The sequence below is a fragment of the Peribacillus asahii genome (genome assembly GCF_003570725.1).
In the GTDB taxonomy this organism is placed as follows: domain Bacteria; phylum Bacillota; class Bacilli; order Bacillales; family DSM-1321; genus Peribacillus; species Peribacillus asahii.
On sequence record NZ_QWVS01000007.1, the window covers coordinates 1 to 57671 of the forward strand.

Consider the following 57671-nt stretch of genomic DNA (forward strand, 5'->3'; position numbering starts at 1 on the left):
AAAAAGAATCCTGTCCAGTCTTACGTTACGAAGCATACGAAGGGAAATATCGCTGTTATAGATGACCATATCAAGTTGCCAAAGCTAGGTCTTGTTCGTTTTGCTAAAAGTCGTGAAGTACACGGTCGTATTTTGAGTGCGACGATTAGACGGAATCCATCGGGGAAATATTTTGTTTCTCTAACGACCGAAGTAAAAGGACCAGAATTACCAAAAACAAATTCGGCTGTTGGCATCGATGTCGGCCTAAAAGATTTTGCGATTCTGTCAGATGGAACCATCTATTCAAACCCAAAGTTTTTCCGTTCACTGGAGGAAAAATTGGTGAAAGCACAACGGATCTTATCGAGAAGACAAGAAAGAGCGCTTCAACAAAAGAAACCACTAAATGAAGCAAAAAATTATCAAAAACAACGAAAAAAAGTGGCGAGTATTCACGAAAAAATCGTGAACGCACGAACAGACTACCTTCAAAAAATGTCTACCGAAATCATCAAAAACCACGATGTGATCGGAATAGAAGATTTAAAGGTAGCGAATATGAGGAAGAATCACCATCTGGCGAAAGCAATCAGTGAAGCATCTTGGTCACAGTTCCGTACCATGCTGGAATATAAAGCGGAATGGTATGGGAAAACCGATCCTACCCGTACCTCACAGTGTTGTCATGCTTGCGGCCATACAGAAAAAGCCAATCGTCCATCGCAAGCTGAATTTGTGTGTCAAAAATGCGGTCACACAGACAACGCGGATGTGAACGCATCTAAAAATATAAAAGAATTAGCGTTAACTGTCTAACTAGATTCTTTTTTTGCAGGAGACTTGCTAGGTTAGTCGTTTGGACTGCTAACTGTCGGTGCGACAGGGATCGCCTACTCCATTAAGGTTCGATAGAATCTTGTACGTAGGAATCCCCCTCCTCAACGAAACGTAGTGGAGTAGGTGGGGGTAGTTCAAAGAGGGTTAATGGAGGAAAACAGAATGAATAACATTAGAAACCAAGTCGTGTTTTGGTCGTCTTTTGTATATGATAATTGGAAATTTTATTTAGCCGCAACATTTAATGGATTGTGTTATGTAGGTTCTCCTAATAAATCTTTTGAAGAGGTAAAAGAGTGGGCAAAGAGACGATTTTCTAACTTGGAATTGATAGAGGATGATGGAGCGCTACAACCATATATAGAAGAATTAGTAGAATATTTCGAAGGGAAGCGAGCATCATTTACGTTTCCAATGGATATTCAGGGAACATCTTTTCAACAAGAGATATGGAATGCTTTAAACGAGATACCATACGGAGAAACATTTACTTATTCACAAATAGCAGAAATGATTCGAAAGCCGTCTGCTGTACGTGCAGTTGGGACTGCTATTGGAGCTAATCCCATTCTTATCTCTGTTCCATGCCATCGAGTAATAGGCAAAAATGGAAAACTGACAGGTTATCGGGGTGGTTTGGAGATGAAGAAGTATTTATTAAATCTCGAGAAGGAAAGGGAAGGTATCACAAATATCTAGCTTAAATATTTGAGACTTTTTCAGTTGTTAATGATAGATAAAAGTACCTGAAAAAATTTGGGCCAAACATGGGGGGATTCCATGGAGTTTAAGACAGTGGATCATTGGGATGAAGAAATATGGAAGAAGTGGAGGAGCATCTATCATGAAGCTTTTGGTGAAAAAGGGGCAAAGTCTGAGAAGATTATCCGAAATATGTTTCGAAAACAAACATGCTTCTTCCATATAGTTCAAGATGAATCCGAGGTATATGCGATAGCGTTATCGGGAAAGTTGCGGGGAACCAAGATCCTTCTCATAGATTATCTCGCGGTTCGAGAGAAACATCGAAACCGAGGTGTAGGCAGGATGATAATTAATTATATAATGAGTTGGTCAATAAATCGTGAATTTGATAGTATTGTGATCGAAGTCGAAGCAGAACAGACGTCTGAAAATCTTGCACGTATCCGATTTTGGGAAAAGTGTAACTTTATGTTACTTCCGTATATTCATCACTATAGAGTAGTTCCGGAGCCATATCAAGCAATGGTTTTAAAACTAGTTCCTGAAGCGGAATTGCCCGAGAAAGGGGAAGAGGTTTTTCGCTTAATTGAACGATTTCATAAGAAGTCTTTTCAAGGAGCTTAAGTTTTTACATGATTTATAATCATTATTATGTTGTTCTTTTACCTTTCTTAACAGATTCATAACTCTGTAGTGTTATTTAAAAAGATTAATCATTTAAAACAAATTCCCGTAAAAAATACCGTATTAAGATTATAAGACATCTTAGAACAATTAAAGATGGAATTAGTTATAATTTTACATATATTGAATTTGCTGAAGGATACTATTTTCAAGCCTATGGTGCAGATTGTGTATACTTGTTTTTTTAATAAAGAATTAAGAAAAGCAGTAATTTGTTTTGAGTATACATGAGGTACAAGGAGCAGGAAATGGCTGTCGGTAAGTATTTGCTAGTTAAGTTTTGTATCAGATTATGAAAAATTCCCAAATGAATTCAGATAACTTAAACAAGGGCAAAAAATATCTTTTAATTTGGTTGAAAATGCAAATTTTAGTGACCTAAAGTAGGTCGCAGAAAATGTAATCATTGCTTCTGACTAAAAAACTTTTTTAATTAACCGAGGCTAGAGTTAAAGAAGGAAAAGGCTGCTACGGCAGCCTTTTCCTTCTTTAACAAACTGGAACAGATTAACATAATAAGAGTTATACTTTAAAGAAAACCTAACGATACTACTTAATTGTCTTTCAATTATCGGCATAAAGTAATTAAGAATAGTTCCTCCAAAACATACTGTTAGTACAGTCCCTACGCCAATTGGTCTATTAAAGATAGTGACCAATATAAGGAATAGAAGATAAATGAGTGTTCTTGAAAATAGGATGATTGTTTTAGTCGTTGTTCGTATGATTAACATTAACTGGTCCATAGGAATGGGGCGAAATTTATGTGTAAATAGATTGCAGTTCCGAAACCTATCAAGACTGATCCTCCCCCGAAACAAACCAATTTACTGAAGCATATCTCCAGAGTGATGAAAAGCCCTAAGAAAAATAACCATAAATCAATTCCTACACCCATTAAAACAGCTGGTACCAAACCAAGGCCTGATACGATATGAGAGATTACTAAATACAATACATAACTTATTTAAAGTAGCATCATAATTCATAAATGAAAAGGATATTGAGATTCCATGTTTCTAACAAGTCATATTTGCACTAGATTCATACATTAACGAAACTTTAACAATTTCTCAATTTTGTGTAAATTTTTAAATGATAATATGAAAGTGTTGTTTGTAATACTATATTTTCACATAACAATTAAGGGTTAAGCGAATGAAGAAAGGAGAAAAAGCAATTAAGCAGACCATACAAGACCAAATTCCACTAGCGGGAAATGAACTGTACTTTAACACAGCGGGTACGAGTCCTTTACTTAGATGTGTAGTTGAATCTATTTCTTCAGACATACAAAAAGAATTATTTACCGGACGAGCTAATAAAGGACAACGTTCATTATTTCAAAAAAATTTATCCATATTAAGAAGTAAAGTGGCTTCCATTATAGGGGCAAATACTAATGAAATTGGTGTTACTAGCAATACTACAGAAGCTATTAACACAATAGTATGGGGAATGAATTTAACAGAAGATGATGAAATCCTAACTACAAATGCTGAACACTTAGGGGCATTAGCAAGTCTATCTACAGTTCACAAGCTAAGAAATGTGAACATTAAATTTTACGAATATTCTAAGGAAACAAATATGATTTTTGATGTGAATTCTTTTTTCGAAAAGGTTACACAAAGAACAAAGTTGATTGTGTTATCCCATGTTTGTTGGGAATCAGGATATATTAATCCAGTTAAAGAGATTTGTAATTATGCCAAAAAATTAAGAATTCCTGTTTTGATTGATGGTGCGCAAGCATTAGGAACTATGTATATCAATATGAAGGAAATTAATGCGGATTTTTATGTATTTCCAGCACACAAATGGTTATTAGGACCCGAGGGAATAGGTTTTATGTACATATCTAGCCAATCTATTTCAAGATTAAATCAAATTTTTGCCGGAAATTCTTCCTTCCTATCTCATGATGGAAAAGTTGATTTTATACCAGAAGTTGGATCAAAAAGGTTTGAGATAGGAACTAGATTTCGCCCTATTATTAGTGGGATGAACACAGGTTTAGATTTTCTAATAAACGATATCGGCCTATCGAATATATGCGATATGATTAAAGGAAATATGGAGATATTCCAAAGCTATATTAATAAAAAAACAAGCTTAAGTGTAATTACAAACAACGTAAATAGTATAAGTAGTATACGATTACCTCAAGAGATAAATGCAAAAGCTTTTAGGAAAGAGTTAGAAAAATTAAATGTATATACCAAGGATATACAAAGGTTTAATAGTATACGTGTTTCCATAGGTTTTTTTAATGACGAAGAACAAATTAGTGAATTAATTAATAAGATAAATAGACTAATTAATTAGGAGGGTTTTTAAATGAACAAAAAGAAAGTAGCTGTATTATTTACGGGTGGACGCGATTCTTCGTTAGTAGCTAGTTTAGAAGCATTACAAGGAAATGAAGTACATTTGTTAACTTGTAATAGTGGTATAGGTATAGGCAGTGAATTATCACAAATTCGTGTTGATCAATTAAAGGCGCGTTTTCCAGAACAAATCGCATGCAGAGAGATTTTACCAACTTATGGGCTGTTTAGAAGTGTAGCTATTGAAAACTTAGAAGCTGATTTTAGACGTTGGGGAATTAATCTAGTTCTATTGGGGGATAAATTAGCTATACATGCAGCTGCTACAGTTTATTGTTTGCAAAATGGTATTTCGCGAATGGTAGATGGTTGTGTTGGATACCAGGAAGATTTAGCCGAACAAAAAGAAGTGGCTATTGAACTTTTAAAAGATTTTGAAAGACAATATGGAATTGAATATGAGTCTCCAATCTATAACTATGGTAGTAAAGATGATGTAAAGTATGCTTTATTAACTTTAGGATTATCTTCAAAGTCGCTAGAAGGGGTTTCAATTTTTGGTGATGCATTTAGTGAACCAAGCGAGCAACAAGTTCAAGAATACATAATAGATAAATTACCTATTTGTCATAGGCACGTAGATTTAATGACTAATACTGCAAAAATCATAGAAAAAACTCGTTATACAACTACAAGTCTCACTGTTTAAGGAGGAAATTTAATTTAATGATTAAAAAAATAGGGGCGGCTATTGTTAAAAATAATAGACTTTTAGTCGTTAGTAAAAAGAAATATCCCAATCAATTTATGTTACCTGGTGGGAAACCAGAAAAAGGTGAGTCAGAGCTAGAAACTTTATCACGAGAGTTACAAGAAGAATTAAAATTGAACATTGAATCAGCTGAGTTATTAGGAATACATGAAACAATTTCTATGTTTGAAACTGAACCTTTGATAATTACCGTTTATTTAACAAAGGTGTCAGGAGTACCTAATCCAGATTCAGAGATTTATTCTTATAAATGGATAGATATAGATTCTAAAGAGACTGAATTACTTGGTTCGGGTATTACAGAATTTACTTTACCTTTATTACGTATTACGCTTTGCAAATGAATAAAATTAATAACTTAGGAGCTACAGCAGCGTTATTATCAGGAATTATTTATGGGGTAAATTCTATTATTGTAAAAATAGCTCATAATGAAGGTGTTACTACCTTTGATTTATTACTTTATCAATTTTTCTTTGCTTTTTTATGGTTTGGCGGAAGATACTTAGTTATTCAGAAAAAACTTGATAATTCTCGTGTACATCGTAAGTTAATTATTAAAAATCCTTATAATTGGATAGCAGCAGTTACAACAGTATTAACTGGTCTACTTTATTATTCTTCAATTCAGTTAACAGATCCAAGTATAGCCTCATTGGGACTATTCCAGTATCCTTGGATGTTATTCTTAATGGGGATTATTATCAATAAGGAGACAATTATTTTTAAAAATGTCTTTTCAGTTATTTTAATTTGGACTGGAACTATATTGTTAATTGGTAGTACAATTCAAAGTATGACAATAGCAGGATTAATATATGGAGTAGCTGCAGGAGCATCTTTTGCTATGTATTTATTTAGCCTTCAAAAAATAACTGAGCATCCTGTAACTAAAGTTTTTATTATTACTTTAGCTGCAATATTAGTAGCTGTATTCGTTATGTTCAAAATGAATCAATTAACTATCTTTACTAAAGATGCTTTTAGTTATGGCTTGATAACTGCTATTCTCGGGCAAATATTAACGTTTGAATTAACAGCATATGCTGCAAAAAGAGTATCATCTGTTGTTATGGGAACACTAACTACTACAGAACTCCCAGTAGCTATGATTCTTACATGGGTTATTTGGGGACCCATTCCAACCATAATTAAAATAGTAGGATTGTTATTGATGTTGTTTTCTATACTATGGCTTCAATATGAACAATCTAAAGGAGAAGCAACAAGAAATTATCGAAACCAAGAGTCGTAAACTCTCTTTAGCCTTATGGAAGGGTGAATTTTTTGAGAAAGTTACTATTATTTGATCTTGATAACACGTTATTACCATTCAATTCGTATTGGGAAAAAGCTAACGTTGAAGCCTTTAATTCATCTACTTTAACAAAAAAATTAAACTATGAATCTTTTATAAATTTGTATCGAAAATATGATAAAGAATTATGGGAGCTTCATACTAAGCAACTAATCTCGCTAGATCAACTGCGTCAACAAAGGTTTATCAAAACTATGAACGATTTTGGAATTAAAGTTAGTGTAGATGCATCGCAAAGATATTTTGATGAATTTTTTAATGTGTTAATAAATAGCATTGTTCCTGATTCAAAAGTTAATAGTATGCTTCTTTTTTTAAAAGAACACTACGAGTTAGGTATATTGACTAACGGTAAGATTACCGAACAAAACCAAAAGATTAAAAAAATGGGGCTTAATGATGTTATAAGGTCTGAACATATTTTTATATCGGAGGAAATTGGATATGAAAAGCCGGATCCTCAGTCGTTTTATTATACTTTAAACAAATTAAACATAAGTAGCTCTGATTCGATATATGTGGGTGATTCATGGGTTAATGATATTATAGGTTCTACTAATGCTGGATTAAGTGCTGTTTGGGTAAACGAGGATCATGTATTTCCGGAAAATTTCTCTAATAGTTCAAAGGTAATTAAAGTAGCATCCATTTTAGATTTAAAAGAGTCTCTTAAGGTTATCGATAATGTATTAGATATTTAATTAAGTGATATTTGGAAATTTCATCTGAGAATGGAAAGACCCCAATCGTTGGATGTTTCTTAACGATTGGGGTCTTTTGGTTATAAGGGGGGCTAATTTTTTGAAGAAGATTTTTTATTCAATGCTAATACTAAAATCATTCCAATAATACAAGCTGTACCAATCCATTGGAAAAATCCAAAAGGTTCTTTTAACCAAATGACCGTTGTTACAACAGCGGCTAGTGGCTCTAAACTACCTAGAAGGCTTGTTTCTTTAGGTGAAAGACTTTGTAAACTTTCAATATAAAACCAAAAAGCAATCATTGTACCAAATAGGATAACAAATACTAAATATAAATAGCTTTCTAGTGTTAAGCCTGTACAGTCCATTTGCCAAGGCGGATGGATAAAGCTTAAGGCAAAACCACCGATAATCATCGCCCAGCCGACAACGACAAGGGAATCATATTGCGCAAGGAGAGGAATGGCATATAAAGTATAAAAGGCTAATGCTAGTCCGGATAAAACACCCCAAATGATTGCCAGTGTCGGCACAGACAGCCCGGAGATTGAGCCGTTTGTTAATAAGAAAAAGCAGCCAACTAAAGCAAGCGAAACTGTTAATAAGTCTTGTCGTGTTAGAACGGTTTGTTTACGTAAAATTAAATAAACAATAATCATAACAGGTGCTAAATATTGTAATAACGTTGCAACAGCCGCATTACCATAACTGATAGAGGCCATATACGTGTATTGAACCGCAAGCATGCCGAGTAACCCAAAGATAATCAGTTGAATAGCTGTCCTTCGATTTTTCCAGACCCCAAGTATTTGAGAACGTTCCTTTAGAAAAAATTGAACGGTTAACAGTAGAAAACCAGCTATAAGCAATCGTGTCGTTACGAGCCAATCTACATCGATGGCGTATTGTTGAAAGAGTTTTTGGGCCACTGTGCCGCCAACACCCCAAAGTATCGCTCCTGTTATAACGAAAAATAGTCCTGTTCTTCTATTAGTAGGTTTATTCATGATTGATTCTCCATGTTAAGTATAATAATAGTGTTATAATAAGTGGAAAATTGGTTTAATAATAGTTAAATCGAATAAAAAAATATAAATATATTGAGGTGATAAGTTTGCAAATGAAAAATTTTAAGGTTGATCAAAGCTTAAAAGAGCTAACCGAACATCGTACAGTCGCATTACCGATTGCATGCTACGAAACAACGATTGCCCAAAATATACACGGCTATATACCACTTCATTGGCATGAGGAAATTCAATTTGTTTTGATTGTAAAAGGGGAAGCAATCTTTCAAATAAATGAAGAAAAACTAGTCGTTCGAGAAGGCGACGGGATAGTTATAAATAGCGGCTTCTTACACATGGCGAAAGAAAAGAATCAATCAGGCTGTGTCTATATTTGTTTAAATGTTTCTCCTCATTTCGTTTTACCTCAAGAACTGTATACAACCTATGTATATCCTTATATTCAAGCGACTAATTTACCCTACTTATATGTAGATGCAAATGAGGAGTGGGGGAAAAATATTTTAGAGGCTATTGTAAAAATCAATCAATGGATTCGGCAAAAATCACCATACTATGAAATCGACATCACGATACAGCTAACGTTAATTTGGCAAAACTTAATTATTAATGGCTTTCAATTAGAATACAATCAGACGGAAATGTTAAAGAATAATCGAATGAAGCAAATGTTAAATTGGATCCATCTACATTATGCGGAAAAAATTAAGTTAGACGATATTGCGAGAGCTGGTCAATTGAGTCGCTCTGAATGCTGCCGATATTTCAAACGAGTTTTAAAGACAACACCATTAAATTACGTAATCGATTATAGAATTCAAAAAAGCTTAATTTTACTGCAACAAGCAGAATCCAATGTTACTGAAGTCGCCTATCAAGTAGGGTTTAATAGTACAAGTTATTTCATTGATAAATTCCGAAAGTCTATGAATATGACACCATTAGCCTATAAGAAAAGAAGAAAATAGATACGAGATGATGTGTTATCCAGAGTAGTATACGCCAAAGTATTCTTGATCTATTGGCGTTTTTTTTATGAAAAAACCTCTTAACGCTGTAAATCCGTATTTGTCTGGATTCACTTCATTAAATTATTTCAATCTTAACCATTTTGTTTTATATCCCGGAATAATGTTTTTGGGATATAAAATATTTTTTTGAAAATAAATCCAATAATTGAGGTTGACACATAGGTGAAAGAAAAGTATATTTTAAATCGTAAAGATTACGATTTATTGAAAGGGGATGAGGTTAATTCATCTGAATGGGTGCTTCTACATAAAAACAGGGGGTATTAAGGAACATGAAAGAGAAATATAAATTTTTACTTTCTTTAAAATTACTCGAATATGAAATAAAAGAATTAATGGTCTATTCAGAAGAGTGTCGCGTATGTTTTGAACTGCTAAAAAATAAATTAGACGATCTTTGTCAATTTGTAATTTGTGAAGAGAATTTGAATCAGTGGAAATTATGGGGGTGCCACAGTGAAGTAAAGAAACACTCTGAAAGGTTAAGAGAGGCTTCGGTAAAGGCACTGTGCGCTATGGAGAAATACCAATCTATTTGTACGTGTAACAATGAATTAAATTTAAGTGATTATATCAATGTGTTGTCAAAATCTGTTAAGCAAGAACTTGATCATTTTTGCATTGATGATACGTCTAAAGTACTTTTTATTGGATCAGGTGCATTTCCAACTTCAGCACTTACAATTGCTCAAGAAGCGGGAGCTAAAGTGGTAGGATTGGATATAGATAATGAAGCTGTAGAACTAGCAAAGAAAGTAACAAAATTTTCTGGTTTAGAATCAAAAGTTAAGTTTTCTAGTGAAAGTTTATATAAATTAGATTTTGTTAAAGAAGCTACACATATCATTATTGCTTCACTGGTAAGGAACAAGCTTGAAGTCCTAGATAGTTTAAGAACAAATATAAACATGAACGCTAAAATTATTTTAAGGTATGGGAATGGTTTAAAGTCTGCTTTTAATTATCCCTTAGAGAAAGACTTATCTCCGGATTGGATTGAAACCAAAATTAGTCAAAGTAAAAATATTTACGATACCATAATGTTAGAAAAATCCAGGCCGCTTGTTTAATTGATTTTAATTATATTTCTTGTAGATTCTGCCTTTAACTTAACAAAGGAATGTGATGATATATGAGTAGTCTTACTACATTTAACGTTGGTGAAACATTATCCCCGCCTTTCGGTAATACACTAATCATCGGTGCAGGACCGGCTGCCATACATATTGCTGTTAGTGTTTCTCGCGGGTGGAGTGACAATATAGGTTTATTGAACAGAAAAGGTGCCCATACAGTTAGGCTTGCAAAAGAGTTGACACAAAACCACTATGTTCTTCATTCAAATGTGCAAGGTGAAAAATATAACAACCTTTCGGGGACAGTTGCATTAGATTGCTTTTATGCAGGCTATGATGACATTGATGATATTTGGCAAACACTTATTATATGTACCCCAAGTGACAGTTACACGGATGTAATCAATGCTTTAAATATAGATTCATTGAAAAAGGTAAAGACCATTATTTTAATTTCACCAAGTATTGGTTCTAACCTTCTTGTTACTAGTCAGCTGAAGAATTCAAAAGGTAGAATTGATGTCATTAGTTTGTCTACCTATTTTGCTGCTACAAAATTTGATTCGACAAATGTAAGTATCCGAACGGCTTTTACAAAGGCTTTAAAGAAGCGCATCTATATTGCTGCTAGTCAAAATAACAGTACGGCTATTTTAAATGTTCAGCGTTTTATTGAAAACCTGGGCATACACTGTACAGTGGTTAATCATGCTATTGAAGCGGAAAGTAAGAACATTACAACTTATGTACATCCGCCTTTCTTCATCAATGAATTTTCATTAAGTGAAATATTCAGCTTGAAGGACTCAAAAAAGTGGATGTATAAAATTTATCCAGAAGGACCTATTACTCAACATTTGATAAAGGCAATGGTTTTACTCTGGAAGGAAGTTTCTATGCTTATTGAATGCCTTGGGGCCAAACCTATTAACTTATTAAAGTTTTTAAATGATGACAATTATCCTGTTCATGAACTCACTCTTTCTCGGGAAGATATTGAGAACTTTCCCCAACTAGAAGAATTGAAACAAGAGTATCTTCTATACATAAGATACGCATCTATTCTTATTGATCCTTTTTCAAAACCCGATGAGAATGGAAAGTACTTCGATTTTTCATCTGTTCCGTACAAAAAAGTTTATAAAGATTCATATGGAAAGTGGATTATCCCTAGGATTCCTTTTGAAGATTATAAAAAATTGAAACTTATTTATGGTTTAGCTGAAAAAGTGAATGTTACGATGCCGCAAACGTTGGAGTTAATCAAATACTTTGAAAAAAGATTACATGAATTCATACAAGAACATGGAGAAGACTCCTTTTATCCAGAAGTTTTCAAGGATACAACAGAGAATGACGTAGAGGCCATATATAGCGAATTGGAGAGAAAATAATGAAAAATGGGGTTATCCTTGCAATTTTATCTTCCCTTGTTTTTAGTATTATGAATGCCCTGGTAAAGGCAGTTAGCTTATCGATTCCTTCCACTGAGGTTGTGTTTTTTAGGAGTATTATTGGGACGATCATCATCTATTTTATGATGAGACATAGTAAAGTGGCATTTTCTAAAAAGGGAGTTCCCATGCTTGCCGTTCGCGGTGTTCTTGGTGCCTTGTATTTGTTGGCCTATTTTTATACGATTTCTAAAATACCGCTTGCAGATGCAAGTATATTGGCTCATTTATCACCCTTTTTTGCTATTCTTATCGCTGCAATATTCTTAAAGGAGAAAGTGTCCCAAAGAGTACGTCTTTTGCTTCCTCTTGTGATAGCAGGTGCCATTCTACTCGTGAAGCCATTTAATTATTCTACGTATTCGATCTATGCGTTCGTAGGTATTCTTAGTGCTCTATTTGCAGCAGGTGCAGCAACTTCCATACGCTACTTAAGTAAAAAACATCATTCCTATGAAATTGTCTTTTATTTCCTAATGACAGCTACTCTGGTGTCTATTCCGCTTATGTGGAATAACTTTGTAGTACCCACACCACTCGAACTTATCTATTTGGTATGTATAGGAGTTGTTTCTTTATTAGGTCAAATATTTTTAACAAAAGCCTTTACGCATGACAGTGTGATTGTTGTAGAAATAACGAGGTATAGTGGAATTGTTTTTAATGCCATGTGGGGATTTTTATTTTGGACAGAAGTTCCTGATAGGTTAACCATATTAGGAGGGATTTTCATTATTACCGCATGTATCCTGCTTTCGGCAAAACAGAATAAAATGCCTACAGCGGAAGTGAAGAGTGTAAAGGAATAATACAGGGTTAGTTCATATACAGGAGAAAAATAGACTCATATTTTGATTAATTAGTAATATCCATTCATTAAATCGTAATAATTACGTTTTAAAAATATCTATATAAAGGTGGGAGAAAGAATGAAAACGAATATGTTCAGTGTAAAAAAGCTGCTTATTTTAGCGTTAGGATTAATGATTCTCATAGCAGCTGGATGCTCAGCTGAAAAGAGTCATTCAGATGCTAAAGGAGAAAAAACAGAAGATGATAAGAAGGTAACAATGATTTTTAGCTTTAAGTCTCCTAACTTAGATCCTCATACTGGATTTACTCCTATTCGTGCGGGCGTTACAGAAACGCTGCTAAAGCTGGATGAACATTCAAATATTGAAGGCTGGCTTGCAGAAAAGTGGGAGACAACGGACAATGTGACGTGGGAGTTTACCATCCGAGATGATGTAACATTCCAAGATGGAGCAAAACTTGATGCTACTAAGGTCAAAGCTTCAATTGAACGAAGTATCGCCGTAAATGAATCCCTTGGAGGTTCTTTAAAAATTCAATCAATGAAGGCAGATGGTCAAAAGCTTATCATTACAACTATAGAGCCATATCCTGCTTTACCATCAGAACTAGTAAACCCATATACTTCGATTGTCAATATTGCAGCTGAAAAAGAAATGGGTGAAGAGGCATTTAGAAATGCGCCGGTTGGGACAGGGCCTTTTCAAGTGAAGAAATTCACTCCAAATCAGGAAGTTCAAGTGATTAAAAATGACAACTACTGGGCAGACAAGCCAAAAATAAATGAGGCAACCATTAAATTTAATGAAGACGCAAATGTCCGGGCACTTGCTTTGCAGTCTAAAGAGGCAGATGTAGTTTATAACCTTCCTGCTGAAGGTATAGAAGCTATTGAGAAAGATACAGCACTTAAGATTGAATCTGTACCTGGTCTTAGATCGCATTTTGTCTTATTTAATCAAAAAAGTCCAAACGTATCAGATATAAAAGTCAGGGAGGCCCTTAATTTATTACTTGATCGAAAGAGTATTGCGGATGATATCATGCTCGGTCATGCGGTTCCTGCAAATGGTCCATTTAACAGTAATCTTCCGTTTGGCATCGATGATGAAGTAAAAAAATTGGATATTAAAAAAGCGAAGGAGCTTCTTCGCGAGGCAGGATATAAAGAAAATGATGCTGGCAAGATGCAAAAGAACGGCAAAACACTTAAGTTTGAGCTTATCACATATAAAGCACGTCCAGAATTGCCATTAATTGCTCAGTTGTTTCAGTCAGATGCAGCAAAAGCAGGGGTAGAAATAGAGATTAAAATGGTCGAAAATGCTGATACTCATCTTTCAGAAAATAGCGATTGGGATCTTGCTACCTACAGTAATAATACATCACCACGAGGAGATGGAAGCTACTTCCTGAATACTGCATTCACAGAAACAGGAGCACTTAATGTTGGAAAAATAAATATCCCAGAATTAAATAAATTGATTAACCAATTAAATACAACAAGTGATTTAGATGAAAGAATACAATTGACGAAAGAAGCAGCCAATATTATCAACAAGGAAATAGTACATAGCTATGCTGTTTATCCAAATATTCTAGTAGGTGTGAATAATCGAATTAAAGGCTGGGCTCCTACAGCTGAGGAGTACTATATTATAACCCATACATTGGATGTGAAATAAGATGTTAGGACTGGTTAGAAAGCGCCTTGTTCAATTAGTGATTGTTTTATTTCTATTATCCATATTTACCTTTAGCTTAATGAAGCTAGCCCCAGGTGATCCTGTTATGGCGATTTTAAATGCAGATGAAATGATGGTAACTGAAGCTGATCAAGTTAAGCTCCGAAGTGAGCTTGGCTTTAATCAGCCTCTATATATTCAGTATGGTCAGTGGATGCTCGGTTTAATTAAGCTTGATCTCGGCACATCCTACATGAGTGGAAAGCCTGTCTGGAACGAGATGATGGAACGTTTGCCAATCACCGTACAACTTACAGTTGGTGCACTGCTTGTGATGGTGTCTATTTCTGTGCCGCTAGGTATCCTCTCAGCTCGTTATCCAGGAAAATGGCCAGATCAAATCAGCAGAATTTGTGCTTTAATTGGGGCATCAGTTCCAAGCTTTTGGTTTGGATTGATGCTCATATACTTTTTTGCTTTTAAGCTTCAAATCCTTCCATCAACTGGAATGGGGACCTTCTCTCAAACGATATTGCCTTCCTTTGCCTTAGGATTTTCATTGGCGGCTGTGTATGCAAGACTTCTTAGAGCAGGACTTCTTGGAAGCTTTTCTGAGGATTACATTCAAGCGGCACGAGCTAGAGGAGTGAAAGAATGGCGGATTCTTTGGTTCCACGCTTTTAGAGCAGCCTTGCTGCCTGTTATTACTGTTTTTGGATTAAGTATGGGGAGCTTACTTGGTGGAGCTGTCGTAATAGAAATTTTATTCTCTTGGCCAGGGCTTGGAAGTATGGCAGTAGATGCGATTTTTAGCCGTGATTATCCAGTCATACAAGGATATGTCCTCTTAACAGGCGTATTCGTAGTAGTAATGAATTTATTCGTGGATCTATCCTACTATTTACTAGATCCACGCATTAAGCAAGGAAAGGAGGGAACTGCTTGAAGGTCTCTCATATTTTGCAAAAGAAACCTTATTTTCCGAGCTTGGTACGGATAAACTCGAAGCCAATAACAATGTTTGGTCTCTTTTCTCTTTCAATTTTCATTCTTATTACAATCATAGGACCGTTTCTTGTACCGAATGATCCCTTTACGGCAAATATGGCGGAGCGCCTTGCCCCCCCAAGCTTAACATATCCTTTTGGGACAGATCATATGGGAAGATGCATTTTTTCCAGGCTAATTATTGGTTCGCAAACAACACTTGGCATTACGGCGCTGGTGATTGCAACTGTTATTCTGATTGGTATTCCGCTCGGCTTGCTGTCGGGGTATGTGGGAGGACGATTTGATTCGTTTGTGATGCGCCTAGCAGACGGCTTAACAGCACTTCCAGAGTTTATATTAGCCATTGCAATTGCGGGCTTTTTAGGTCCGAGTTTAACAAATTTGATGATCTCTGTTGTTTTAGTAAAGTGGATCAGTTATACCAGAGTTGTGAGAGGCATCATCTTATTAGAACGTGAAAAAGAATATGTATTAGCGGCAAAGGTAGGAGGATGTCCAACATGGAAGATCATCACGAGGCATTTGCTACCGCAAATTATTTCGCCGGTTCTCGTGCTTGCAACGCTGGATGTTGGAAAAGTCATTTTAATCATCTCTTCTCTGTCTTACCTCGGTCTTGGAGCTAAACCCCCGGAACCAGAGTGGGGAGCAATGCTAAACGATGGCAGGCCGTATTTTCAAACCATTCCTGAATTAATGTTCTATCCAGGAATGGCCATTTTCATTCTCGTTTTATCATGCAATTTAATTGGAGAGGGATTAAGAGATAAGCTTGATATAAAAAGCATATAACGAAGGAAACGGGGGTATTAGGATGCCTGCAGTAATGGATTTAAAAATACAAAACCTAACAAATAAGGACAGTCAACAGAAAGTATCCGGGCTTCAATCTATCCCTGTCCTTGAAATTAAAGATCTATCGATTTCATTGCGCGGTGCTAATAGGCAGGAAGATCATACACTAGTTAAAAAGCTGAATTTTACAATTCGTCCGGGTGAAATGCTTGGTCTTGCTGGAGAAAGTGGAAGTGGAAAAAGTTTGACTGCTTCCGCTATTTTAGGATTGCTTCCAAAATCCCTACATGTTTCAGAGGGGCAAATTGAGTTCCGGGGTAAAAATCTCACAAGACTTTCAGAAAAGGAAATGAGATGTATACGTGGAAAAGAGATTGCTTATCTTTTTCAAAACTATCAGGGGAGTTTTACTCCTTTTATTAAGATTGGTAAACAGCTTATCGAATCGCTTCGCAGCCACGAGAAAATTAGAAAAGCAGATGCGAGGAAGAAAGTTCTCTTCTGGCTTGAACGTGTGCAGGTGCCAGCAGAACGGATTTTCAGCAGCTATCCTCACCAGCTTAGCGGAGGACAGCTTCAAAGGGTATCTCTTGCTGCAGCGCTTATGTTTAATCCTTCACTGATTATTGCGGATGAGCCGACAACCGCCCTTGATGTCCTTACAAGTAAGAAGATATTAGATTTGCTTGCCGATCTTCAGAAGGAGGTGGGTTGTGCGATACTCCTGATTTCTCATGATCTTAAACATTTGTTAAAGAGAGCGAATTCAATGGCTGTGATGTATGGCGGACAAATTATTGAAAAGGGTTTAACTGAAAATATCGAGACCAATCCGCTTCATCCATATACAAAGCTGCTGCTGCGGGCAAGGTCTGTCTTAACTCAAACAGTACCAGGGAAATTAGCCGTAATCCCTGGAGAGCCAGGACTCGTTGCTAAACAGGGCTGTTCATTTACTCTTAGGTGTACGAAATCATCAGAGAAGTGTAGTATGGTGCCAGAGATGCAGCTAGCAGAAGATTCCCACTGCACGGCATGCCACAATTTAGAAACGGAAGAAGGAAACTAAATGCTTCAAGTTAAAAATGTTTGTAAATCCTACCGCTCAAACAAGGTATTGAACGATGTCTCTTTTCAAATACAGCAAGGTGAATGTCTGGGGTTGATTGGGGGGAGCGGGAGTGGAAAAAGTACACTAGCTAAATTGATATTAGGGCTCGACCAATCTGATAGAGGACAAATCACACTAAATGGCATAGATTTTCAGTGTTTAAAAGGAACTGAGCTTAGAAAGGCAAGGCGCCACGTTCAAGTTGTGTTTCAGGACCCAACAGCATCCTTAAATCCGAAGCTTCCTGTATGGAAATCTGTTATTGAGTCCCTAGAAAATTATCCTGATGTGGTTCCCTCTTTTTTAAAGGATGTAAGAAATGATAAGAAGCAGATGGCAGAAATCCTGCTCGAAAAAGTGGGTCTGAACAAAAGCCTGCTTGAAAGATATCCGCACCAGTTAAGCGGAGGTCAGCGTCAGAGAGCTGCGATTGCAAGAGGAATTAGCCTTCAGCCAAGCTTGCTTATATGCGACGAACCTACCTCCAGTTTAGATGTATCCATTCAAGCACAAATTCTAAACCTACTAAAGGAATTGAGAGAAGAGTTTAATATGTCCTACTTGTTTATTTCGCATGATATGGCCGCTGTTCGATATATATGTGAACGAATGGCCGTGTTAAAAGAAGGGATGCTCGTTGATTTATTTTTATCAGAAGATTTATTTTCAAAAAGGCGACATCCCTATACGAGGAGGTTAGTAGAGGCGGCGGCAGAGAACTAAAACTAGCGAGGAATATGATTCAGAAGCGAGAAATCTTGAAAATCCTTTTCTATGGGAGATATCTGTATTGCGTTAATAAAGCACCCTTTTCATAAGGGTCTTTTCCGTTATAAAAGAAATTGTAATGAGGTGCTTTACGAATCATCGTTCTGGCGTAAAAACTCCAAGACAATTGCAATTATTTTGGGAGCATCGTCATTCATAGCGGAGAAGGACATTGAGATTCTATGTTTTTAACAAGTTATATTTGCACCAGAAGCCAAGAGAGGGTCCTATCCCTAAAGGAAAGAAACCCTTTATTATAAAATGTAGTTTAATAACCAATTATTTTGCTGAAAAGTTTAAGCAACAATTTTGTTGCTGGTGACCTTCTAATTTTTATCTTCATAAGATAATACCTCCTTAAACAAATGTGTTGAATAATTGTTCTTGAAGGAGAACTCAAAAACGTATAAGAAAGTCGAATGATCACTAAAAGCTTGTATTCATTCTCTTTTTAACGATATCTTTTGGGCTCCAGCAATCAAATTTATAGTTTGGTTTTGTTTGATAGTTAAGTCTTGAACATTGATAATCTATCTTCTTGTTGTTATCCTTTAGCACCCTAAAATGTTGACAACTAGCACAGCAATGATATCTGTTGTAAATTTCCATCATAGGCCTCCTGATCCTTCCTTTCAATTAAAGAGCTCATTACATATCTGAACAACTCGTATATTAACAAAATATCAATTAGGTATTCCTTATTTTTACAATTTGTTTATCTTCTACTAATACTAAAACCGAGAATATGATTTGTCACTAGAATTTAATTACATATTTAAAAAGTATAAAAAATGCTAATGAACATAAAAAAAGTATAAAAAATGCTAGACAACGTAAATAGCGTCTAGGGACAATGAAAATTCAGAAAATTATAATTAATATACAAGAAGGAAAGGGAGGACCTTCAATTAAAGAGGGAGTTTTAAAAAATTGAAAGGAGTATCACTCTTGAAAGAACTAAAAGGGGAATTAATTGCAGAGTTTGTTGGCAGCTTTATTTTGATTTTTTTAGGTGCAGGCTGTGTAGCTGCTCTTGTTTTAAATGGAGCTCAATACACGATGTGGGATATAGGGATGATTTGGGGAGTAGCTGTAAGTCTGGCTCTTTATTTAACGGCAGCCATATCGGGAGCGCATATTAACCCAGCGGTCACATTAGCGCTTGCTGTTTATCGCGGGTTTTCTTGGGCTAAGGTATTACCCTATATTTTAGTGCAAACAATAGGAACCTTTACAGCAGCCGCCTTAGTATACGGACTCTATTATAATGGTTTCCTTCACTATGAAACAACAAACGAAGTGATTCGCGGGAGTGCACAAAGTCTAACTTTGGCTAGTATTTTTTCTACCTACCCTGCTTTCTATCTAAATCATTTTCAAGCTGCATGTGTTGAGATTGTTATAACTGCCTTGTTAGTAGCTGCTATATTTTCCTTTATTGACGAACGAAATTCATTTGCTCCCACAAAAGCCTTATTTCCTTTGGCAGTAGGAATCGTTATCGCTGTAATCGGCGGAGCCTTTGGTGTGTTGACTGGGTTTGCAATGAATCCAGCACGGGATTTTGGGCCTAGATTATTCACAGCGCTAGTCGGCTGGGGACCTGTCGCTTTCGATGGAATAAAAGGATATTTTTGGGTTCCTCTTATCGCGCCAATGATTGGGGCTGTGATAGGGGGAGGATTGTATGATTATCTCATCAGCAAATATCTTCCTTCTAAAGGTTCTGCTTTGCAAGAAAAAGAGGATACTCAGGAAGAAATCGCCGCTTCTTCCGAAACTTAATAATGTTAAATAATGATAGAAAGAGGGATATTCTATGCTACGTTCAAAACGATTTGAGATTTTAGAAAAAAGACCCGTTAATAAAGATGGATTTGTAATAGAATGGCCTGAAATGGGATTTGTCGCTATGTCAAGTCCGAATGATCCAAAACCTTCTATCAGAGTAGAAAATGGCCAGATAGTAGAATTGGATGAAAAAAAACGAGAAAACTTTGATATGCTGGACCAGTTTATTGCAGATTACACGATTGATGCAAGCATAGTTGAAGAAGTCATGGCTCTTGCCAGCTTAGAGATTGCCCGAAAACTTGTGGATATTAATGTGTCCCGTTCAGAAATTGTAAAGCTGTCAAAAGGTCTCACACCTGCAAAAGTGCTGGAAGTTCTCAATCATATGAATGTTGTAGAAATGATGATGGCTTTACAAAAGATGAGAGCAAGGAAAACACCCTCTAACCAATGTCATGTCACAAATGTACGCGATAACCCTGTATTAATGGCGGCGGATGCTGCAGAAGCGGGACTCTATGGATTTGACGAACAAGAAACGACCGTTGGAGTTGCCCGTTATGCTCCTTTTAATGCGTTAGCATTACTCGTGGGTTCCCAAACGGCAAGGAATGGAGTCTTAACTCAAGATTCTTTAGAAGAAGCGACTGAACTTCGTTTAGCAATGCTTGGGATGACTTCTTATGCGGAAACTGTTTCGATTTATGGTACGGAATCTGTTTTTATAGACGGGGATGATACACCTTGGTCCAAGTCATTTTTAGCCTCTGCCTATGCTTCAAGGGGAGCTAAAATGCGCTTTACATCAGGTACTGGCTCTGAGGTGCAAATGGCCGGGGCAGAAGGGAAATCTATGCTTTATTTAGAAATTCGCTGCGTCATGATGGCGAAAGGAGCAGGGGTTCAAGGACTGCAAAATGGTTCCATCAGTTGCATTGGCATCCCATCCTCTGTACCGAGCGGGATTCGTGCTGTCTTAGCAGAAAACTTAGCTACTACATTATTTGATATGGAGGTAGCTTCAGGAAACGACCAAACTTTCTCACATTCGGAAATCCGCCGGAGTGCAAAAATGTTGTGTCAAATGCTGCCTGGTACAGATTTTATCTTTTCCGGATACGCTGCTGTACCGAACAATGAAGATATGTTTGCCGGTTCTAATATGGATTCTAGTGATTTAGATGATTACTTGATTATTCAGCGGGACATGATGGTGGACGGCGGATTAAAGCCGGTGGATGAAGAAAGCGTTATTGAGGTTCGCTACCAGGCAGCCAAAGCTTTACAAGCTATTTTTGAAGAGCTGGGATTCCCGATTATTACAAATGAGGAAGTGGAAGCAGCTACTTATGCGAATAGCAGTGAAGATATGCCGCAGCGAAATGTTGTTGAAGATTTAAAAGCGGCAGAGCGAATTTTACGAGATGGGATTTCGGGATATGATATAGCTCTCATCTTAGCTAAGACTGGATATCGACAAACGGCCGAACGGATTTTCAATATGCTGAAACAAAGGGTAGCTGGCGACTATTTGCATACATCGGCCATTATTAATAAAGATAATGTCGTTATAAGCGCGGTAAACGATGAAAACGATTACATGGGACCTGGAACAGGATACCGCCTCAGTCCGGAAAGATGGGAAGAAATTAAAAACATTCGTCAAGCCATCAGTCCGAAAGACTTTGATTAAGGGAGGAATCGAACATGACGACATCATCATTTTCAATAGAGATGAAATTAACGGAAATTGGGACGGCGGTAAAAGGGACGAACCCTAGGGAAGTTATTGTAGCCGTAGCCCCTGCTTTTGGAAAAGAGATGAATAAAACCATTATGAGAATCAATCACGCTTCTGTTCTGCGCGAAATCCTTTCGGGGATTGAGGAGCAAGGAGCTGTTCCCCGTGTCATTCGCAGCTTGCGCACGGCCGACTTGGCTTTTATGGCGCACGGAGCAGCCAAAATGAGCGGTTCAGGTATCAGCATTGGTTTGCAGTCACGGGGAACAGCAGTGATTCATCAGCGTGATTTGGATCCGCTAACCAATCTTGAATTATTTCCTCAATCTCCGTTAATTACTCTAGAAATGTACCGAGCAATTGGACGGAATGCAGCCATGTATGCATTAGGAGAAAGCCCAAATCCTGTTCCGGTGGTAAATGACGAAATGGCACGGCCGAAATACCAGGCGGCGGCAGCTCTGCTTTATTTAAAAGAATGCCAGTCGCTTGTGCCAGATCAGAAGCCTGTTGAATTAAAAGCGGAATTTTTAATAAAAGACTAGGAGGAAAAATAGATGGAAAATTTAACGAAACAACAAACGAAAAACTTAACAAAAGAAAACTATCCGCTCGGTTCAAAAAATCCGGATTTGCTATTTACACCTACCGGAAAAGCGTACAATGAGTTAACACTGGATGCTGCCTTAAAAGGAGAAGTAACAGGAGCAGATTTGCGCATCAGTCCGAAAACGCTTGAAATGCATGCAGACATCAGTGAAAGTTTAGGAAGAACACAACTGGCAAAAAACTTCCGCCGGGCAGCTGAAATGATTAATATATCGGATGCTCGTATATTACAAATCTATAATGCTATGCGCCCTAACCGTTCGACTAAAGAAGAGCTTTTAGCGATTGCCAATGAATTAGAAGAAGAATACGGAGCGATAGAAAACGCCGGATTAATCCGCGAAGCTGCGGATGTGTATGAAAGGCGCGGAAGATTAAGGAAGAGTGAGGACTAAAGATTGATGAAAAAAATTTTAGCCGGTGTAGATATCGGCAATTCATCGACTGAAGTGGCAATCGCAAGCGTGGAGGGAGATCATGCTGAATTTCTTTCCCAGCATTTAGTCAAAACAACGGGCATAAAAGGAACTATTGATAATGTGAAAGGCATCCGCCGTGCTTTGCAGGAAGCAGCTAAAAAGGCGGGCATCGAGCTAAAAGACATTGATCTTATCCGATTGAATGATGCTGTGCCAGTTATTGGAGATCTGGCGATGGATTTGATTAGCGAAACGATTATTACTGAATCTTCCATGATTGGCCATAATCCGGATACGCCAGGCGGAGCCGGTTTAGGCGTCGGGGTAACGATTTTAATCAATGAATTATTTGAGGTAGAGGAAAAAGACCAGGATTATATTGCTGTTATACCTAAATCTTTTGATTATGAATGGGTTGCCCAACGTTTGAATCAAGCAGAAAGCAAAGGAATATCCATTACCGGAGCAATTGTTCAAAAAGATGACGGAGTGTTAATACACAACCGCCTGAACAAAAAAATTCCCATCGTAGATGAGGTCGCTTTAATTGAAAAAGTTCCTCTTTTGAAACTAGCAGCGGTAGAAGTCGCTTTACCAGGTCATGTGATTCGGACGTTAAGTAACCCATACGGTCTTTCTACCGTCTTTCAGCTGGATCCAGATCAGACGATACAAATTGCTTTAGTCGCTAAAGCACTAGTTGGCAATCGATCGGCCGTAGTAATCCGAACACCACAAGGGGAAGTAGTGGAACGGAAAATAGAAGCTGGACGGATCATTTTAATCGGGACGAATAACCAACAACTGGAAGTATCCATTAACGATGGGGCAGAAGCAATTATGAATACGTATGAAAAACTAGAAATGCTGGATACGCTGGCAGATGTCCGAGGAGAAACAGGAACGAATGTCGGAGGGATGTTTAACGGTCTCCGTCATGATTTAGCCGAGCTTACAGGACAATTGTCAAATGAAATTACCATCTCTGATTTTTTGGCCGTTGATGCGGTAATTCCGACTTCTATTAGTGGAGCAATGGCGGGTGAGCTTTCCATGGAAAGTGGCGTTGCTTTAGCCTCAATGGTAAAAACAGATAAAGTTCCTGTTCAAAGAGTTGCGTCTTTATTGGAAAAAGAAATTGGGATTGCAGTAGAAGTTGGCGGTGTTGAAGCGGAAATGGCCATTTGCGGAGCCTTAACGACGCCTGGTACGAGAAAACCGATTGTTATTCTTGATATGGGCGGTGGTTCAACGGATGCTGCCATGATGAATAAAGCCGGCAAAATTACCTCAAGTCACTTGGCCGGTGCAGGAGATATGGTCACGATGCTAATTAATTCTGAACTTGCTTTAGGGGATAAGGAACTGGCTGAAAAAATTAAAAAGTATCCTTTAGGAAAGGTACTGAGTTTATTCCATATGCAGTTAGAAGATGGAACGATGCTATTTTCTGAAACTCCTTTTCCCCCGTACACATTCGGGAAAGTCGTGATTCGGGAAGAACAGGACCTCACACCTTTATCAAGCAAAGTATCTATGGAAAAAATCAGGGAAATCCGACGGAGCGCTAAGCGGAGAGTGTTTGTAACAAATGCGTTGCGTGCTCTTAAGCGGGTCATTCCGACAGGCAATTTAAAACACTTGTCTTTTGTTGCCATGGTAGGGGGATCAGCACTTGATTTTGAAATTCCGCAAATGTTAACAGAGGAACTAGGCAAGTACGGCATTGTAGCTGGTTTTGCCAATATACGCGGCACAGAAGGCCCGCGAAATGCAGTTGCTACCGGCTTGGTCTTATCCTCTGTCAGAATCGGGCATGAGGTATTGAAATGAATAAAAGTAGCATTTATATTACGATTTTATATAATAGCGCTCTCCCTCCTAATCAAATTCAAGAAGTCTGTGCCGGATTGGAAGAAGAAGGGGTCCCGTTTTTACTCCAAAAGTGGGACAAAGCGGGCAGTTTTATTGAACTAGGAAAGGAAGCAGCATCCAGATCCCCTTTGGAAGTGGGAATTGGCATTGATCAAAATGAAGATTTATGCGTGCATCACGATAAGTTGAAGCAAGAAGAACCATATTTACAAGACAAACTTCAAAACGGGCGCACATTAGGAAAAAACGCAGCCCGCCTGATTAAAGGCTTACCACTATCTTTATAGCAGGAAAGGATGGGAAAAGATGAGTCAGATTAATTTAGAATTAGCGAAAAAACTGATTGAAAGTGCTGAAAAGGAAGCGAACGAAATCAAAGTCCCTATGGTCATTAGCATTGTTGATGAGGGAGGGAATTTCATAGCCTGCCATCGCATGGATAATGCTTTGTTAGTCAGCGTAGATATTGCTCAAAATAAAGCATGGACTTCAGTAGCTATGAAAATGCCGACAGCAGATTTGGCGCAGGCAGCTGGAGCGGGAAAAGAGCTTTATGGTATTAATACAACAAATAATGGACGGGTTGTTGTGTTTGGCGGGGGAATTCCATTATGGAAAGACGGCCAAGTTATTGGTGCTGTAGGTGTCAGTGGTGGTTCTGTAGAACAGGATATACAAGTCGCTCAGTCCGCTGTGCAAGTATTTAGTGAGTTGGAATACTTGTTAAATGGTTAACCGATTTGCAGAATATAGTTTTGAATTATCTCATTTCGTTGTAGATGCATACTAAATTCTGTTCAAAATGTACCCTTAGGACTACCCATTACTTTTACTTTACGGTTCTAAGAGTGCAATCTATTTAAACGGAAAGATTGTATATATTTGAGATTCATATAAAATTTGGTGATAGAAGTAAGACAAGTCTTATTTATGTTTCCAAGATGAATGATTGTACGGAAGCTTATGGTATAAATAAAAGAGCTAATTCAATTGGATTAGCTCTTTTATTTATATAATATTTACGCATGATTCAAAACAAACTGTTTTATGTTGGAGCAGGGTTAGCAACTCCTAAAGGAAAAACGTTGGATGGCTTATATTGGAATCAGACGTTGTTTTCTTGGAAAAGAAATAGATAGAATGGAAGAAAGCTTATTATTAGTGATGTTTTACAAAAAATGCTAATATATTAATGGTTTAGTACGATTCATTATGGGAGCGCTTTCTTGCTATGTGAAATATAAAAGTTATAGCAAAGGGATAAATTAGGAGGGACACAAGATGATTTTTAAACTTAAAAATATCGTAGATTTGAACACTCTCCAGGAAATTCAAGATCTCTTTGCCGACGCGACAGGTTTGGGAGTTGTTATTTCAGACGAAAATGGAGCACCGCTTACAAAGCCTAGTAACTTCACTAACTTTTGTTCCTATATACGCTCAGCATCAGTTGAGGGGTTACGGGGATGTATATTATCAGATGAACGTTTAGGAAAAATGGCAGCTCAACAGGGAAAGACAATCATTCACCGTTGTCACTCTGGTTTGGTTGATTTGGCTGCTCCAATCATTCTCGATGAAAAATACCTGGGAGCAATCCTTTGTGGGCAGGTATTAATCCAAGGGCAGGATGAAGAGCGACTTGATCAGGTTCGTCAGAATACAAAGAATTTTCAAATTGACCAGAATATTCTTGATCATTACCTTGATCAAATTGAATTTGCTAATCAAAAACGGGTAGAAGCAGCAGCAGATATGCTTCTTCTAGTTGCCAATTATATTGTTAAGATGGGTGCAAACTATTTTACCCAAGAAGAATTAAATCAAAAAAATCAAAAATTGATGGAAGAACTACAGCTTCGTGCACAATTGGAAAAAACATTACAAGAAACGCAATTAAAAGTTTTACAGTCACAAGTTAATCCTCATTTCTTATTTAATACTTTAAATACGATTTCACGTCTGGCCTATCTTGAAGGCGCTGAACAGACGCAGGAGGTTACATATGCTCTATCCAAAATACTGCGGTATAGTTTACGTAACATAGACCAACTTGTAAGTTTAACGGAAGAGTTAGAGCATGCGCGGAACTATTTAAACATTCAGCAATCTAGATTTCGAAACAAAATTCAGTATGAACAAAGTTTGCTTTTTAATGTTGATGCTATAAAAATACCTATTCTTTGCGTCCAACCAATTATTGAAAATGCTATTCTACATGGGTTTGAATCACAAGGTAAAGTGGCTATTAAACTATGTTGTTTTTCTATGAATGATAACGTGGTAATTGAAATTTGTGATAACGGTGTAGGTATTTCACAAGAAAAATTATCATCCATACTTTCAGATGAAAAAACTAAAAGTAATGGTCATACCACGGGAATTGGTATAAAGAACGTACATAAACGAATTCAACATTATTTTGGAGAAGGTTATGGAATTACAGCCATTGAAAGTAGGAAAGGGGCAGGGACTAAAGTTCAGATTACAATCCCGAAAGTTGGGGGTGGCTTGGCTTGAAAGTAATGATTGTGGATGACGAACCGTTAGAACGGGAAGTGTTAACATTGATGATCAAGAAGCATAACTTTAAAGTAAATCAATTTTTCGAGGCGGAAAATGGTGTTGATGCTGTAAAATTGGCCAAGGAAGAACAGATGGATCTCGTGATTATGGATATCAAAATGCCTATAATGGATGGTCTAATGGCAGCGGAGATTATCAAAAAGGAAGTTTCTCATTGTCGAATAATTTTCCTTACAGCTTATGATGAATTTGATTTTGCCTATCGTACTATTAAATTGGGAGCGAATGATTTTTTATTAAAGCCAGCTCATTCAGAAGATATTCGACGGGCTTTAACGAAGTTTATACCAATGCTTGATACGAACCTCATTCCCACGCATTTAGAGAAGTCCAATGAGCATTACGATATTGTGAAAGTCAAAGATTATATCGAGCTTAATCTTCATATTGAGTTAAATTTAGAGAAGTTATCCAAGCTAGTCCATCTTAATTCGCAATACCTTAGTCGTTTGTTTAAACAGGAAACGGGTTTTACTATTACACAATATATAACGAGTCGTCGTTTGGAAAAAGCAAAACATTATCTTGTCCATACTAGGAAAACGATTGCAGAAATCAGTGAGAAATGTGGGTTTTCTGATTCAAATTATTTTGCGAGGGTTTTCAGAAAATATGAAGGCACGACACCAACACAATATCAACAACAAGCTATCGTTGGAAGAAAGAAACGATTAAATTCATTTAATAATTTTGTAATGTAGAGTATGTATTTTGGGTGAATGGGAGAGATAAAAAAAATCAGTTCTGGTGCAAAAATTTTAAGACAATATCGTGTAGTGGATTCCAAAGGAAACACAATTGATTTCTATCTCAGTAAAACAAGGGACAAAAGGGCTGCAAAGTGCTTCTTCAAGAAAGCTTTGCGGCCTCTTCATGTCTCTAAGCCTCGAGTTAGTAGAGTCTATAAGAAACGGGCTTGCCCTATAGCCCGTGAAGAGTTAAAAAAGAGAAAAGCAACTTGATAGTATGCAACTTACACAACAGAAGTACTTAAATAATATAGAGGATGCATGTATATGCCCCCTGTGTCGAATAGCTAAGAGGAAAAGCATATTATAAGCTAGGCTAATAGGCGTGAGAATATTTAATTAAACTAAAAAACCCCCCTAATCGGGGGAATCTTGCAATGAATATAAGTTTCAAGAATTTAAAGTTGATAGTCTTTCATTGTACTTTAACACTACGCGGTTCCTTTAAATTATATTTTATTAACTTCCGATATAAGGTGGACCTTGCTATTTTTAATTCTTTTGAAACAGCTGAAATATTCCATCCGCTTTGAATTAAGAGTTTTTTTATTAGCTCCATTTCTGCTTTTTCCGTTATGGAAAAGCTTGAATGTTCAACCTCACTAAGTGATTGTTGGGTTTGAAAGCTGGCTAAATAATCGGGTAAATGACTTTTTTCAATTTCAGCTGAACTGCTAAAGATGACGGCATGTTCCAGGGCGTTTCTTAGCTCCCTTATATTTCCCGGCCATTTGTAGCTTAAAAAGAAATTTTTTGTTTTCTCTTCTAAATGAAAAGGCAAGGGTTTATTATACTTTTTTGCAAATAAAGCTAAATAGTAATCACTAATCGGAATGATGTCTTCTTTCCTTTCCCATAACGAGGGAACCGTAAATGAGATAACATTTAGCCTGAAAAACAAGTCTTTTCTAAACAGTCCTTCCTCAATCATGGCCTCCAGATTTCTGTTTGTTGCAGCGATTACTTTTACGTCTATTTTAATGGTCTTTGATGAACCTAACCTAGTAAACTCTTTTTCCTGAAGTACCCTTAGTAAATGCACCTGTAAGTCAATCGGCATTTCTCCGATTTCGTCTAAAAAGATTATACCACCGTTTGCTTCTTCAAATTTTCCTTTCTTTCCTTCTTTTTTTCCTCCTGTAAACGTTCCGCTTTCATAACCGAATAGTTCACTGCCAATTAATTCTTTTTGTATGGCACCGCAATTAATTGTGATAAAAGGTTTATCACTTTTTGAACTTACTTCATGAATATACCTTGCAATCAGTTCTTTGCCCGTACCTGTTTCACCAGTTAATAAAATAGGGGTGTTGATCGATGCAATCTGCTGGCATTTATGTAATATATTTTTTATTTCCGCAGATTCACCAATCAAATGATGCTCCTTTGAGTGAGTTAGCATACTTGATGACGTGCTACTTTTATTTTTGAAAATAGCTATGTACCCCATTTCTTCTTTATTTATCATGATAGGGTTTAAATAGGAGAATTGAAACTCTTCCGCTTTATTCATGAAACTTGATGGATTTTGAAGAAGTTCTTTAATTTTTAAATGGTTATCAAATGTTAGTTCTTTTTTCAAATTTAAGGCATTCAGTAATGTTGGATCTCCATCAACAAGAACGGATTCGTTACTAAAGACAAGGACAGAATGATCCCTCCATTTTAACGTACATTGATGATAATATTCTTCTAGTTGTCTATATTTCGTCCTATAAACGGTAAGTAGTTGTTGTTCAATCATCTGTGCGAGGGAGACGGCTAACCCAAGTGTGTGAGGTTGTGTACTTGGCCAAAGTCCAGTGAAATCGATTGCTCCAATGACATTTTTGGTATATGGATGAAAAATAGGGGAGGAGGAACATGTCATTGGATGAAAGCCTTCACAAAAATGTTCAGCAGAAAAAACCTGAATAGGCTTTTTAGAAACAATGCTTGTACCAATGGCATTGGTGCCTGCTGCCCCTTCACTCCAATCCATTCCGGGAGAAAAATTCATTTTTTCCATTTTCCTCATAATATCTGGTTCGCCCTTTAAATAAATCATTTTCCCACTTTCATCATTAAGGGTAATTAAGTAGCCAGTCCCAATTAATGTATCATAAATATGGTCAATAATCGGTTTGGCTGCAAGATACAGGTCAGATTTGGAAAGAAGTTTCTCTAGTTCAAATGAGGTAAGTGCAGTTCTAGCTTGTTTTTGTTCTGGATTAATCCCCATCGATTGACAACGGCTCCATGAATCCAGTATTTGGCGGCGAACCACGGTTTGCAGATTTGTATAATTAGAAGGATTTGTCACGAATTTTTCCCATTTATGTTTTATTTCACTCACTTTGCTATGCAAATCCTGTGTGGAAAAAATAGAGAGAAAATAGTTTTTCAACTTTTTTAAAACCTCCTCAATATTATTCGGAACATTTCCAACTAAAAATCAGTCAATTAGAGGGATGAAACGCAAATGATTAAGAAGTTAACCACAATAAAAGTCTACATTTTAAAATATTCTGTATATTTAAAATATTAACTTAGCCCGTTATTTAAATCAAGTAGTTTAACTGTATCAAGGAAAACATTGTGTAGCGCTACATATGTTGCAAAATGCTACAGTCTTTCTATTAATCTCGTTTTACGCGACAACTATTAATGATTGGGAATTTTACTTGATAAAGCGTACCGTATAGCCCTATTTATTCGAAAATCCGAGGATTTTAAAGTGGTGGCACATTACTTGCATTATTAAGGGTAACAGCAAAAATATAACCAACGTATTTGTACATAAATTGCTGTTTAATTCATTTACTTACACTCGAAGGGAGAGAGTTGTAATTGGCCAAATCTCAAATTCTTGCCATTGATGCGGGCGGTACAATGACAGACACGTTTATTATTGATGAAAAAGGGGATTTTGTCGTAGGGAAGGCACAAACAACTCCGCTAGACGAACATATTGGACTATTAAACTCTGCTAAAGATGCTTTGAGCCAATGGAATACGAAAATGGAGGATGAATTCCCTAATTTACTTGCAGGTGTTTATTCTGGAACGGCAATGCTCAATCGCCTCGTTTCACGGGTAGGGCGTCGTGTTGGATTAGTTGTTAATAAAGGGATGGAGGATAACCATCGAATGGGTCGAGGGCTTCAGTCATTCCTTGGATACTCCTATTCCGACAAAATCCATATTAATACACATCACTTTGATCCGCCTCTTGTTCCAAGAAAATGGACAGTTGGCGTCACCGAGAGAGTGGACCTTTTTGGAAACGTTGTCATTCCCCTTTACGAGCATGAAATTGAACCAGCCATCCAAAAACTGATTGATGAGGATGTAGAAGCGATTGTAATCAGCTTACTTCACTCCTATAAATATCCTGCTCATGAAAGAAAAATTCGCGATATAGCGGAACAAATCGTAGCAAAAGCAAATAAAGATATTAAAGTTTTTGCAACGGTAGATTATTATCCGGTGCGAAAAGAATCCCACCGGACAAATACAACAATTGTCGAGGCATACGCTGCAGAGCCTTCACGCAAAACATTAGAAAACATTGATACAGCATTGAGAGAAGCGGGAACCAATTTTGATTTGCGGATTATGGCCAGTCACGGTGGCACAATTAGTATAAAAGCAAATGAATTGGCAAGAACCTGCGTTTCAGGTCCAATCGGAGGAATGGTTGGAGCCAAATACTTAGCAGAACAGCTTGGATTGAAAAATGTCGCATGTTCCGATATTGGCGGAACAAGCTTTGATATTGGTCTGATTACTCAAGGAGAATTAGCTATTAATGCAAGTCCTGATATGGCTCGGCTTGTCCTGTCATTGCCGCTAGTTTCCATGGATACAACGGGTGCGGGTACTGGAAGCTTCGTTCGAATTGATCCTAACTATGGAAATATTACTCTAGGACCAGACAGTGCAGGATCCCGTGTCGGTGTATGTAACCCTAAGGGCGGTCTTGATACAGTTACCGTTTCTGATTGCCACGTCGTTCTTGGTTTAATCAATCCAGATAATTTCATTGGCGGGGTGATTAAACTTTCAAAGGAAAAAGCCTATGAAGCGGTTAAAACACAAATTGCAGATCCGCTTGGGTTAACGGTTGAGGATGCAGCTTATGGGGTAATTGAATTATTAGAATCACAGCTTCGAAACTACCTTGAATCTATGATTCTAGGAAAAGGATATTCACCTTCGCAATATGTTTGCTTCTCGTACGGTGGCGGAGGTCCATTACACACAGCGGGCTATACGAAGGGGCTTGGCTTTGAGGATGTTCTGATTCCTGCTTGGGCAGCTGGATTCTCAGCATTTGGCTGTGGGGCAGCAGATTTCGAATATCGTTATGACAAAACATTGGATTTAAATGTCGATGATAGAGCAGAGGATTCAGATATTCTCCTAGCTGGTAGAGAATTACAAGCGGCATGGGATGAATTAAAGAAAAAGGTGACAGAGGAATTTAAGAAAAATGATTATTCTCCAGAAGAAGTTGATTTCCGTCTTCTTTATCGGATGCAATATCAGGGCCAATTGAATGACCTCGAAATCGAGGCTCCTATCTCTGCCTTTAAATCTGTCAACGATTGGGATAGCCTTATTCAAACATTCGAAGAGACCTATTCAAGAGTCTATGCAAAATCTGCCCTTTCTCCAGAGCTTGGATATTCTATCACAGGTGCCATTGTTCGTGGTGTGGTTGAAGTGGCAAAACCGCAAATTCCACAGGAGCCATTATTTGGTGAAACACCACCTGTCGATGCCTTTCTAGGATTCCGCAAAATTTATTGGAATGGCGAGCACCTTCAAGCCAAGATTTATGAAATGGAAAAATTGCTGCCTGGTAACCGAATTGATGCATTTTCAATCCTTGAATCAACAGCTACTACATTGGTTGTTCCAATTGGGTTTGAGGCTTATCTCGATGAAAATCGTATTTTCCATCTAAAAGAGATTAAGGAATAGGTTAAAAGTAAATATCTTAAGGAGGTACTGAATTTGGCGAAAACACTGACGGGCGTTCAAAAAAAGAAAAGAGGTATTGGCTGGGACGGTAAAACGTTAAAGGAAATGCGGAAGGAAATAACTGAAATTAGTAAAGAAACGGGTCATTATGCTGGTCTGAAGACGCTTCCATTTAAGGAAAGCGACCCGATTCGTTTTGAGAAAATTTATTCCAAGCTTCGCGGCGGAGTCGTGCATGCAAGGGAAACAGCAAAAAAAGTGGCTGCATCTCCAATTGTTGAGCAGGAAGGCGAATTATGCTTTAGTTTGTACACGCCTGAAGCCGATTCAATCGTTACATCTACCGGAATTATTATCCACGTAGGCACAATGGGTGCTGCGATTAAATTTATGATTGAAAACGATTATGAGGATAATCCTGGTATTGCTGATAAAGATATTTTCTGTAATAACGATAACCATGTAGGAAATGTCCACACATGTGATGTTCATACACTTGTACCTATTTTCTGGGAAGGTGAAGTTGTGGGCTGGGCTGGCGGTGTAACGCACGTAATTGATACAGGAGCATCTGCCCCAGGAAGTATGCCTATGGGTCCTGTTCAACGATATGATGATGGTTATCAAGTAACATGTCGAAAAATTGGACAAAATGATGTGTTATCGAAAGATTGGTTGCTTGAAAGTACACGATCAGTGCGTGCGGTGAAATACTGGACACTGGATGAAAAAACGCGCATAGCTGGATGTCATATGATCCGTGACCTTGTATTAGATGTAATCAAGGAGGAGGGCGTCGATGCCTATAAACAATTTATGCGTGAAATTATTGAGGATGGACGTCGAGGCTTTGTAAATCAGGTAAAAACGATGTTAATTCCGGGTAAATATCGTCAAGCTTCATTTGTAGATGTACCTTTTAAAGATTTGGATCTCCCTTCATTTGCTAAGCTTAATACAATTATTCATACACCTTCTGAAATCACTGTTCATAAAGATGCACAGTTCGAAATTGATTTTGAAGGGGCAAACCGTTGGGGCTGGCACCCGTTCAATGCAACACCTGTTTCAATTACGAGTGGAATATGGGTCATGCTTTCACAGACTCTTGTACCAAATGACCGGATTAATGATGGTGCCTATTACGCAAGTAAGTTTGGAATTCCATATGGATCCTGGTTTAATCCGGATGATATTCGTTCTGCCCATTCAAATACATGGCATGCGCTTGTGGCGGCATGGTCTCCACTTTGGCGCGGATTAAGCCGGTCTTACTATGGACGCGGTTATTTAGAAGAAGTAAATGCTGGAAATGCTCATACATCTAACTGGTTAATGGGAGGAGGATATGATCAATATGGTCAATTATCCGCAATGAACAGCTTTGAGACCTCATCATGCGGGGTGGGGGCAAGTGCCGTTCAAGATGGAATCAGCCATTCCGCTGCTCTCTGGAATCCAGAGGGGGACATGGGGGATATGGAAATTTGGGAAATACTTGAACCGCTTATCTTTTTAGGAAGACAAATTTTACCTGGATCAGGTGGGGCTGGTAAATACCGGGGTGGAAATGGTTGGCAATCACTTCGTTTAGGTTGGGGGGCAGAAGAATGGACCATGTTTGTTGCAGGTGCTGGAGTAATGGCGACAGACTGTGGTCTAATGGGAGGATATCCAGCTTCCGCAGGGTATCGATTCCAAGCAAATAAAACGAATATCAAAGAACGTATTGAGAAGGGACTACCTATTCCATTAGGCGGAGATGTGGATCCAGATCATCCTACTTATGAGGAAAATATGGATGCCGAGGTTGTGTACCGTGATAGACAAGCAGTGTCTACACAAGAACAATTTGGTGATTACGATGTGATTATGAACTACCTTCGTGGGGGCCCAGGATTTGGCGATCCGCTTGAAAGGAATCCAAAGCAGGTAGAAGAAGATTTAAATGAAAAGTACATCCTTCTTCGTTATGCAGAACAAGTGTATGGTTGTGTCTTTACAGAAAAAAATGGAGTCTATACGGTTGATTTACAAGCTACTGAACAAAAGCGTAAGCAAATCCGCAAGGAACGTTTAGATCGCAGTCAGCCAACAAAAGAGTGGATGAAAGGCGAAAGAAAGCAGATTTTGAATGAAAATGCTGCGATACAAGTTAAACATATGTATGCACAAAGCTTTGCTTTAAGTGAAAAGTTTACAAATGAATTCAAGAGCTTCTGGAACATTCCTGAAGAATGGATGATTTATGAAGATGATTTAGGCGTACCTACACTAGGGTCACGCATTAATCGATTCAAACAAAAGAAAAAACAATAAAATTGAGACAAAGAGGTGAAGAAAGTGGCAAAATACGACAAGAAAAGAATTGCCGAGCTAATTGATGGGACATTAGAGTTTTATCAGTTGAAAGATATGATGTCAAGCCATAAAGATCCTGAGCGTTTTGAAATTTATAGGGAGGTTTTGCAAGATCGTGTGAGTTGGGATGACCCAATCCTGCTTCCATATGGATTGCATCTATATATTGTGCAAAAAGCAAATGGAGATCGTATCGTTAAATGCGACTGCGGCCATGAATTCTGTGATTATAAAGAAAATTGGAAGCTACATGCGCGTATTTTTGTTAGGGACACAGAGGAGAAAATGAATGAAATTTATCCTAAATTAATGTCACCAGACCCAGAGTGGCAGGTTATTCGCGAATATTATTGTCCAGGATGTGCAACTCAGTTGGAGGTTGAAGCAGTGCCTCCTTGGTATCCAATTATTCTTGATTTCGAACCAGATATTGATACATTTTATAATGAGTGGATCAAGAAACCATTGCCAACGGTTAAATAGATTTTAAGTGGTGATTTTCTAGGATGTGAGGCCCTTAGGGGTTTCCCTATATTTTTCCCGCAGTGAGACTGCCATCAGAGGGTGATAAGAGAAAACTCCCACTGATGGCAGTCTCACTTTATTTATTGATCTAAATACACCAAAAAAAATCCTATTGTTGATGCTATGATTAAAAAGAACAAATAGATCTACGGAATCAGTCTGTTCGAAATCAGAAAGAATTCATTCATCAATTGTTTGTGCTAGCATCATAAGACATGATTCCGTTAAGGCATAGATACGCTGCCTTCTTTTTTACTTTATTTTTGCACCAGAACCGAAATAATCAATCACCGAAACAAAACCGGCTGTTTTAAATAACATAGTCGGTTTTTCTAATTTAAGAGACTATTTCGGTAATCAAGTAGTGATTTATAGGGGATTTCGAGAAGTTTCGTGACTTTTTCGAGGCCTTTATTTCAAGTTAGTATGGAGAATAAAATTTAATTCTACCTTGCGATAAAATATGTTGTCAATAATAAATTTGTAATATTTTTAAAAAATGTTATAATAGTCTTACAAGTGTTTTTTCAATCGTATTCCGAATTCTGCTGTATTTTTTGCAGATAGAATTATGGATACGTTTTTTTAATATCTTTTTTAGACTGAAGAAAAATTCAAACAGTTGTGTGAACTTTATAAGGAAGTTAGTTGAATAAAATCAGTAATTTACTATCTAATAGTAATCGAGTTTTTATTCTACAAGGAGGACTAGAATAATGAATCTAATCAATAAAAAAGTTACACACAAGCGTTTTGGTATGGGTAGTATAGTTAAACATAATGATTCTAGTATTGAAATACATTTCGCATCGGAAAATAAAAAGTTTGTTTTCCCCGATGTATTTGGAAAGCACCTAAAACTACATGATGAAAGTGTTGCTAATTCAATTGAAAAAATTATAGAAAAAAAGGAAATGGAACGAAAGGAGGAAGAATGGAAGAAAGAAGAGGAAAAAAAACTACAACAAAAAAAACAGGAACTTCGCTTGGAGTATGAAAAACTTATGAAAAATCATAAACTTCATCCCGAATCACAAATGGTTTTTTGGTGTGACGCAGAAGAACAGAATAGTGCTTTTTCAGAGTGGAAAGTTTTTTCAGGCGTAATAAAAAGTGGTAATAACAAGGGGAAGTCAAACAAACCCATCCGCTTGCACCAAAATAGCGCTGTCCTGTTAACAGCAATAGATCCCAGCATGCCTGAAAAAGACAGACGTATCTTAGGTGTCTATATGGTGAACGAAGATTTTATCGGTAAGCTTTGTGAAGATGGATATATTCCTGCTCATTCAAAATACAGACTCCAACTTACAGAACGGGAATCAGACCAGATGCTTTTCTGGGAATACTATGTAAATGGAAAATTTCCCCACAAAATGACATGGAATACAGGTAAATACCGTTATTTTGATAATTCATGGATGGCTCAAATTTTGCTTGATATAGTTTCGTTGAAAAGTGACCCAAAGGAACGAGAGCTGGCACAACAATTTTTTGAACAATTTTGTAAAATGAATCAGATAACAGATCAAGAGTTACCAAAGCCTAATGGCGCATTAATGCGTAGTTAGACGCTAGCTCAAAGATAATAAGAATGACAGGGGACAGACGCGTTTTTCCCACCCATCACTAATGGGAAACAGTGCCTGGCTATTGTGAAGCGGTAGTGTATAAAGCTGGTATAATAAGAAAGCAGATGGTATAGAAAAAATCTATATCATCTGCTTTTTTTGTTTATACAAATACCATTTTTAAAAAATTTATGTCAAAGGATTTCATGGAGCTGGTGAATTAAGAAATCAATTGATGAACACGAAATCAACAGATGAAGTGCGTGCATTGCTTGATAAATTTGAAAAAGAATAATGAATTTTAAAGCTAAATATTAAAATGTTACGATGTGGCAGTATGATAAATAGCTTTTCATGTAATAGCTTTTTCAAATAGATGGTTAATATGTATGTAAAGATTAGGCAGGAATATACTTGAACGGTTAGTTAATAACTTTATTGTGATAAGATAAATTAAACGTATTTTATGACTAAAGGAAGATTTAAATGAAGAATCGATTTTCGATAGGAGAAATGGCTAGGCTACATAATACGACCATAAAAACTTTAAGATATTATGATGAAATTGGATTATTGAAGCCTATTCAAATTGATATAAACAACGGATATAGATACTATTCAACCGAACAGTTTGAACAGCTAAACACCATTCATTATTTGAAAGAGTTAGGGTTTTCTCTTAAGGAAATAAGTGGGCACCTACAACATAGGGATATTAATGGTTTTTTAGCTTTGTTAGAGAAACAAAAAGTGATAACAGAAATTAAAATAAAAGAGTTAGAACGAATAAGACGTAGATTTCAAAATCGAATCAATGATATTAAACTAGCAGGGAGAATAAAACAACTAGGGGTTGTAACTATTAAAGATATGAAAGAGAGGAGAATTGTAAGGTTAAACGAAACAATTCGTTCAGAACCAGAGCTAGAAATCTCCCTTCGGCAATTAGAGAATATGTCAAATATGAGCTCTTCCATATTTATTGGAGGAGTTGGATTTACCGTAAGTATAAGTAACATAATAAATACCAAGTTTGATGAATATAACTCTATATTTATTTTAGTCGAAGATGATATTCAAAGCTCTTTAGTCACAACTCTACAGGAGGGAAAGTATGCCTGTATTTATTATAACGGAAATCATAACGACTCCCCTGAACATTATAGAACCTTACTGAATTGGATTTATCATAACGGTTTCCAAATTATTGGGGACTCTGTTGAAAGAACAATAATTGATCATTATATTTCAGGCAGTAAAGATGATTACCTAACAGAAATACAAATACCAATAGAGTGTTGACCCTTCCCTTACAGGAGGGTCTATATTTTTGATTAAGAGTATTAGTTAAAAGGAGAAATGATTATGTTTGGGACAATATTTAATACAATGATGATAATAATCGGAAGTATTGTCGGAAGTATCTTTAAAAAGGGGATAAAAGATGAATATCATAATATTATAATGCAGTCAATGGGGCTAGTAGCCATGGGATTAGGAATAAATGCACTAGTACAACATTTACCTTCCAGCAAATATCCGGTACTTTTTATTGTAAGTTTAGCCGTAGGGGGATTGCTCGGTCAAAGACTTAATTTGGAATCGAAATTTAATGCTTTAGTTAATAAATATTCTAAGGGTAATTTAGCTGAAGGGTTATCAACTGCGATTCTTTTATTTTGTATTGGAACGTTATCTATATTAGGTCCTGTAGAGGCTGCGTTAAAGGGAGATTATACATATCTACTTGCAAATGGTATGTTGGATGGAATTACTTCGATTGTTTTAGCATCGACATTCGGTATTGGGATAGCTATTGCAGGAATTGTGTTATTTATATGGCAAGGTTCCATTTATTTAATTGCTATTTTAATGGAGAACTCTATAAATAATGACCTTCTAAATGAAATGACTATTGTAGGAGGTATATTGATATTAGCATCTGGTTTAAGTATTTTGGGTATTAAGAAATGTAATACCTTAAATCTTCTGCCATCATTAGTAATTCCCCCCATTGTATTTTTGATTATTCATTTAGCCCATTTATAATATTTGTGAAATATTGCACTTACACTAAAGAGGACTTGAATTAAATATGGATTTAAAGCTAAAAAAGTCGATTCCTTAACGCTCAGAGGAATTGACTTTTTTAATTTGTTCTGTTCAAAGGCTCTTGTTCGTTAAATATTATTAGGATTTTTGTAGGGCGTCTATACATCTAGCTATAGCTACTAGGTGCCTAAAGGTTATAGGCTAATCAAATATTAATCAATTTTCCTATTCCCCTATATGATTTAACAATGACTCTGTCAATTCTTTTCTTATTTGTATAATATGTTTTTCCATTAGTTGCGCTGCTTGATCTGCATCGCCTGTGGCGATTGCTAAATAAATCTCTTTATGCTCATTAATTGTATCTTGGTTACGTTTAGGATTGGCCATTATTTGTCTTCGAGTAGCTCGGATTGTATCTTGCATATGTCCGCTTAGGGTTTTAATTAATTGTAAAAATATTGAATTGTGTGAAGCGTAAACAATACTAATATGAAAGTTTAGGTCAGCTTGAAGTCCTAATTCTACATCATTTTTATCGTGATCCATCATTTCTAGTGCTTCGCGAATTCGATTTAAGTCTTCGGAAGTAGCTCTTTGTGAAGCTAAAGAAGCACATTCCACTTCAAGCATACGGCGAAATTCCAACATTTCATAGATTAGTTTTTTTTCAGCGTTCATGATTGTAGAGGAAATCTCTTCTACTGCGAGATTTTCTGATGTTTTGATAAAGCTCCCGCTGCCTTGTTTAATCTCAATTATCCCTTTAATTTCAAGTTTCCGTAATGCCTCTCTAACCGACGTTCGACTTACATTAAAACGGCTTGCTAATTCTCTCTCTGTGGGCAGTTTATCTCCAGGCTTTAATTTTCCATTTAAAAAGTATTCATTTATTTGGTCAACAATTACTTGATAGGCTTTTTTCTTTGGCTGTGTCATCCCCTATGTCACTCCTCTAAAATAACTGTACTATAAATGTCTTAATCATACAAAAATCAACATGTTTAATCAATATCAGAAAAATTAGAATTGTTAATTTTTTAATCATTTGTTAAAATTGAAAATGTTGGACCAATTTCAATTACTTGTAAATTGGTATAACCATTTATAATACGGCAAAAAATAAAAGTAATAAGGGGAGAATGAAATGATAGCAACAAATGAAGAATTGGTTTTTGCTCTACGGAGTGTGCTTTCAGAAAGTCAAGTAACAGTAAATCAAACGATATTAGAGCAGCATAGCAAAGATGAGTCGTATCATACGCCCAGTCTACCAGATATAGTCGTATTTCCGGAAACGACGGAAGAAGTGAGTAAAGTAGTAAAAATAGCGGGCCAATATAAAGTACCGATTGTACCATTTGGAAGAGGTTCGAGCTTAGAGGGGCATGTTATTCCTTATGACAACGGCATTACCATCGATTTTTCCCTCATGAATAAAATATTAGAAATCAGGGAAAACGACTTTCTCGTAAGAGTTCAACCAGGTGTAACACGTTCTGAGTTAAACAAAGAGTTGAAAAAATACGGGTTGTTTTTCTCGGTAGATCCAGGAGCAGATGCATCGCTTGGCGGTATGGCAGCGACAAATGCTAGTGGAACAACATCGGTTAAGTACGGAGTCATGCGCGACCAAGTTCGTGATTTAGAGGTTGTTTTAGCAGACGGAACTGTAATAAATACTGGGAATCTAGCAGAAAAGTCTTCATCTGGATATCATTTAAACGGTCTGTTCGTCGGTTCTGAGGGCACCCTCGGATGTTTTACAGAATTAACACTTCGGGTGTATGGTATTCCTGAACATATTATGGCTGCTAGAGCTTCTTTCCCAACCGTTAAAGATGCTGTAGCTGCGGTCGTTAGTATTCTACAAGCAGGGATTCCGATTGCAAGGGTTGAATTTGTAGATGAACCTTCTATGAAACAAGTAAACTTGTATAGTGAAACAGCCTACAAGGAACAACCAACCTTATTTTTAGAGTTTCATGGTAATGAAGCTGGATTAGAGCAAGATGTTGAATTTATGAAAGAGATTGTAGCAGAACACAATTGTGAAGGCATTGAATTTGAGACAGATAATGCCGCTCGAAATCAGCTATGGGATGCTCGCCATAATATGGTTTACGCTTATAGTCATGGAAACCCAGGGAAAAAACTAATGATAACGGATGTTTGTTTACCAATTTCAGAGTTAGCTGGGGCGATTGAGCATGCCAGAGAGGCGTTGAATACGTTAGCGTTGACTGGAGGCATAGTAGGTCATGTCGGTGATGGTAATTTCCATGTTCTTCTGATGATTGATATGAACGATGCTAATGATATAAAAGGAGCAAATGAATTTAATGAAATGATTGTAATGTATGCGTTAGAACGTGGGGGCACCTGTACGGGAGAGCATGGTGTCGGTGTGGGCAAACAGAAATATCAAGAGAAAGAGCATGGAAAAGCGTTGCTTGTGATGGAGAAAATTAAACAAGCGCTCGACCCTGATAATCTTTTCAATCCAGATAAGATTATAAAAGTGAAAAGATAGGGAGACATTGTATGAAAATTTTAGAAGCCATAAGTGCGATGGCTGTTAAATTTTAATGTTGATAATTCAATAAAAAATAAAGGGAACTCAAAATTATTTGGAGGTTCCCTTTATTTTTATTTTTTTAACTTTTTGAATATTATAATCTGATGCCTTGTTCTTTTGACAGGATAACATATTCTTTAACCTACGAAGATAATGTTATTGATAATAAGAAATATAGAGAAGTTTTCAAGGAAGTATCGTGAGGTTGAGACGGGACAAGCCTACATGGGAGTTGGTTTGATAAGACCACGGGTAAACGATGAGGAGGGGGAGGTTCTGATGCAAAGACTACATTTATTTGAAAGAGGTATATAGATTCCTAATAGAACTTCAGACTGTAAGCAAACTCGATTTTGATTGAGTTTGTCTACAGTCTGACAACAGACGTATAATTTGCTGTTTTTATCTAGTTACTCTGTTTTAATGTTTTGAACGAAACGTTCGAAAAACGAAGTGATAGAAGATTTCATTTCAGATAATTTCTTTTTTGAATCTTGTATAAGGCTTGTATTTTCCGCTTCTTTTGCTTTTTTTTCTTCTATTTCTTTTACACTTTGTGGTTTTTGAAAAGCAATCGAAGCAGTATTTTTACGTGATTCTTTCATAATACGAGCGAATAAAGTAGCTGGATTATCGCCGCCTGAAGTCGTTAGATAGAGGGCCTTACTCGGTTGATCAAACCCTAAATGGACGGACATCGTCACATTCGGTGTATACCCAACAAACCAAGCATCTCGAATTCCTCCATTTGTTCCTTCTTCTTCCGTTGTACCTGTTTTTCCTGCAACAGGAACACCAATTTTAGCGTTCTTTCCTGTTCCATTTGGCTCGGTTATGACTTTTTGCAACATTTCCGTTATATGATAAGCGGTTTCTGATGTAAAAACATCGATACCTTTTATTTCGGCTTGTTCCTTCTTTTGAACGAACTCTCCGTTTTTATTTTTAATCAACTTAATGGCTTTCGCTGGTTTAAAGTATCCGTAGTTAGGAAAGACAGCGTACGATTGTGCCATTTGAATAGGGGTAACTCCTTTTTCCATTCCGCCTAATGCCAAGTGTAACTGTTCGTCTTTTTCTTGTATCTCGATATTCATTTTTTCTAATGCTTTTACACCTGTTTTTATGCCGATGTCTTGAAATACTGCAACAGCAGGGATGTTGGCTGAACGAATTATGGCTTGTTCTAGTGTGATGTTGCCTCCATATTTTTCTCCTGCATTTTTAGGAGAATAGCCGTCAAAATTTGTTTTTTCATCAACGACGGTGGATTGTGCATTCCATTTTCCTGTTTCCAAAGCAGGTGCATATACAACAAGTGGTTTAATAATAGAACCTGGTTGATAATATTGATACGAACGATTTAAGTACCCTCTGACAAAATCCCGTCCTCCGTATAAAGCAATAATATTTCCATTGTCGTTATCAACAGCTGCTATTCCTACTTGCACTTTTTTGTTTTTAGATTCTTGATCGTCTTTGTAAGAAAAAGATTGAGCCGTTTGGTACATATGCTGTTGAAATTCAGTATCTAAATACGTATAAATATGATATCCGTTACTTTGTAAGTCTTTGTCACTCAGCTCATAATCTTCTTTTGCTTCCTTTAATACATAATCAACATATGAATCTAAAGCAGAAGTCTGTTTGTTCTTGGCTTGTTTCAATATAACGGTTTGTTGTAACGCTTTTTGATATTGGTTTTCTGTGATAGTTTCATTCTCTTTCATTGCTTGTAAGACAATATTCTTACGTTGATTTCCTGCTTTTAAGTTTTTTGTATATGTAGAAGGTGCTTTTGGCAAACCAGCTAAATACGCACTTTCAACTAAGGTTAAATCATAAACGTTTTTATTAAAATATTGTCTCGCAGCTGTACCTACTCCATATACGCCTTCTCCTAAATAAATCCGATTTAAATACATTTCGAGAATTTCTTCTTTACTGTATTTACTCTCGATAATAATCGATAAAAGGGCCTCTTGAAATTTGTGTAAGACATTTCTATTGTATATGTCCCCGTTCACATTTTTAATCAATTGTTGTGTAATGGTACTTCCTCCGTGCATTTTTTGTGATGGACGAATCATTTCATAAAAAAAGGCACGAATGTATCCTTCAATGGATACACCGATGTGTTGATAAAATTGTTTGTCCTCCACATCCACAAACGCACGTTGTAGTTGAGTAGGCATTTCATCTAACGTCACAACATCTCTGTTGGTACTATTATGAACGACTTTATATACTGGATTTCCTTTTTGATCGTAGATAAAAATATTCGTTAATTCATATTGCAGTGCTTCAGTATCAAAAGTGTAATCCTTTAGTTTTGAATCGGAACTCGCAATATAAATGGTAATCCCAATCCGAATTATAAAAAATAAGAGAAGGAAAATTTGTAACCCTACTAAAGAATAAAAAGAAATGTTATACAATATTCGTTTATATTTGTTTATAAAGGTTTCTTCTTTATGTGAAAATAGGGCAACCAATCCCAAAATGAAAAGTCCGATAATCACGATACTTATCCCGATAAGACCCATAAAAAATAAAAGAAAGCCAATTTGTAATCCTATTAAAGCATAAAAAGAAACGTTGTATATGATTCGTTTATATTTGTTCGTAATAGCTTCTTCCTTATGTGAAAATAGGGTAATCAATCCCCATATCAAAAGCCCGATAGTCACGATACTCATCAATAAACTTAAGACTTCCCATACCCAATGTTGTTGAATTTTAAATACTTGAGCGAATAGAGATAATATGTTAGTAAAGATAAACCGAAAGATATCCATTACGTTGATAACAACTCCTTTTATGGCAATAGTCATAGCGTAGGCTCTTTTCCTTTCTATTTAGGAATAATATCAGCCAAAGGATGATGTACTGATGAAAAGAGTAATATGTTTAATTATACCTATTTTACTATCAGCATGCTCCATAAATAGAGTAAGTCATACTTTTTATACAGAACGAGAAGAAATTGTACGTATTATAAGTTAGCTACATAGACAGGGTACATACATTTTAGATGAAAAAGATTAAAAGATGATTAAAAAATAATGAATGATTTTTAAAAAAATATTCAGTTGTTAGTATCCATTTAATTAAACTTTATTCTAAAGCGACCATAACAAAAAGGCAGGAACATATTGTGCATATCGAATATGTTCCTGCCTTTGATTTTATTGACTTTATTCATTATTTTATTTTGCAAATACATGATTACCAATTTTCTTCACGACGTTACGAGTACGAATCCAATCATCCGTTGCAATATCCGGGTTATAAAAATACATTGAATTATTTAAATGATCTTTTCTCATTAATGCTTCATCCACTGCTCGTTTCGACTCATCTGATGCGGGTTTATTAATTTCACCATTTTGAACAGGTGAAAAAGCATAGCTATTGCCTACTACTTGATTAATAACATCTGTAATATTATTTGGAAATTTAGGAGAATCCACTCGATTTAATACAACAGTCGCAACTGCTACTTTTCCTTTATATGATTCACCTTTTGCTTCAGCTTCTACCAATCGGGCAAATAAGTCTTTCTCTTTATTTGAAATTGAAACGGCCGGTTTCTCTGGTTCTTTTTTAGGCCTTTCTATTTTAGGGTTTGATGATTGTATAGATACTGCTTTTAATTTATTCGGAATTTGCAACATTTCTCCTGTATAAATCCAATCGTCATGACGATTATGGTCTTGTTTTATATCATCAATGGTTATACCATATTGTTGTCCAAGTTTCCAATGGCTATCTCCTTTTACAACTTGATATTTGGTAATAGCCTCGACCGTATTATTTTGTAGCCCTATAAATGCAAATGTAGCTACACAAGTTAAAACTAGTGTTTTCATGTAAGTGTTGTTCATCGGTGCTACCTCCTGTGGCCTCGTTGGTATTACACTAACATGAGCTGATACTCGTTTTACAGAACGATTCCATTACATTTCTTTTTAATTTGATAAATATCATTACAGATAAGGTGGAATTATGACATTATCCCTATATTAATGTCATATTCAACCCAAGATTTATAAAATGGAGACAGATATTACCGTAACTTTCAATCTTTTAAGACAACTCTGATTGTTTATAAAAAACGGTTCGGGGGAAAAACTTCGACGCAATGGCACATATAGAAATGGTAGCTTTATTCATTCTTTAATTCCATCTATACTAATATAGTGCTAGTGAATAAGCTGTAATGGATTTACTATTAAAAGGAGAATTTATGAGAATTTATCAATATACTCATCCGCAACAAATTGAATCAACCGACAAACATGCTGTAATCGATGAATCAGGTGAAGTAGTTTGTTACGTACAACGTCAGTATAGTAACAAACTAAAAAAGTTTGTCGATCGTGTTTTGGAATATCGCTATTTTGTACAATACGATGTAAAAAACAACGATGGCAGTAAAATATTTAGCTGTAAAAAGATTGTACGAAAAGGTAGAATGTGGTTTGAGGGAATAGATTTCATTACAAATAAGAAAGTGATTATTACATATGAGAATTGGCGTCTGGGCATTCCAAACCTGACAATACTCGAGGGTGCCCATAAAATTAGAATCAATAAAGAAATGGAAGAATGGTCACAGTTTGTCTATGAAGAACGAGTAATTGCAAAATGGAAGGCTGATTTTATAGATGAACAATTCCAGATGACATTACAAATAGAAGAAGAGAGTCCCATTCAAAATGTTGCATTTTTCATCGCAATTTCTCAAGCGGCGTTATTTGTCGGAGCATAAGTCATGCTTTTTTCTTTTTCAAGTAAAGAACAAGTTACTAATTGTGAATAACGAATGAAATTTAACCTGTATCTACCTTATCGAATCACCCAATAATGATGAATGACATCAGTTTCTAAACGGGGTGTTAGTAAAGGCTGTGGTAAAGCAGAAATTACTATATTATCTTGGTAGCGATGGGGTAAGCGGCAGAAAGATACAGGGGAATTATGTCGGTGTATACCTATTTACCTAATCAGGTGTTGAAATGTTGAGTGAGTCACACTGAGCAGGTTATTTCCACGTACAACTCATGTGGAGTGTTGTTCACTACTTGTAAGGAAAGATAAATAATAGAGATGTAATAGTGAGTAAAGAGTCTTTCAATTTCGGAAAGGCTCTTTGTTTTTGTTTGAAAATTTTCTGTAGCTTTCTAATATGTCTTTAAACGACTTTATATTAAGGTTTTAAGGGGGTCAATGAGAAAGTGAACTAATTATTAATAGTGTGTGACTACGATGTGACCAGAATGTGACTAATACTTTGTTAGAAAATAATTTATGAATAGTGTAAATTAGTGATTTTGAGATGTAATAGTTTGCTAAATAAATTAAGATTAATGGACTTTTTGTAATCAGGATTTGGACCAAGCGATAAAAAGAATTAAGTGGCCTAAACAGTAATGCAATTGAAATAGTGTTTGTTGAACCAAAGAGCTGATTTTGAGTCTAGGGGGAAAAGATTCCTTTAGGATTCTTTATTCAACATTCACTAAAATATGAAGGAACGGAGCACGTCCGGTTTGAATTGCACTTTAGATTGTAAAATTCTTCACTTAAGTTAACCGACAGTTTAGTTCAATAACTAATTATGATAAATGGCTCTTGTTACAGTATGCAGCGTATTATAATGTTAAAACGACTTCAACGTGACAATTTTATATTTGCTTTGTTTATGTAGTTTAATTCAATAGGAAGGTTACATATGGAAGACTTAAAATTAGAATTACATATTGTGGGAATATATGGAAGCTTACGTAAAAAACCGTTTAGAAATTACTAAAAAAAAATAAAATGCTTCAATATAGATTAAAACAACCTTTTGGTGAGGTTATAATAAATTGAAGCAAGATAAGGTTTTCCTGCGATTGTTAAAAAAATTTTTTAGGAAGGATAAAGAAAAATGCTTTATATATGGGATATTGAGAAGATAATTAAAAATATATTACAAGAGCTCAAACTAAATATAAATGTGGAATTCAACAATAAACTCACTGCACCGATGAGTTATAACGTTTCGACAAATACGATAAAGTTTAACTACATACAAATTAACGGATATAACGCTAAAATTAACTTTAAAATTAAAGAAACAGATGAAAACTTTGTGAAAATTATTCTTTACCATCAGCTCGGTTATTATTTAGAATTTAGGGAAAATACACGAGTTTTAAAGACTCTCATTTATGGTAAAGAAGAAGAAAAGGAACAGCTTTTAGCAGAAATCGAAGAGAATTCTTGGGAATGTGGAAGAACATTTGTACCCGAATATCTATTAAAAGCATATGATCAAGTACGTGAATTAGATAAACTTTGGGACACATAGGCTTTCAAAGTCATATAACTCTCGATTCGATTGAATAACAGAAGCTACAGGTGTGATGACTTTGGGGAAACGTAAAGGTTAATCTATAATCACATGATATCCATCCACCGAAGACAACTAAACCCTTGTGGGGTGTTGCCTTTTACCGTTTCCTTCAACGTAGAACATTTCTATTTGACTGACTCCAGTAAACGGAAGCGTTACAACTCAGGGGGCTAAGGTACCATTTTTTCGTTATTGATAAAGAAGGAATTGACAGTTTAGATACTTTACTCGTAAAGTTGCTTATGATGCAAAATAAAATGGGGGAGAACAGATGCAATTCATTAATAATCTACTTCTGGATATGGAACTAGACCCTAGATTAGTAGAATATCTTTCGATTATAATCAAGATTTTTCTTATAGGGCTTATCTGTATCGCAGCAAATTTTATTTCAAAAAGAATAGTGGTCAGGATCATTACTCGTATCGTTACAAACTCCAAAATCAAGTGGGGGCCAATCATTTTGGAAAGAGAAGTTTTCCGAAAGTTATCCCATATTGTTCCTGCGATCATTATTTATTCGTTTGCTTCAACCTTTCCAACCTATCAATCAACCATCGAGAAATTGGCCATTGCCTATATGATTATTGTAGGGTTAGTGTTTATAAGAAGCTTACTAAATGTATGTAATGATATTTATCAAACCTTTGAAATATCCAAGGTTAAGCCTATTAAAGGATATATTCAGGTGGTTAACATTATTATCATGACTCTCGGGGTCATCTTAATTATCTCGAACCTAATGGGAAAGAGTCCTCTTATTCTATTAAGTGGTATTGGTGCTCTCTCGGCTGTTTTGATGTTAGTATTTAAAGATTCGTTATTAGGACTAGTGGCAGGAATTCAGTTGACGTCCAATGATATGGTTCGGGTTGGTGACTGGATCGAAATGCCAAAGTATGGAGCAGATGGTGACGTTATTGATATTTCTTTAAATACCGTAAAGGTTCAAAATGGGGACAAAACGATTACGATGATACCAAGTTATGCTCTTATTTCCGATTCATTTAGAAACTGGAGAGGGATGCAAGGATCAGGCGGTCGACGAATCAAGCGCTCTTTGTACATAGATACCAGTAGTATCACGTTTTGCACTGAGGAAATGATTGGAAAATTTATAAAAGTTCATTACCTTTCAGACTACATTATTCAAAAGGAAAAGGAAATTACCGAGTATAACACCAAAAATGAAATAGATAGGAACAATCCTGTGAATGGTAGGGCCCTTACCAATATCGGTGTTTTTAGGGGATATATCAGCAATTACCTCAAAAATCACGAAGGAATCAATCAGGATATGCCCTTAATAGTTAGACAGCTGGCACCTGGTGAATACGGTCTGCCTCTAGAAATTTATGCATTTACCAATGACGTACAGTGGGCAGTGCATGAATCTGTGCAATCTGATATCTTTGACCATCTATTTGCTGTTGCACCAGAGTTTGGACTTAGAATATTCCAGAATCCATCTGGGGCAGATATAAGAAACGTGGTAGAAGAATCGGAAAACAAAGCCTTAATTGGCGAAAGAAACTATTGAAATAATCATCGAAACAAAACCGACTGTTTTAAATAACACAGTCGGTTTTTTCTAATTCAAGAAACTACTTTTGTGAATTTTTGTATGTATTTCTCAAGCTCAGGTATTTTCGCTTCTCTGGCTATTCTTATGGATAATTCAATATCATAATGAATTATATTGGAGTTATCTTTTGAAGACTAACCATGGGTAGCAAGGCTTCTGATTCGTAGAACACAAACTTTATATAAGTTTAGAAAATTTAAACCAGCGTTTGAAAATAAAATTATTTACTTTTAACGGTTAGAAGCCGTATTCTTCAGTTGGAAAATACGGCTCATTCAAAAAATCATTATTTATTAAATTTTTTCTTGAACAATCGCACCCGTTTAAGAAATATGCAATTCTATGTGTTCATTTTAAAAATTCTTAGTTATCTCAAGAAGGTAATACAATCTGTATCAACTGGTTTAATACTTCTTTTCGAAGTAGTCAACTAGTTTGTTCTTGATGGTACTGACCATAAAGGGTAATGTGAGTTAAGATATCACGTGTAAAATTTGTAAATAGGACCCTATGTTTATGGCATAGATGCTAAAATTTCTTGCATTTTTTGTGACACTAATGGATAAAAATTAGTTTTTGCGCTAGTGGTGGAATTCCCCCCGAAAAATCCTGTGCCCGGACAAGTTTTAACAGCATGTCCTTCACTGTTATCCAATACTCTTTCCCCTGAATTAATATCCCACCAATGATGATATGTGATGGTGTCAATGGAGGGAGTTAATCCGTATTTCAGCATAAGCAAGGCATTAACCATAACAATGGTTTTCTTTTGTTCCTCAGTCATTTGGTCTTTACCTATATCAAAGTATCCAAGATTTTCAATCGTTAATGCATCGGCTTCAATTTTCTGCATGGCAGATTTATTAAGCAACCCAAATGAACCTTCGGGCGGTGTGTCAAATGGTCTGCCTACTGCTACTTTTCCGTCTGGAAATGTGGTTAATTGTTGACTTATCTCATTCCACTTCATCCCTTGAATATGATACTTCTCCATTTCCTTCAACAAAGTAAAATGATTCGAACCATTGAAATCTTTATAAGCCGGTTGAGCTGTGTTATGCTCTTGGATTTTACGAACCTTTCTAGTGAATTTGTGATTAAATATCCAATCTTTAAATTCCTCTCTAGTCATAAGTATAAACTTTCCTTGCATGGTGAGCTGTTTAGGAGGAATCTTTATTTTTTGCCCTACATAAATAACATCGGATGTAAGTCTATTCGCTGTTTTTATTAGCTGGACTGTAGAATTAAATGCTTGTGAAAGCTTCCAAAGAGTATCTCCAGGAGCAACTTCGTACATGACGGGCACCCTTAATTTCTGCCCAACTAATATTAGATTAGATTGTAATCCGTTGATTAGTTTCAGGTCTTCTACAGAGGTCCCATAGATTTTTGCAATTTTCCATAAATAATCCCCGGATTTCACCTCATATATATTTCTTGGGTTATTAGTTGCATAAGCAGGAGGTAAATTCATTAGCATTAATAAAATCAAACTAAATACAAGTATAAATTGTTTCTTCATTTTTTATATCCTTTCATGATGATTACACGAAAAACTTTGTTGTTTATAACAAAGAAAACTTTTCATTACCCTTGTTATTGTTTGTAAAACAACTATGAAATTATTCTAGAATTAATACCTTCTCGTAAAAAAGGAGACTGCCGTCTATATTAAAAATTTGTATTCATTATTAAACCAGGCTTTTGATACAGCTGTTGATTGGAATTTAGCAAAGGGTAATCCAATAAAAGGAATTGGAAACCCAGTAAAAAATGATAGTAAAGTCGATAAGAATTGGAATAGAGAAGAAATTAATACTTTTCTTCTTATGGCTTCTGAAAGAGAGATAGCTGCCTCGTATCTTGTAAGTATTCATACAGGTATTCGACGTAGGAATTATTGGATCTTGTTTGGGGTGAGGTAGATTGGGAGCAAGGAACAATTAGAATTAATAAAAGTGTAGTACATCGTTTAAGAGGAGAGGGGGTTAAAGATAGGTCCAACGAAAACAGAAAACTCTAACAGAACAATTCCCCTGCCTAAATATGTGATGGATATTTTAATAGAGCATAAGAAAGTGCAAGGTTCTTTAAAAAAGCAATATGGTGAAGAATATAATCCGTTAGGTCTAGTGTTTCTATCTAATAAAGATTCACTAATGGATTCTGAGAACTTTAGTTGGTAATTTGTAAAAATACGGGAAAATTAAACATTAAGAAAATATCTCTTCATGGATTAAGACATGCTCACGCTACGATATTAATGAAAGCTGGAGTGAACGCTAAAGTTGTAGCCGATCGTCTTGGTCATGCTCGTGTATAAATTACGCTAGATTTCTTGATGAAGAAGTCCAAGGGAGTACATCTGAAATGTTTTCTAATTTTTTGTATGGTGTATAACAAATGATTGAACTTAAATTAAGTTGTGCAGATTTTGTGCAACTTTTGAAAGTGTACAAGCTATGAGGATAAGTGCGCCCATAATAAAAAAGCCAAAATCCTTGGTATACAAGGATTTTGACCTCTGAAAAAGGATGGAGCATAGGGGGCTCGAACCCCTGACCTCTACGCTGCCAGACATAGACATGGTTTCGGATTATAACATATTGGGCTTGAAAATGTTGATATAACGGGCTTGATTTTTTAGTATGTTGGATTTAGTAGGGCGTGGTTGGGGACAGTTTGTTTATTTATGTCCCCAGGCTGTCCAAAATTCTAAAGTGCCATGTTGAAAGAGTAATACCTATTAACCTAATAAATGTTGCCACGTTGAAGGAAAACATTAAGCAGAGGGGATGGATAGGCATGGTGTTTCGGATTAATCGAACTGAACCGTATCATTTATGTCCAAAGTGAACCGGGGGAAAGGAACTGAAATACTGATGAGGCTTTAGTTTAGGTAGTGGACGAAAAATAGACTATTCTAGGATGGAGTGATTACTTGAAAGCAAAATATCAAACTTGGATTCGAATTTACAAACTAATTATATTTTTGGTTATTTCACTTATTCTCTTTTTAGTAACATTATTACCTATTAATTTATATCTTCGAGTTCTGGCAGGGATCTTAGCGTTGCCTTTTATTTATATTGCATTTCTTCTTTCCTATTCTGTTTACCAATTTGCAACAACTGGGGGGATTATCAATCAAAAATACATGATTTAATCGTTGCCAAGGTGAATTGGGATGGTAAAGGAAAAATATTGGATATAGGAACTGGCAGTGATTCGCTGATTATTAAATTGGCAAAGATATTTCCTAAGTCATTTTTAACTGGAATTGATTATTGGGGTGGGGATTGGGAATATTCAAAAGCGCAATGCCAACGGAACGCTGAAATAGAAGGAGTTTCTGATAGGATTGACTTTCTAAAAGCAAGTGCTGCTGAGCTCCCTCTTAATGATGGAGAGTTTGAAATCGTTGTAAGTTGTCTAACATTTGATGAAGTAAAAGATAGAAAAAATAAAACTGAAGTGATTAAAGAGGCATTAAGAGTGCTAAAACCTGATGGTGTATTTGTCTTCTTAGATTTGTTTAAGGATGAAAAAATATTTGGAGATGAAAAGGAGCTTTTGATAGCCTTAAAGGTGCATGGTGTATCAGAATTGAATAGCTGTAAACTTGCTGAAGTAATCAAATTACCAAAGCTTTTATTGAACAAAAAAGTATTAGGAAATGCAATAATCTTGAGCGGAAGAAGATAATCGATACTAGTTTGTCTTCTGTAAACCATGGGAAAAATAATTTAAGGCTATGAGGATTCCCCTGAGTCTTAAGTGTTCTTTCAAACTGCGAGTATAAGAGGCGCGGTTTTTTGAGGGGGATTTTTATGGCTCTTTAAAGAATTACCACTTCAAGGAAAAGGGAAAACAAGGTGCAATATTCTGTTTAAAACAGTATATTACATCTCGTGTGTACATCATGAATTAAATCCAAAGTCTTTTGCTAAAATAATCGCATGTGTCTAATGTTTCACTTTATTAATAAACAAACTTATACTCCTATGGCTTAAACTAATAGGGTTTTGTACTTGCGCTATTACGCATTAAAATTAGTTATTTTTGAATATTAATAGTGTCAAGTTTTGCTAGCCTTAATATAGCAAAGCCAAAAACTGACCATATAAATCCGATAGAAACGAATAGTATGACTAAGATTGGAGTCGAAATTTCTTCTGGCAAAACTAAAACATCTGAAAGTATACTAAGGGCAATCAATAGAAAGTTATCTAAAAATAAGGCGATAGCTGTCGAGGACAAAAACAAAGTTGAACTCCTTACTTTTTTTAATTGTATGAATAGATAAATGGAACCAATCATCATACACATTGTCCCCGTGAGCATAAAAATAAGCCCGAATGGTAAGTCAGACCCATAAAGGTAAATTTCCGAAAAGCTAAATAATCCGCTTAAAACGGCAGATAAAATTAATATCATAATTGAATTCCTAACTTCTTTTTTATATAGCGAGTAGCTCGCTATTAGTCCACCTATACAAAGAAGTGGAAAGATAAAGGAAATATAATCGGTTAGATCTTGTGGTTCGTATCCTTGACCCCATCTTTTTCCATTAAATAAAGCATCATAGATAGGTTTGACACCCCAAAAGAATCCGCCAATAATACATAACCAACTTAATAGCTTCTTCAAAGATATCCCCCCTAGTGTTTAAATCTATGAATAAATAACTACATTTTTCTGTATCCAAACTGAAAGCAATTAATCGAATATATCAATGAAGTTGTGCAGAGGAAAATTTACCATGAGCAGTCAAGTCCTCTAAGATCTATTTTGTTAAATTTTTCCTCTATTCATCATACTTCATTAATATGTAGTTGAGAACAGACGAACACCTACATTATAAAAAGGCTTTAAGCTTAGTTTTCAATTTTTTATTGAGGTAAATGAAAAGTAAAACTACTGCTGTAACTGGTGCGGTGAAACATACCATAAGTAATATAATGAGGCTTTTATGCATATAAGGAAAAAACACTATCCAGATTCTTTAATTAAAATTTAAAGTATAAACAATCAATGACCTCTTAATAGTCCATACAACAAATCCTTATCCAGCTTGGCTTTTATTGTGAGAATTAAGAAAAATGATAGGTAGAAGGTGACAAACATGGAAGCAATCGTCCTAGCTGCTGGATATTCCAGCCGAGCGAATGCATTTAAAATGACTTTACCGATGGGGCAAATGAGCGTGTTGGAGCAAACGATTTCTAAATTTGAAGGATTATGCACCAGGGTTATCGTCGTAGCTGGGTTTCAAGCGGAAATCATCCAAGAGGAAATTGTCAAGATCATCAGTAAAAATGCCTATTCATTCCAGATTAAGTTTGTTTATAATGAAAACTTTAACCAGGGGATGTTTCATTCCATTCAAAAAGGCTGTAACGAAGTAAATGCCCCAACCTTCTTTATAACACCCGGAGATTGTCCGCTTGTTAAAAAAGAGACCGTTCAGCTACTAGCAAAACACAAAGGAAACGTGGTTATTCCTAGCTTTGACTATAAAGGGGGCCATCCTATCAAATTATCAAGTGAAGTGAAACAGAAAATTCTCGAAGCCGACCCAGAAAGTAATTTACGTGTGGTCCTGGGCGGTTACGAAAAGCAATACATGAATGTAGATGATGCGGGAGTATTAATGGATATTGATACGCCGGAGGATTACCAAAAAGCCATTGATTATAATAATAAAGCTTTAAATTTATCGAAGTAAAAATATAATTAAAAACTACGAAAAGCTTGAATAGAAATGAATCATAAAAGATCATTCTCATTGATAAAATTGTAGGAAGAGGTTTCTATTCAGAATATGTCCCTTTAAAAAATGAGTCGAAGGGTGTTGTTGCAATGAATCTCAAAAACATAAGCACCTCAGTGCCCAAAAAGGACCATAAAGGTAAAGTATCGGGCCAGTTGCCCTATATTAGTGACGTGAAAGTGGAAAATATGGTTTATGGTGTTTTGTATCGGTCGCCAATTGCTTATGGAAAAATCATATCCATTCAATTACCTACTCTTCCGGAAGGGTATGAAGCTGTTGGAGCAGAGCATATCCCCGGACCGAATTACGTCAAAATTATCAAAGAAGATCAGCCCATTTTTGCCAATGAGTGGGTCAATTATATTGGTGAGCCGATTCTCATGCTCACTGGAAAAGACCTGGATATCCTGTACAGTTTGTTAAATGAAGTGAAGGTTGAATTTGAAGAACATCAGGCTATCTATACATTGGACGAAGCGATCAAGCAAAAATCAGTATCTTCAGTTTTGGCAAACTATGAATTTGGAGAAAGCTTAGAGAACATTTCAGCTATCGAGCAGGGAGCCCATCAAATCATCGAAGAAGAATATGATACGGGTTATCAGGAGCATGTCTACCTTGAGCCACAAGGAATGCTCGCCGTTTATAAGGATGATGAAATTATCGTCCAGGGATCGATGCAATGTCTTTATTATATAAAAAATGCATTGCTAAGCGCATTAGCCTGTGGTGACGATGAAGTCAGAGTTGTTCAAAGTCCTACTGGTGGAGGTTTTGGCGGCAAAGAAGATTATCCTTCGATGATGGCTTGTCACGTAGCCGTTGCCGCAAGAGCAGTCAAAAAATCGGTAATGCTCGTGTTCGACCGTTCTGAGGATATGCTGGTTACGACGAAAAGACATCCGGCCAAACTCAAATATCGAACGGCCCTTGATAAGGAAGGAAATATTTTGAGCATGTGTGTTGACATCTTTCTCGATGGAGGGGCGAATGTGGGGTTGAGCTCTGTCGTGCTGCAGCGCGCATTAATAAACAGTGCCGGTGTTTATAAAATTCCGCATTTTCATGCAAAAGGCTATGTCTTAAAAACCAATACCGTTCCGAACGGCGCCTTCAGAGGCTTTGGTGCTCCACAAAGCTTTGCCGGAATCGAAAGTCATATTGGACATCTTAGTAAACTAGCAAAAATCGACCCGCTTGAATATAAACGAAAATACCTCGTCAAACAAGGAGACCCCACCATCACCAAAGGTAAATTCCGCGACCCGATATTAGTGGAAGAAATGATTGAGGACGTACTCAACGTGTCAGAATACAAAAAGAAAAAAGAAGATTTTCAGCGCTTAAATCAACAAAATCAGCGCTATAAAAAAGGCATAGGAACTTCGCTGTTCCTCCACGGCTGTGGATTTACAGGCAGCGGCGAAAGAGATCATATTAAAGCAACGGTGAAGCTGGTTAAATCAAAGGACGACCAGGTATCACTAAAAATCTCAAACTCTGATATGGGACAAGGTATTTTGACAACGTTGTGTAAAATTGTCGCCAAAGAACTTGACCTCCCGTTCGAAGATATTTTGTACCCTTATCCCGACACAAAAGAGGTTCCCGACTCGGGTCCGACAGTAGCTTCCAGGACGACGATGATTGTCGGAAAATTGCTTGAACGGGCCGCAAAAAAACTTAAGAATCAGTGGCAAACAGGGGTGGAACAGGAAATAGTTGAGCACTATGTTCACCGTGAAATGATTCCTTGGGACGAGAAAACCTTCACTGGAGATGCCTACCCGGCTTATTCATGGGGCGTTAATATTGTTGAAGTAGAAGTTGATACGTTAACAGGAAATATAAAGTTAGAAAAAGTATACGGCAATTATGAAGTGGGGAAGGTCATCGATGAACGGATTATGAAAGGCCAAATTGACGGTGGTTTGGCTCAAGGGCTAGCATACGGATATCTAGAAAAGATGAC

Annotated in this window: 47 protein-coding genes and 5 pseudogenes (1 of these 52 running past the window's edge); 45 read left to right on the plus strand and 7 right to left on the minus strand. The window is 36.4% G+C overall.

Going from position 1 to position 57671, the window contains the following annotated elements; translation table 11 throughout:
* The 9 genes and pseudogenes from D1953_RS04070 to D1953_RS04115 all read left to right on the plus strand — a co-directional run.
* Positions 1 to 798 (plus strand): RNA-guided endonuclease TnpB family protein (locus D1953_RS04070; RefSeq protein WP_142920430.1); only part of this gene is annotated, 798 nt, incomplete at its 5' end.
* Positions 799 to 981: 183 nt separating this feature from the next.
* The gene (locus D1953_RS04075; protein ID WP_119115893.1) at positions 982 to 1518 is read left to right on the plus strand and encodes a methylated-DNA--[protein]-cysteine S-methyltransferase; all 537 of its coding nucleotides are present in this window, start codon (positions 982 to 984) and stop codon (positions 1516 to 1518) included.
* Between the two features lie 81 nt (positions 1519 to 1599).
* Positions 1600 to 2148: a GNAT family N-acetyltransferase gene (locus D1953_RS04080; protein ID WP_119115894.1), complete on the plus strand. Its 549-nt coding sequence runs from the start codon at positions 1600 to 1602 to the stop codon at positions 2146 to 2148.
* A gap of 170 nt (positions 2149 to 2318) precedes the next feature.
* Positions 2319 to 2439: pseudogene (locus tag D1953_RS21635) on the plus strand (siderophore biosynthesis protein); the annotation flags it as partial.
* 927 nt (positions 2440 to 3366) lie between these two features.
* Positions 3367 to 4536, plus strand: a complete 1170-nt coding sequence (locus tag D1953_RS04095; protein WP_119115895.1) for an aminotransferase class V-fold PLP-dependent enzyme — start codon at positions 3367 to 3369, stop codon at positions 4534 to 4536.
* A gap of 12 nt (positions 4537 to 4548) precedes the next feature.
* Entirely contained in the window at positions 4549 to 5247 is a 699-nt protein-coding gene (locus tag D1953_RS04100; RefSeq protein WP_119115896.1) for an adenine nucleotide alpha hydrolase family protein, read from the plus strand.
* A gap of 17 nt (positions 5248 to 5264) precedes the next feature.
* Entirely contained in the window at positions 5265 to 5654 is a 390-nt protein-coding gene (locus D1953_RS04105; RefSeq protein ID WP_119115897.1) for an NUDIX hydrolase, read from the plus strand.
* Complete coding sequence (locus D1953_RS04110) at positions 5651 to 6565, plus strand: DMT family transporter (protein WP_119115898.1); 915 nt, start codon at positions 5651 to 5653, stop codon at positions 6563 to 6565. The genes D1953_RS04105 and D1953_RS04110 overlap by 4 nt, the downstream gene beginning before the upstream one ends.
* Before the next feature lie 32 nt (positions 6566 to 6597).
* Positions 6598 to 7329 (plus strand): HAD family hydrolase, encoded by a 732-nt coding sequence (locus tag D1953_RS04115; protein ID WP_182480497.1) that lies wholly within the window; start codon positions 6598 to 6600, stop codon positions 7327 to 7329.
* 92 nt (positions 7330 to 7421) lie between these two features.
* Here the strand turns inward: D1953_RS04115 and D1953_RS04120 are convergent, their stop codons facing one another.
* Positions 7422 to 8339, minus strand: a complete 918-nt coding sequence (locus D1953_RS04120; protein WP_119115900.1) for an EamA family transporter — start codon at positions 8337 to 8339, stop codon at positions 7422 to 7424.
* A 113-nt stretch (positions 8340 to 8452) separates the two neighbouring features.
* Here D1953_RS04120 and D1953_RS04125 point away from each other — a divergent pair, with 113 nt between their 5' ends.
* The 19 genes and pseudogenes from D1953_RS04125 to D1953_RS04220 form a co-directional block, all read left to right on the plus strand.
* Positions 8453 to 9328 carry an AraC family transcriptional regulator gene (locus tag D1953_RS04125; protein WP_245979898.1) on the plus strand — a complete coding sequence of 292 codons (876 nt, stop codon included), beginning with the start codon at positions 8453 to 8455 and terminating at the stop codon, positions 9326 to 9328.
* Between the two features lie 335 nt (positions 9329 to 9663).
* Positions 9664 to 10461, plus strand: coding sequence for a nicotianamine synthase family protein (locus tag D1953_RS04130; protein WP_119115902.1), 798 nt, complete (start codon positions 9664 to 9666; stop codon positions 10459 to 10461).
* Between the two features lie 62 nt (positions 10462 to 10523).
* Entirely contained in the window at positions 10524 to 11861 is a 1338-nt protein-coding gene (locus D1953_RS04135) for an opine metallophore biosynthesis dehydrogenase (protein WP_119115903.1), read from the plus strand.
* Positions 11861 to 12730, plus strand: coding sequence for a DMT family transporter (locus D1953_RS04140; RefSeq protein WP_281271523.1), 870 nt, complete (start codon positions 11861 to 11863; stop codon positions 12728 to 12730). The genes D1953_RS04135 and D1953_RS04140 overlap by 1 nt, the downstream gene beginning before the upstream one ends.
* Positions 12731 to 12850: 120 nt before the next feature.
* On the plus strand, positions 12851 to 14419 hold the full coding sequence (gene nikA, locus D1953_RS04145; RefSeq protein ID WP_119115905.1) for a nickel ABC transporter substrate-binding protein: 1569 nt from the start codon (positions 12851 to 12853) through the stop codon (positions 14417 to 14419).
* Between the two features lies 1 nt (position 14420).
* Positions 14421 to 15365: a nickel ABC transporter permease gene (gene nikB, locus D1953_RS04150; protein ID WP_119115906.1), complete on the plus strand. Its 945-nt coding sequence runs from the start codon at positions 14421 to 14423 to the stop codon at positions 15363 to 15365.
* 71 nt (positions 15366 to 15436) lie between these two features.
* On the plus strand, positions 15437 to 16222 hold the full coding sequence (gene nikC / locus D1953_RS04155; protein ID WP_119115942.1) for a nickel transporter permease: 786 nt from the start codon (positions 15437 to 15439) through the stop codon (positions 16220 to 16222).
* Positions 16223 to 16244: 22 nt separating this feature from the next.
* Positions 16245 to 17294, plus strand: coding sequence for an ABC transporter ATP-binding protein (locus D1953_RS04160; protein WP_119115907.1), 1050 nt, complete (start codon positions 16245 to 16247; stop codon positions 17292 to 17294).
* Positions 17295 to 18059, plus strand: coding sequence for an ABC transporter ATP-binding protein (locus D1953_RS04165; RefSeq protein ID WP_119115908.1), 765 nt, complete (start codon positions 17295 to 17297; stop codon positions 18057 to 18059).
* 993 nt (positions 18060 to 19052) lie between these two features.
* The gene (locus D1953_RS04175) at positions 19053 to 19889 is read left to right on the plus strand and encodes an MIP/aquaporin family protein (RefSeq protein ID WP_245979904.1); all 837 of its coding nucleotides are present in this window, start codon (positions 19053 to 19055) and stop codon (positions 19887 to 19889) included.
* 34 nt (positions 19890 to 19923) lie between these two features.
* Complete coding sequence (locus D1953_RS04180; RefSeq protein WP_119115911.1) at positions 19924 to 21591, plus strand: propanediol/glycerol family dehydratase large subunit; 1668 nt, start codon at positions 19924 to 19926, stop codon at positions 21589 to 21591.
* Between the two features lie 14 nt (positions 21592 to 21605).
* A complete protein-coding gene (locus tag D1953_RS04185) occupies positions 21606 to 22184 on the plus strand; it encodes a propanediol/glycerol family dehydratase medium subunit (protein ID WP_119115912.1) in 579 nt (192 codons plus the stop codon).
* A 12-nt stretch (positions 22185 to 22196) separates the two neighbouring features.
* A complete protein-coding gene (locus D1953_RS04190; protein WP_119115913.1) occupies positions 22197 to 22643 on the plus strand; it encodes a diol dehydratase small subunit in 447 nt (148 codons plus the stop codon).
* Between the two features lie 6 nt (positions 22644 to 22649).
* Positions 22650 to 24500, plus strand: a complete 1851-nt coding sequence (locus D1953_RS04195; RefSeq protein ID WP_119115943.1) for a diol dehydratase reactivase subunit alpha — start codon at positions 22650 to 22652, stop codon at positions 24498 to 24500.
* The gene (locus D1953_RS04200; protein ID WP_119115914.1) at positions 24497 to 24829 is read left to right on the plus strand and encodes a glycerol dehydratase reactivase beta/small subunit family protein; all 333 of its coding nucleotides are present in this window, start codon (positions 24497 to 24499) and stop codon (positions 24827 to 24829) included. Before D1953_RS04195 ends, D1953_RS04200 begins: the two co-directional genes overlap by 4 nt.
* 19 nt (positions 24830 to 24848) lie before the next feature.
* A complete protein-coding gene (locus D1953_RS04205; RefSeq protein WP_119115915.1) occupies positions 24849 to 25277 on the plus strand; it encodes a GlcG/HbpS family heme-binding protein in 429 nt (142 codons plus the stop codon).
* Positions 25278 to 25823: 546 nt separating this feature from the next.
* Positions 25824 to 27062, plus strand: a complete 1239-nt coding sequence (locus D1953_RS04210) for a sensor histidine kinase (protein ID WP_119115916.1) — start codon at positions 25824 to 25826, stop codon at positions 27060 to 27062.
* A gap of 5 nt (positions 27063 to 27067) precedes the next feature.
* Positions 27068 to 27829, plus strand: coding sequence for a response regulator transcription factor (locus D1953_RS04215; RefSeq protein WP_245979907.1), 762 nt, complete (start codon positions 27068 to 27070; stop codon positions 27827 to 27829).
* A 66-nt stretch (positions 27830 to 27895) separates the two neighbouring features.
* Positions 27896 to 28130, plus strand: a pseudogene (locus tag D1953_RS04220) (DDE-type integrase/transposase/recombinase); the annotation flags it as partial.
* Between the two features lie 162 nt (positions 28131 to 28292).
* On the opposite strand, the gene D1953_RS04225 reads toward D1953_RS04220, so the two are convergent.
* On the minus strand, positions 28293 to 30263 hold the full coding sequence (locus D1953_RS04225; protein ID WP_119115918.1) for a sigma-54-dependent Fis family transcriptional regulator: 1971 nt from the start codon (positions 30261 to 30263) through the stop codon (positions 28293 to 28295).
* Positions 30264 to 30706: 443 nt separating this feature from the next.
* On the opposite strand from D1953_RS04225, the gene D1953_RS04230 reads away from it, so the two are divergent.
* From D1953_RS04230 to D1953_RS04265, 8 genes and pseudogenes are all read left to right on the plus strand, one after another.
* The gene (locus D1953_RS04230; protein WP_119115919.1) at positions 30707 to 32845 is read left to right on the plus strand and encodes a hydantoinase/oxoprolinase family protein; all 2139 of its coding nucleotides are present in this window, start codon (positions 30707 to 30709) and stop codon (positions 32843 to 32845) included.
* Positions 32846 to 32878: 33 nt separating this feature from the next.
* Complete coding sequence (locus D1953_RS04235) at positions 32879 to 35164, plus strand: hydantoinase B/oxoprolinase family protein (protein ID WP_119115920.1); 2286 nt, start codon at positions 32879 to 32881, stop codon at positions 35162 to 35164.
* Positions 35165 to 35188: 24 nt separating this feature from the next.
* A complete protein-coding gene (locus tag D1953_RS04240) occupies positions 35189 to 35689 on the plus strand; it encodes an acetone carboxylase subunit gamma (RefSeq protein ID WP_119115921.1) in 501 nt (166 codons plus the stop codon).
* A 173-nt stretch (positions 35690 to 35862) separates the two neighbouring features.
* Positions 35863 to 35943: pseudogene (locus tag D1953_RS04245) on the plus strand (IS6 family transposase); the annotation flags it as partial.
* 504 nt (positions 35944 to 36447) lie between these two features.
* Positions 36448 to 37302: a malate synthase gene (locus D1953_RS04250; protein WP_119115922.1), complete on the plus strand. Its 855-nt coding sequence runs from the start codon at positions 36448 to 36450 to the stop codon at positions 37300 to 37302.
* 184 nt (positions 37303 to 37486) lie between these two features.
* Positions 37487 to 37597 (plus strand): annotated as a pseudogene (locus D1953_RS21645) (tRNA-dihydrouridine synthase); the annotation flags it as partial.
* 191 nt (positions 37598 to 37788) lie between these two features.
* On the plus strand, positions 37789 to 38604 hold the full coding sequence (locus D1953_RS04260) for a MerR family transcriptional regulator (protein ID WP_119115923.1): 816 nt from the start codon (positions 37789 to 37791) through the stop codon (positions 38602 to 38604).
* Between the two features lie 63 nt (positions 38605 to 38667).
* A complete protein-coding gene (locus D1953_RS04265) occupies positions 38668 to 39351 on the plus strand; it encodes a DUF554 domain-containing protein (protein ID WP_119115924.1) in 684 nt (227 codons plus the stop codon).
* A gap of 228 nt (positions 39352 to 39579) precedes the next feature.
* Here D1953_RS04265 and D1953_RS04270 read toward each other — a convergent pair whose 3' ends face one another.
* Entirely contained in the window at positions 39580 to 40293 is a 714-nt protein-coding gene (locus tag D1953_RS04270) for a FadR/GntR family transcriptional regulator (RefSeq protein WP_119115925.1), read from the minus strand.
* 299 nt (positions 40294 to 40592) lie between these two features.
* On the opposite strand from D1953_RS04270, the gene D1953_RS22145 reads away from it, so the two are divergent.
* Both D1953_RS22145 and D1953_RS04275 read left to right on the plus strand, forming a co-directional pair.
* The gene (locus D1953_RS22145) at positions 40593 to 40637 is read left to right on the plus strand and encodes a hypothetical protein (protein WP_425454246.1); all 45 of its coding nucleotides are present in this window, start codon (positions 40593 to 40595) and stop codon (positions 40635 to 40637) included.
* Positions 40634 to 41887 carry an FAD-binding oxidoreductase gene (locus tag D1953_RS04275; protein ID WP_425454247.1) on the plus strand — a complete coding sequence of 418 codons (1254 nt, stop codon included), beginning with the start codon at positions 40634 to 40636 and terminating at the stop codon, positions 41885 to 41887. Before D1953_RS22145 ends, D1953_RS04275 begins: the two co-directional genes overlap by 4 nt.
* 455 nt (positions 41888 to 42342) lie before the next feature.
* Here D1953_RS04275 and D1953_RS04280 read toward each other — a convergent pair whose 3' ends face one another.
* Positions 42343 to 44766 carry a PBP1A family penicillin-binding protein gene (locus tag D1953_RS04280; RefSeq protein WP_119115927.1) on the minus strand — a complete coding sequence of 808 codons (2424 nt, stop codon included), beginning with the start codon at positions 44764 to 44766 and terminating at the stop codon, positions 42343 to 42345.
* 375 nt (positions 44767 to 45141) lie between these two features.
* Entirely contained in the window at positions 45142 to 45819 is a 678-nt protein-coding gene (locus D1953_RS04285; protein WP_119115928.1) for a cell wall hydrolase, read from the minus strand.
* Between the two features lie 362 nt (positions 45820 to 46181).
* Here D1953_RS04285 and D1953_RS04290 point away from each other — a divergent pair, with 362 nt between their 5' ends.
* From D1953_RS04290 to D1953_RS04300, 3 genes are all read left to right on the plus strand, one after another.
* On the plus strand, positions 46182 to 46706 hold the full coding sequence (locus D1953_RS04290) for a tubby C-terminal domain-like protein (protein ID WP_119115929.1): 525 nt from the start codon (positions 46182 to 46184) through the stop codon (positions 46704 to 46706).
* 1161 nt (positions 46707 to 47867) lie between these two features.
* A complete protein-coding gene (locus D1953_RS04295) occupies positions 47868 to 48290 on the plus strand; it encodes a hypothetical protein (protein WP_119115930.1) in 423 nt (140 codons plus the stop codon).
* Positions 48291 to 48606: 316 nt separating this feature from the next.
* Complete coding sequence (locus D1953_RS04300) at positions 48607 to 49875, plus strand: mechanosensitive ion channel family protein (RefSeq protein ID WP_119115931.1); 1269 nt, start codon at positions 48607 to 48609, stop codon at positions 49873 to 49875.
* 559 nt (positions 49876 to 50434) lie between these two features.
* Here the strand turns inward: D1953_RS04300 and D1953_RS04305 are convergent.
* Positions 50435 to 51445, minus strand: coding sequence for a LysM peptidoglycan-binding domain-containing protein (locus tag D1953_RS04305; protein WP_119115932.1), 1011 nt, complete (start codon positions 51443 to 51445; stop codon positions 50435 to 50437).
* 657 nt (positions 51446 to 52102) lie between these two features.
* Between D1953_RS04305 and D1953_RS04315 the strand changes: the two genes are divergently transcribed.
* Together D1953_RS04315 and D1953_RS04320 are read left to right on the plus strand one after the other, a co-directional pair.
* Complete coding sequence (locus D1953_RS04315) at positions 52103 to 52246, plus strand: tyrosine-type recombinase/integrase (protein WP_119115934.1); 144 nt, start codon at positions 52103 to 52105, stop codon at positions 52244 to 52246.
* 618 nt (positions 52247 to 52864) lie between these two features.
* Positions 52865 to 53628: pseudogene (locus D1953_RS04320) on the plus strand (class I SAM-dependent methyltransferase).
* A gap of 351 nt (positions 53629 to 53979) precedes the next feature.
* Here the strand turns inward: D1953_RS04320 and D1953_RS04325 are convergent.
* Entirely contained in the window at positions 53980 to 54573 is a 594-nt protein-coding gene (locus tag D1953_RS04325; RefSeq protein WP_119115935.1) for a hypothetical protein, read from the minus strand.
* A 475-nt stretch (positions 54574 to 55048) separates the two neighbouring features.
* Between D1953_RS04325 and D1953_RS04330 the strand changes: the two genes are divergently transcribed.
* Positions 55049 to 55651 (plus strand): nucleotidyltransferase family protein, encoded by a 603-nt coding sequence (locus D1953_RS04330; RefSeq protein WP_119115936.1) that lies wholly within the window; start codon positions 55049 to 55051, stop codon positions 55649 to 55651.
* Between the two features lie 134 nt (positions 55652 to 55785).
* Positions 55786 to 57671: the 5' portion of a xanthine dehydrogenase family protein molybdopterin-binding subunit gene (locus D1953_RS04335; protein WP_119115937.1), read on the plus strand. The gene runs 274 nt beyond the window's last position; 1886 of the gene's 2160 nt are visible here — the first part of the coding sequence; its start codon is at positions 55786 to 55788; the stop codon falls past the right edge of the window.

Excerpts from the sequence above, each read along its gene's own strand:
- D1953_RS04075 (WP_119115893.1), top strand. The coding sequence starts at position 982 with ATGAATAACATTAGAAACCAAGTCGTGTTTTGGTCGTCTTTTGTATAT.
- D1953_RS04080 (WP_119115894.1), top strand. The coding sequence starts at position 1,600 with ATGGAGTTTAAGACAGTGGATCATTGGGATGAAGAAATATGGAAGAAG.
- D1953_RS04095 (WP_119115895.1), top strand. The coding sequence starts at position 3,367 with ATGAAGAAAGGAGAAAAAGCAATTAAGCAGACCATACAAGACCAAATT.
- D1953_RS04100 (WP_119115896.1), top strand. The coding sequence starts at position 4,549 with ATGAACAAAAAGAAAGTAGCTGTATTATTTACGGGTGGACGCGATTCT.
- D1953_RS04105 (WP_119115897.1), top strand. The coding sequence starts at position 5,265 with ATGATTAAAAAAATAGGGGCGGCTATTGTTAAAAATAATAGACTTTTA.
- D1953_RS04110 (WP_119115898.1), top strand. The coding sequence starts at position 5,651 with ATGAATAAAATTAATAACTTAGGAGCTACAGCAGCGTTATTATCAGGA.
- D1953_RS04120 (WP_119115900.1), bottom strand. The coding sequence starts at position 8,339 with ATGAATAAACCTACTAATAGAAGAACAGGACTATTTTTCGTTATAACA.
- D1953_RS04125 (WP_245979898.1), top strand. The coding sequence starts at position 8,453 with ATGAAAAATTTTAAGGTTGATCAAAGCTTAAAAGAGCTAACCGAACAT.
- D1953_RS04130 (WP_119115902.1), top strand. The coding sequence starts at position 9,664 with ATGAAAGAGAAATATAAATTTTTACTTTCTTTAAAATTACTCGAATAT.
- D1953_RS04135 (WP_119115903.1), top strand. The coding sequence starts at position 10,524 with ATGAGTAGTCTTACTACATTTAACGTTGGTGAAACATTATCCCCGCCT.
- D1953_RS04140 (WP_281271523.1), top strand. The coding sequence starts at position 11,861 with ATGAAAAATGGGGTTATCCTTGCAATTTTATCTTCCCTTGTTTTTAGT.
- nikA (WP_119115905.1), top strand. The coding sequence starts at position 12,851 with ATGAAAACGAATATGTTCAGTGTAAAAAAGCTGCTTATTTTAGCGTTA.
- nikB (WP_119115906.1), top strand. The coding sequence starts at position 14,421 with ATGTTAGGACTGGTTAGAAAGCGCCTTGTTCAATTAGTGATTGTTTTA.
- nikC (WP_119115942.1), top strand. The coding sequence starts at position 15,437 with ATGTTTGGTCTCTTTTCTCTTTCAATTTTCATTCTTATTACAATCATA.
- D1953_RS04160 (WP_119115907.1), top strand. The coding sequence starts at position 16,245 with ATGCCTGCAGTAATGGATTTAAAAATACAAAACCTAACAAATAAGGAC.
- D1953_RS04165 (WP_119115908.1), top strand. The coding sequence starts at position 17,295 with ATGCTTCAAGTTAAAAATGTTTGTAAATCCTACCGCTCAAACAAGGTA.
- D1953_RS04180 (WP_119115911.1), top strand. The coding sequence starts at position 19,924 with ATGCTACGTTCAAAACGATTTGAGATTTTAGAAAAAAGACCCGTTAAT.
- D1953_RS04185 (WP_119115912.1), top strand. The coding sequence starts at position 21,606 with ATGACGACATCATCATTTTCAATAGAGATGAAATTAACGGAAATTGGG.
- D1953_RS04190 (WP_119115913.1), top strand. The coding sequence starts at position 22,197 with ATGGAAAATTTAACGAAACAACAAACGAAAAACTTAACAAAAGAAAAC.
- D1953_RS04195 (WP_119115943.1), top strand. The coding sequence starts at position 22,650 with ATGAAAAAAATTTTAGCCGGTGTAGATATCGGCAATTCATCGACTGAA.
- D1953_RS04200 (WP_119115914.1), top strand. The coding sequence starts at position 24,497 with ATGAATAAAAGTAGCATTTATATTACGATTTTATATAATAGCGCTCTC.
- D1953_RS04205 (WP_119115915.1), top strand. The coding sequence starts at position 24,849 with ATGAGTCAGATTAATTTAGAATTAGCGAAAAAACTGATTGAAAGTGCT.
- D1953_RS04210 (WP_119115916.1), top strand. The coding sequence starts at position 25,824 with ATGATTTTTAAACTTAAAAATATCGTAGATTTGAACACTCTCCAGGAA.
- D1953_RS04215 (WP_245979907.1), top strand. The coding sequence starts at position 27,068 with ATGATTGTGGATGACGAACCGTTAGAACGGGAAGTGTTAACATTGATG.
- D1953_RS04250 (WP_119115922.1), top strand. The coding sequence starts at position 36,448 with ATGAATCTAATCAATAAAAAAGTTACACACAAGCGTTTTGGTATGGGT.
- D1953_RS04260 (WP_119115923.1), top strand. The coding sequence starts at position 37,789 with ATGAAGAATCGATTTTCGATAGGAGAAATGGCTAGGCTACATAATACG.
- D1953_RS04265 (WP_119115924.1), top strand. The coding sequence starts at position 38,668 with ATGTTTGGGACAATATTTAATACAATGATGATAATAATCGGAAGTATT.
- D1953_RS04270 (WP_119115925.1), bottom strand. The coding sequence starts at position 40,293 with ATGACACAGCCAAAGAAAAAAGCCTATCAAGTAATTGTTGACCAAATA.
- D1953_RS04280 (WP_119115927.1), bottom strand. The coding sequence starts at position 44,766 with ATGACTATTGCCATAAAAGGAGTTGTTATCAACGTAATGGATATCTTT.
- D1953_RS04285 (WP_119115928.1), bottom strand. The coding sequence starts at position 45,819 with ATGAACAACACTTACATGAAAACACTAGTTTTAACTTGTGTAGCTACA.
- D1953_RS04290 (WP_119115929.1), top strand. The coding sequence starts at position 46,182 with ATGAGAATTTATCAATATACTCATCCGCAACAAATTGAATCAACCGAC.
- D1953_RS04295 (WP_119115930.1), top strand. The coding sequence starts at position 47,868 with ATGCTTTATATATGGGATATTGAGAAGATAATTAAAAATATATTACAA.
- D1953_RS04300 (WP_119115931.1), top strand. The coding sequence starts at position 48,607 with ATGCAATTCATTAATAATCTACTTCTGGATATGGAACTAGACCCTAGA.
- D1953_RS04305 (WP_119115932.1), bottom strand. The coding sequence starts at position 51,445 with ATGAAGAAACAATTTATACTTGTATTTAGTTTGATTTTATTAATGCTA.
- D1953_RS04330 (WP_119115936.1), top strand. The coding sequence starts at position 55,049 with ATGGAAGCAATCGTCCTAGCTGCTGGATATTCCAGCCGAGCGAATGCA.